Annotated in this window: 62 protein-coding genes, 1 rRNA gene and 1 other annotated feature (1 of these 64 running past the window's edge); of the genes, 56 read left to right on the top strand and 7 right to left on the bottom strand. The window is 40.3% G+C overall.

Features of this window, described 5'->3' with window-relative positions; translation table 11 throughout:
* The 3 genes from rrf to M4974_RS05315 form a co-directional block, all read left to right on the top strand.
* Positions 1 to 101: ribosomal RNA gene (rrf, locus tag M4974_RS07925) — 5S ribosomal RNA — on the top strand; the annotation flags it as partial.
* 121 nt (positions 102 to 222) lie between these two features.
* A complete protein-coding gene (locus M4974_RS05310; protein ID WP_248706442.1) occupies positions 223 to 906 on the top strand; it encodes an adaptor protein MecA in 684 nt (227 codons plus the stop codon).
* A gap of 33 nt (positions 907 to 939) precedes the next feature.
* Positions 940 to 1,332, top strand: a complete 393-nt coding sequence (locus tag M4974_RS05315; protein WP_248706443.1) for a rhodanese-like domain-containing protein — start codon at positions 940 to 942, stop codon at positions 1,330 to 1,332.
* A gap of 42 nt (positions 1,333 to 1,374) precedes the next feature.
* Here the strand turns inward: M4974_RS05315 and M4974_RS05320 are convergent, their stop codons facing one another.
* A complete protein-coding gene (locus M4974_RS05320; RefSeq protein WP_248706444.1) occupies positions 1,375 to 1,560 on the bottom strand; it encodes a DUF3042 family protein in 186 nt (61 codons plus the stop codon).
* A gap of 84 nt (positions 1,561 to 1,644) precedes the next feature.
* Here M4974_RS05320 and miaA point away from each other — a divergent pair, with 84 nt between their 5' ends.
* From miaA to trxB, 24 genes are all read left to right on the top strand, one after another.
* The gene (gene miaA / locus M4974_RS05325) at positions 1,645 to 2,511 is read left to right on the top strand and encodes a tRNA (adenosine(37)-N6)-dimethylallyltransferase MiaA (RefSeq protein WP_248706445.1); all 867 of its coding nucleotides are present in this window, start codon (positions 1,645 to 1,647) and stop codon (positions 2,509 to 2,511) included.
* A gap of 34 nt (positions 2,512 to 2,545) precedes the next feature.
* The gene (locus M4974_RS05330) at positions 2,546 to 2,725 is read left to right on the top strand and encodes a hypothetical protein (protein ID WP_248706446.1); all 180 of its coding nucleotides are present in this window, start codon (positions 2,546 to 2,548) and stop codon (positions 2,723 to 2,725) included.
* A 97-nt stretch (positions 2,726 to 2,822) separates the two neighbouring features.
* Positions 2,823 to 3,830: a rod shape-determining protein gene (locus M4974_RS05335; RefSeq protein ID WP_305883116.1), complete on the top strand. Its 1,008-nt coding sequence runs from the start codon at positions 2,823 to 2,825 to the stop codon at positions 3,828 to 3,830.
* Between the two features lie 70 nt (positions 3,831 to 3,900).
* Positions 3,901 to 4,758 (top strand): rod shape-determining protein MreC, encoded by an 858-nt coding sequence (gene mreC, locus M4974_RS05340; RefSeq protein WP_248706448.1) that lies wholly within the window; start codon positions 3,901 to 3,903, stop codon positions 4,756 to 4,758.
* Positions 4,758 to 5,285 carry a rod shape-determining protein MreD gene (gene mreD, locus M4974_RS05345; protein WP_248706449.1) on the top strand — a complete coding sequence of 176 codons (528 nt, stop codon included), beginning with the start codon at positions 4,758 to 4,760 and terminating at the stop codon, positions 5,283 to 5,285. The genes mreC and mreD overlap by 1 nt, the downstream gene beginning before the upstream one ends.
* A 43-nt stretch (positions 5,286 to 5,328) precedes the next feature.
* Positions 5,329 to 5,552: a binding site (T-box leader), on the top strand.
* A gap of 81 nt (positions 5,553 to 5,633) precedes the next feature.
* Positions 5,634 to 6,275 carry an amino acid ABC transporter permease gene (locus M4974_RS05350; RefSeq protein WP_248706450.1) on the top strand — a complete coding sequence of 214 codons (642 nt, stop codon included), beginning with the start codon at positions 5,634 to 5,636 and terminating at the stop codon, positions 6,273 to 6,275.
* Positions 6,276 to 6,277: 2 nt separating this feature from the next.
* Positions 6,278 to 6,916, top strand: coding sequence for an amino acid ABC transporter ATP-binding protein (locus M4974_RS05355; protein ID WP_248715826.1), 639 nt, complete (start codon positions 6,278 to 6,280; stop codon positions 6,914 to 6,916).
* Entirely contained in the window at positions 6,916 to 7,761 is an 846-nt protein-coding gene (locus tag M4974_RS05360; RefSeq protein ID WP_248706452.1) for an amino acid ABC transporter substrate-binding protein, read from the top strand. The genes M4974_RS05355 and M4974_RS05360 overlap by 1 nt, the downstream gene beginning before the upstream one ends.
* A gap of 56 nt (positions 7,762 to 7,817) precedes the next feature.
* On the top strand, positions 7,818 to 9,101 hold the full coding sequence (gene yfmF, locus M4974_RS05365; RefSeq protein WP_248706453.1) for an EF-P 5-aminopentanol modification-associated protein YfmF: 1,284 nt from the start codon (positions 7,818 to 7,820) through the stop codon (positions 9,099 to 9,101).
* The gene (yfmH, locus tag M4974_RS05370; protein ID WP_248706454.1) at positions 9,101 to 10,369 is read left to right on the top strand and encodes an EF-P 5-aminopentanol modification-associated protein YfmH; all 1,269 of its coding nucleotides are present in this window, start codon (positions 9,101 to 9,103) and stop codon (positions 10,367 to 10,369) included. Before yfmF ends, yfmH begins: the two co-directional genes overlap by 1 nt.
* 12 nt (positions 10,370 to 10,381) lie before the next feature.
* On the top strand, positions 10,382 to 11,248 hold the full coding sequence (locus M4974_RS05375) for a helix-turn-helix domain-containing protein (RefSeq protein WP_248706455.1): 867 nt from the start codon (positions 10,382 to 10,384) through the stop codon (positions 11,246 to 11,248).
* Positions 11,249 to 11,259: 11 nt separating this feature from the next.
* Positions 11,260 to 11,844: a CDP-diacylglycerol--glycerol-3-phosphate 3-phosphatidyltransferase gene (gene pgsA / locus M4974_RS05380; RefSeq protein WP_248706456.1), complete on the top strand. Its 585-nt coding sequence runs from the start codon at positions 11,260 to 11,262 to the stop codon at positions 11,842 to 11,844.
* A 132-nt stretch (positions 11,845 to 11,976) separates the two neighbouring features.
* A complete protein-coding gene (recA, locus tag M4974_RS05385) occupies positions 11,977 to 13,098 on the top strand; it encodes a recombinase RecA (protein ID WP_248706457.1) in 1,122 nt (373 codons plus the stop codon).
* Between the two features lie 137 nt (positions 13,099 to 13,235).
* Entirely contained in the window at positions 13,236 to 14,120 is an 885-nt protein-coding gene (locus tag M4974_RS05390) for a phosphate ABC transporter substrate-binding protein PstS family protein (RefSeq protein ID WP_248706458.1), read from the top strand.
* A gap of 18 nt (positions 14,121 to 14,138) precedes the next feature.
* Entirely contained in the window at positions 14,139 to 15,062 is a 924-nt protein-coding gene (gene pstC / locus M4974_RS05395; protein ID WP_248706459.1) for a phosphate ABC transporter permease subunit PstC, read from the top strand.
* Positions 15,062 to 15,946: a phosphate ABC transporter permease PstA gene (pstA, locus tag M4974_RS05400; RefSeq protein ID WP_248706460.1), complete on the top strand. Its 885-nt coding sequence runs from the start codon at positions 15,062 to 15,064 to the stop codon at positions 15,944 to 15,946. Before pstC ends, pstA begins: the two co-directional genes overlap by 1 nt.
* An 8-nt stretch (positions 15,947 to 15,954) precedes the next feature.
* A complete protein-coding gene (gene pstB, locus M4974_RS05405) occupies positions 15,955 to 16,797 on the top strand; it encodes a phosphate ABC transporter ATP-binding protein PstB (RefSeq protein ID WP_248706461.1) in 843 nt (280 codons plus the stop codon).
* The gene (gene pstB / locus M4974_RS05410; RefSeq protein WP_248706462.1) at positions 16,794 to 17,558 is read left to right on the top strand and encodes a phosphate ABC transporter ATP-binding protein PstB; all 765 of its coding nucleotides are present in this window, start codon (positions 16,794 to 16,796) and stop codon (positions 17,556 to 17,558) included. The genes pstB (M4974_RS05405) and pstB (M4974_RS05410) overlap by 4 nt, the downstream gene beginning before the upstream one ends.
* Before the next feature lie 23 nt (positions 17,559 to 17,581).
* Positions 17,582 to 18,256, top strand: a complete 675-nt coding sequence (phoU, locus tag M4974_RS05415) for a phosphate signaling complex protein PhoU (protein WP_248706463.1) — start codon at positions 17,582 to 17,584, stop codon at positions 18,254 to 18,256.
* Positions 18,257 to 18,384: 128 nt separating this feature from the next.
* Positions 18,385 to 18,741, top strand: coding sequence for a phage holin family protein (locus tag M4974_RS05420; RefSeq protein ID WP_248706464.1), 357 nt, complete (start codon positions 18,385 to 18,387; stop codon positions 18,739 to 18,741).
* A 1-nt stretch (position 18,742) separates the two neighbouring features.
* Positions 18,743 to 19,714 (top strand): HPr(Ser) kinase/phosphatase, encoded by a 972-nt coding sequence (gene hprK / locus M4974_RS05425; protein WP_089938677.1) that lies wholly within the window; start codon positions 18,743 to 18,745, stop codon positions 19,712 to 19,714.
* Positions 19,707 to 20,717 (top strand): NAD(P)H-dependent glycerol-3-phosphate dehydrogenase, encoded by a 1,011-nt coding sequence (locus tag M4974_RS05430; RefSeq protein WP_248706465.1) that lies wholly within the window; start codon positions 19,707 to 19,709, stop codon positions 20,715 to 20,717. The genes hprK and M4974_RS05430 overlap by 8 nt, the downstream gene beginning before the upstream one ends.
* A gap of 27 nt (positions 20,718 to 20,744) precedes the next feature.
* Entirely contained in the window at positions 20,745 to 21,620 is an 876-nt protein-coding gene (gene galU, locus M4974_RS05435; RefSeq protein WP_248706466.1) for a UTP--glucose-1-phosphate uridylyltransferase GalU, read from the top strand.
* Positions 21,621 to 21,676: 56 nt separating this feature from the next.
* Entirely contained in the window at positions 21,677 to 22,612 is a 936-nt protein-coding gene (gene trxB, locus M4974_RS05440; protein ID WP_248706467.1) for a thioredoxin-disulfide reductase, read from the top strand.
* 51 nt (positions 22,613 to 22,663) lie between these two features.
* Here trxB and M4974_RS05445 read toward each other — a convergent pair whose 3' ends face one another.
* The 3 genes from M4974_RS05445 to M4974_RS05455 are packed head-to-tail and all read right to left on the bottom strand — an operon-like array spanning position 22,664 to position 24,840.
* A complete protein-coding gene (locus M4974_RS05445; RefSeq protein ID WP_089938846.1) occupies positions 22,664 to 23,047 on the bottom strand; it encodes a VOC family protein in 384 nt (127 codons plus the stop codon).
* Between the two features lie 57 nt (positions 23,048 to 23,104).
* Entirely contained in the window at positions 23,105 to 23,821 is a 717-nt protein-coding gene (locus tag M4974_RS05450; RefSeq protein ID WP_248706468.1) for a fructose permease, read from the bottom strand.
* 2 nt (positions 23,822 to 23,823) lie between these two features.
* On the bottom strand, positions 23,824 to 24,840 hold the full coding sequence (locus M4974_RS05455) for a zinc-dependent alcohol dehydrogenase family protein (RefSeq protein WP_248706469.1): 1,017 nt from the start codon (positions 24,838 to 24,840) through the stop codon (positions 23,824 to 23,826).
* 271 nt (positions 24,841 to 25,111) lie between these two features.
* On the opposite strand from M4974_RS05455, the gene M4974_RS05460 reads away from it, so the two are divergent.
* The 6 genes from M4974_RS05460 to M4974_RS05485 all read left to right on the top strand — a co-directional run bounded on the left by M4974_RS05460 (position 25,112) and on the right by M4974_RS05485 (position 31,489).
* Positions 25,112 to 25,687: a uracil-DNA glycosylase family protein gene (locus tag M4974_RS05460; RefSeq protein ID WP_248706470.1), complete on the top strand. Its 576-nt coding sequence runs from the start codon at positions 25,112 to 25,114 to the stop codon at positions 25,685 to 25,687.
* A gap of 71 nt (positions 25,688 to 25,758) precedes the next feature.
* Positions 25,759 to 27,465: a phospho-sugar mutase gene (locus M4974_RS05465; RefSeq protein ID WP_248706471.1), complete on the top strand. Its 1,707-nt coding sequence runs from the start codon at positions 25,759 to 25,761 to the stop codon at positions 27,463 to 27,465.
* Between the two features lie 114 nt (positions 27,466 to 27,579).
* Positions 27,580 to 27,939 carry a 50S ribosomal protein L19 gene (gene rplS / locus M4974_RS05470; RefSeq protein ID WP_089938692.1) on the top strand — a complete coding sequence of 120 codons (360 nt, stop codon included), beginning with the start codon at positions 27,580 to 27,582 and terminating at the stop codon, positions 27,937 to 27,939.
* Positions 27,940 to 27,992: 53 nt separating this feature from the next.
* Positions 27,993 to 29,084 (top strand): DNA polymerase IV, encoded by a 1,092-nt coding sequence (gene dinB, locus M4974_RS05475; protein WP_248706472.1) that lies wholly within the window; start codon positions 27,993 to 27,995, stop codon positions 29,082 to 29,084.
* Positions 29,085 to 29,154: 70 nt separating this feature from the next.
* Positions 29,155 to 30,150, top strand: coding sequence for a DHH family phosphoesterase (locus tag M4974_RS05480; protein ID WP_089938696.1), 996 nt, complete (start codon positions 29,155 to 29,157; stop codon positions 30,148 to 30,150).
* Complete coding sequence (locus tag M4974_RS05485; protein WP_248715827.1) at positions 30,143 to 31,489, top strand: DEAD/DEAH box helicase; 1,347 nt, start codon at positions 30,143 to 30,145, stop codon at positions 31,487 to 31,489. Before M4974_RS05480 ends, M4974_RS05485 begins: the two co-directional genes overlap by 8 nt.
* A gap of 32 nt (positions 31,490 to 31,521) precedes the next feature.
* On the opposite strand, the gene M4974_RS05490 is transcribed toward M4974_RS05485, so the two are convergent.
* Positions 31,522 to 32,301 (bottom strand): YslB family protein, encoded by a 780-nt coding sequence (locus tag M4974_RS05490; RefSeq protein WP_248706474.1) that lies wholly within the window; start codon positions 32,299 to 32,301, stop codon positions 31,522 to 31,524.
* 92 nt (positions 32,302 to 32,393) lie between these two features.
* On the opposite strand from M4974_RS05490, the gene murI reads away from it, so the two are divergent.
* From murI to M4974_RS05530, 8 genes are all read left to right on the top strand, one after another.
* On the top strand, positions 32,394 to 33,254 hold the full coding sequence (murI, locus tag M4974_RS05495) for a glutamate racemase (protein WP_248706475.1): 861 nt from the start codon (positions 32,394 to 32,396) through the stop codon (positions 33,252 to 33,254).
* Entirely contained in the window at positions 33,242 to 33,847 is a 606-nt protein-coding gene (rdgB, locus tag M4974_RS05500; RefSeq protein WP_248706476.1) for an RdgB/HAM1 family non-canonical purine NTP pyrophosphatase, read from the top strand. The genes murI and rdgB overlap by 13 nt, the downstream gene beginning before the upstream one ends.
* A 3-nt stretch (positions 33,848 to 33,850) precedes the next feature.
* Positions 33,851 to 34,399: a YfcE family phosphodiesterase gene (locus M4974_RS05505; protein WP_248706477.1), complete on the top strand. Its 549-nt coding sequence runs from the start codon at positions 33,851 to 33,853 to the stop codon at positions 34,397 to 34,399.
* 79 nt (positions 34,400 to 34,478) lie between these two features.
* Entirely contained in the window at positions 34,479 to 35,534 is a 1,056-nt protein-coding gene (ruvB, locus tag M4974_RS05510; protein ID WP_248706478.1) for a Holliday junction branch migration DNA helicase RuvB, read from the top strand.
* A gap of 15 nt (positions 35,535 to 35,549) precedes the next feature.
* Complete coding sequence (queA, locus tag M4974_RS05515) at positions 35,550 to 36,611, top strand: tRNA preQ1(34) S-adenosylmethionine ribosyltransferase-isomerase QueA (RefSeq protein WP_248706479.1); 1,062 nt, start codon at positions 35,550 to 35,552, stop codon at positions 36,609 to 36,611.
* Between the two features lie 78 nt (positions 36,612 to 36,689).
* A complete protein-coding gene (gene tsaE / locus M4974_RS05520; protein ID WP_248706480.1) occupies positions 36,690 to 37,142 on the top strand; it encodes a tRNA (adenosine(37)-N6)-threonylcarbamoyltransferase complex ATPase subunit type 1 TsaE in 453 nt (150 codons plus the stop codon).
* Positions 37,139 to 37,612 (top strand): GNAT family N-acetyltransferase, encoded by a 474-nt coding sequence (locus M4974_RS05525; protein WP_248706481.1) that lies wholly within the window; start codon positions 37,139 to 37,141, stop codon positions 37,610 to 37,612. Before tsaE ends, M4974_RS05525 begins: the two co-directional genes overlap by 4 nt.
* Positions 37,609 to 38,139 (top strand): 3'-5' exonuclease, encoded by a 531-nt coding sequence (locus tag M4974_RS05530; RefSeq protein WP_248715828.1) that lies wholly within the window; start codon positions 37,609 to 37,611, stop codon positions 38,137 to 38,139. Before M4974_RS05525 ends, M4974_RS05530 begins: the two co-directional genes overlap by 4 nt.
* A gap of 32 nt (positions 38,140 to 38,171) precedes the next feature.
* Here M4974_RS05530 and M4974_RS05535 read toward each other — a convergent pair whose 3' ends face one another.
* Both M4974_RS05535 and M4974_RS05540 read right to left on the bottom strand, forming a co-directional pair.
* Entirely contained in the window at positions 38,172 to 38,990 is an 819-nt protein-coding gene (locus M4974_RS05535) for an exodeoxyribonuclease III (RefSeq protein ID WP_248706483.1), read from the bottom strand.
* Positions 38,991 to 39,008: 18 nt separating this feature from the next.
* On the bottom strand, positions 39,009 to 39,833 hold the full coding sequence (locus tag M4974_RS05540) for an NAD(P)H-hydrate dehydratase (RefSeq protein ID WP_248706484.1): 825 nt from the start codon (positions 39,831 to 39,833) through the stop codon (positions 39,009 to 39,011).
* Between the two features lie 121 nt (positions 39,834 to 39,954).
* Here M4974_RS05540 and pepV point away from each other — a divergent pair, with 121 nt between their 5' ends.
* The 15 genes from pepV to M4974_RS05615 all read left to right on the top strand — a co-directional run.
* Positions 39,955 to 41,367 carry a dipeptidase PepV gene (pepV, locus tag M4974_RS05545; RefSeq protein WP_248706485.1) on the top strand — a complete coding sequence of 471 codons (1,413 nt, stop codon included), beginning with the start codon at positions 39,955 to 39,957 and terminating at the stop codon, positions 41,365 to 41,367.
* 69 nt (positions 41,368 to 41,436) lie between these two features.
* A complete protein-coding gene (gene tig, locus M4974_RS05550; protein WP_248715829.1) occupies positions 41,437 to 42,738 on the top strand; it encodes a trigger factor in 1,302 nt (433 codons plus the stop codon).
* A 104-nt stretch (positions 42,739 to 42,842) separates the two neighbouring features.
* Positions 42,843 to 44,093 carry an ATP-dependent Clp protease ATP-binding subunit ClpX gene (clpX, locus tag M4974_RS05555; RefSeq protein ID WP_248706487.1) on the top strand — a complete coding sequence of 417 codons (1,251 nt, stop codon included), beginning with the start codon at positions 42,843 to 42,845 and terminating at the stop codon, positions 44,091 to 44,093.
* A gap of 1 nt (position 44,094) precedes the next feature.
* A complete protein-coding gene (gene yihA, locus M4974_RS05560) occupies positions 44,095 to 44,679 on the top strand; it encodes a ribosome biogenesis GTP-binding protein YihA/YsxC (protein ID WP_248706488.1) in 585 nt (194 codons plus the stop codon).
* Between the two features lie 70 nt (positions 44,680 to 44,749).
* Positions 44,750 to 45,274: a peptide-methionine (S)-S-oxide reductase MsrA gene (gene msrA / locus M4974_RS05565; RefSeq protein WP_248706489.1), complete on the top strand. Its 525-nt coding sequence runs from the start codon at positions 44,750 to 44,752 to the stop codon at positions 45,272 to 45,274.
* Positions 45,271 to 45,702: a peptide-methionine (R)-S-oxide reductase MsrB gene (msrB, locus tag M4974_RS05570; protein ID WP_248706490.1), complete on the top strand. Its 432-nt coding sequence runs from the start codon at positions 45,271 to 45,273 to the stop codon at positions 45,700 to 45,702. Before msrA ends, msrB begins: the two co-directional genes overlap by 4 nt.
* A 108-nt stretch (positions 45,703 to 45,810) precedes the next feature.
* Entirely contained in the window at positions 45,811 to 46,923 is a 1,113-nt protein-coding gene (locus M4974_RS05575; protein WP_248706491.1) for an AAA family ATPase, read from the top strand.
* A 73-nt stretch (positions 46,924 to 46,996) separates the two neighbouring features.
* Entirely contained in the window at positions 46,997 to 49,411 is a 2,415-nt protein-coding gene (gene priA / locus M4974_RS05580) for a primosomal protein N' (RefSeq protein WP_248715830.1), read from the top strand.
* A 77-nt stretch (positions 49,412 to 49,488) separates the two neighbouring features.
* Positions 49,489 to 50,445, top strand: coding sequence for a methionyl-tRNA formyltransferase (gene fmt / locus M4974_RS05585; protein ID WP_248706493.1), 957 nt, complete (start codon positions 49,489 to 49,491; stop codon positions 50,443 to 50,445).
* A 2-nt stretch (positions 50,446 to 50,447) separates the two neighbouring features.
* On the top strand, positions 50,448 to 51,794 hold the full coding sequence (gene rsmB, locus M4974_RS05590; RefSeq protein WP_248706494.1) for a 16S rRNA (cytosine(967)-C(5))-methyltransferase RsmB: 1,347 nt from the start codon (positions 50,448 to 50,450) through the stop codon (positions 51,792 to 51,794).
* A 6-nt stretch (positions 51,795 to 51,800) separates the two neighbouring features.
* Positions 51,801 to 52,529 carry a PP2C family protein-serine/threonine phosphatase gene (locus tag M4974_RS05595; RefSeq protein WP_248706495.1) on the top strand — a complete coding sequence of 243 codons (729 nt, stop codon included), beginning with the start codon at positions 51,801 to 51,803 and terminating at the stop codon, positions 52,527 to 52,529.
* 31 nt (positions 52,530 to 52,560) lie between these two features.
* Positions 52,561 to 54,429, top strand: coding sequence for a Stk1 family PASTA domain-containing Ser/Thr kinase (pknB, locus tag M4974_RS05600; protein ID WP_248706496.1), 1,869 nt, complete (start codon positions 52,561 to 52,563; stop codon positions 54,427 to 54,429).
* A gap of 98 nt (positions 54,430 to 54,527) precedes the next feature.
* Entirely contained in the window at positions 54,528 to 55,415 is an 888-nt protein-coding gene (rsgA, locus tag M4974_RS05605; protein ID WP_248706497.1) for a ribosome small subunit-dependent GTPase A, read from the top strand.
* Positions 55,416 to 55,436: 21 nt separating this feature from the next.
* Complete coding sequence (gene rpe / locus M4974_RS05610) at positions 55,437 to 56,111, top strand: ribulose-phosphate 3-epimerase (protein ID WP_248706498.1); 675 nt, start codon at positions 55,437 to 55,439, stop codon at positions 56,109 to 56,111.
* Positions 56,112 to 56,127: 16 nt separating this feature from the next.
* On the top strand, positions 56,128 to 56,525 hold the 5' portion of the coding sequence (locus M4974_RS05615) for a thiamine diphosphokinase (RefSeq protein WP_248706499.1). It continues 271 nt past the right edge of the window; only the first 398 of its 669 coding nucleotides appear in the window; the start codon lies at positions 56,128 to 56,130; its stop codon lies off the right edge, out of view.

Below are 56,525 nucleotides of genomic sequence, written 5' to 3' on the forward strand. Positions count from 1 at the left end.
TAGAGGAACCACCTGTATCCATCTCGAACACAGAAGTTAAGCTCTAGAGCGCCGAAAGTAGTGGCCGGAACGCTGGCTGTGAGGATAGGACGATGCGATGCCGTACATAGATTTAAAAAGACATCCTATTGGGTGTCTTTTATTGTATTTCAATCTTTGATTGTTTAGAATATAAGTTGTGATTATATTTTAATTTATGCCTTATTTAGAAAGGTGGTTTCTATGGAAATGGAACGTATTAATGACCACACAATTCGGATAATGGTGGAGAATGAAGATTTAGAAGATCGAGGAACTTCTGTTAAAGATTTGTTAAGCGATCGTACGAAAATTGAATCTTTTTTTTACAACATTTTATCCGAAATTGACGTGGATAATGATTTCATGGATAATGATAAAGTTTCTTTTCAAATTTTACCTAACAAGAATGGCTTAGAACTTTTTATCTCGCGTATGGATAGTGAGAATGGTATTTCTGATATACTTGATACCATTGTTGGAGGAAATGAGCTTCGCAATGATACTAAGGATGAGATTGACAATCTTTCAGATGAACGGCGTTCTGCTCTAATGGGGCAGGATTCATTTGGAAATCATGAAAATTCCGATAATAAGGTGCGGCCGGTATTAGTTTATCGTTTTAGTGAAGTTGAAGATTTAATTAAATTAGCTGTTTTAATGAAAAACGTTAAACTTATTAATACGTTATTCAGTTATCAAGGGGAACTTTATCTTACTGTTGATTTTAGCAGTTTAGAATGTAGCGAAGATCAATATAATTTTATGTTAGGTAGTTTTTATGAATTTGCTGAATTATCAAAGTTTAGTTATGACGCTTTGGTAGAACATGGTCAGGTTGTTTATTTTAGAAGTGCTTTAAAGCAGATAGCAAAATTATTTAGCTAATATCACATGTAATTAATTATTGGGAATATTAATATGAATTTATTTTTAGTGTTATTTTTAGTTGTTTTCTTTTGGCTACTATTTGTTGGGGTTTCTTGGTTGTTCATGTTTTTATTGGCCAAGAGCCGAGGAACTGTCTTAAAGGGTGATGAATTTTATCAAAAAGCGACTGATGAGCATGGTCAGTTGATTGACTTACGTGATAGTGCACCATATAAGCGTTCTCACATGCGGAATGCTCGGAATATTCCGACTTTAAACTTTACTCAGGGGAAGTCAGGCCTACGCAAGGACCGTGACATTTTTCTTTACGATGATAGTATTCGAGGAGCAATTCGGGTTGCTGGGATTTTAAAGAAGCAAGGTTTTTCAAAGAATAAAATCTTTATTTTACGTGGAGGCTACCGTCAATATAAGGGGAGGTAGAGCACAAAAAAGACCGCATCTCGCGGTCTTTTTCTTTGAATCTTAGTAGCGTGATTGATGAGCGGCAACACTACGGCGAACAGCTGCTTTAGATACTTTGTCGTAGTGTTCTTCTGCTTTTTGTTCTGGTTTAACAACTAATTGGCGATACCCCAATGCACTGCTTACAACAGCAAAGGCGGAAACGGCTAGTCCCGTCAATACACCAAATTTAAATGTTTTTTTCATTACTATCTCCTCTATACTACGTATACACAGTATTATCGTTTATTTTTGTTCTTTTGTAAATGTTTTTTAGAAAGAGAAGGATTTATGGTTGCCATTCCGATTTTAGTCATAGCTGGTCCAACTGCTTCGGGGAAAAGTTCCTTAGCTTTGAAGGTTGCAGAAGAGTTCAACGGAGAAATTATTTCAGCAGATTCAATGCAGATTTATCGTGGATTGGATATTGGAACTGCTAAGCCAACTGTTGCTGAACAGGATCAGATTTGTCATCATTTGATTGATATCGTAGATATTAATCAAAAATTTTCAGTTCATGACTATATAAGATTAGCAGATCAAGCAATTTTGTCTGTGCATCGGCGTGGTAAACTACCAATTGTGGTCGGTGGAACAGGCTTCTATGTTAAGTCACTTTTAGGTTTACAATCCTTAGAATATGGTGAAAGCAACTTAGATGAAGTAGCTGAACTGGAAAAATTAACAACAGTAGAATTACGAGATTTACTAATAGATTCTACTTTAGTAACTGATAGAGATAACCGTCAACGTCTCATTAGAGGTATTCAAAAGCAGCAACACGGTAAAAAGACAAGTCCGGTTAGGCCGATCTATGATGCGCAAACAATTGCCTTAGCATGGCCACGTGATATTTTATATGAGCGCATAAATCAGCGAGTGTTACTGATGCTTGAGCAAGGACTAATTGATGAGGCCCAGATGTTGTATAACACTGGTGGTATTGCCTTACAAGCCGGCCGCGGAATTGGCTATAAAGAATTTTATCCATACTTTAATGGTCAAGTAACACTGAATGAAGTTGTTGAACAAATTCAACAAGATTCTCGTCGATATGCTAAACGACAGTTAACCTATTGGCGTCATCAAATTGATGGGTTGGAATGGGTTGATGCGGGAATGGCTTACGAGCATATACGAACCTATCTTGCCGATTAATAAAATTTTATTAAGTTTAAAATGGGGAGTTGAAATGACAGTTGACTATTTAACAGCATTGAATGATTTACGTGATGGAAAGATTGAAGAACTTAAAATTACACCTAGCGATTTTGCAGCTTTTCAAAAAGGGTGGTCGCAATTTCCTTATCAAAATACGGTGCGAGGAATTGCCCATAGAGGTGGACATATCACTTACATTCGTTCAAAATAAGATGTGTAGTAGTGAAAAATATGCTACAATAATCTACGAGTAAAATAATAATTAGTGGTGACCCATGTGGATCTACCACGAAATGAGAGGCAAAATCGTGGTTTTTTCATTTGGACAACAAAATGTTGGTATCGACCTAGGGACAGCCAATACATATGTCTACCTAGAAGGTAAAGGGATTGTATTACGTGAACCTTCTGTCGTAGCCCGAAATACCGAAACAAACGAAGTAATTGCGGTAGGTACTGAAGCTAAGGAAATGCTAGGACGGACACCATCAAGTATTTCTGCAATTCGTCCGATGCGTGATGGCGTTATTGCCGATTATGATACAACGGTTGCGATGATTACTTATTACCTAAAAAAGGCTCTAGGTGGCCGTATGGGTCATCCTTATGTTACCTTAGGTGTCCCTTCAGGAATCACTGCAGTTGAGCGTCGTGCGGTTATTGATGCCGCTCGTGTAGCTGGAGCTCGGGATGCCTACGTATTAGAAGAACCTTTTGCTGCTGCTGTTGGAGCCGGTTTGCCAGTCATGGATCCAACAGGATCTATGGTTGTTGATTTAGGTGGGGGAACGACTGATGTTGCCACCATTTCGCTTGGTGGGATTGTTTCAAGTCGTTCAACTCGTTTTGCCGGTGATAAGTTAGATGAATCTATTGCTAACTATATCCGTAATAAATACGAAGCAGCAATTGGTGAACCAACAGCTGAACGCTTAAAGATTGATATTGGTACGGTTTCGTTGGAAGAAGCACGTGAAATTGAACCAGCAATGGTACGCGGACGTGATTTATTAACTGGTTTGCCAAAGACCTATGAAATTAGTGCTGAGGACGTTGCCATGGCCATTCAAGAGCCAATTAGTGAAATTGTTAATGCAATCCGTGAGACTTTGGAAGCGACCCAGCCTGAAATTGCTGCTGATATTATTGATCACGGCATGGTCTTAACTGGTGGTGGGGCATTGCTCCGTGGTATGGATTCAATGATTCAAGAAATTACTAAGGTACCAGTATTGATTGCCAAGGATCCACTTGATGCTGTTGCCAATGGTATTGGTGAGTCACTGAAGTCACTTGATGTATTACGTCAAAAATAATTAAGTTTAACAGAAGCGTGGCGCTTGCGCTACGCTTTTATTTTTCACACCTGGGGAAGGAATAATAAGAATGCGTAAATTTTTTTCTTCAAAAACTGCAGTGACTATCATCATTGGTTTCTTTGTCATAGTGGGTTTGATTGCAGGATCAAATTGGTGGGCACGTCGTACGAATACCACACCTTTTTTTCAACGCTTTATGAATGATTTAGCGGGGGGAATCAGTCGTGTAATTTCTGTACCAACCAATGCAGTCGGGAAAAGTGCTGATAGTGCCGGCAACTTGCTTAACACATTTGCAGAAAACAAAAAATTAAAATCAGAAATTGATAGTTATGCCCAAGACAAAGTTCGTTTACAAACTGTTGAAAGTGAGAATCAATCTCTAAAGAAACAGTTGAAGTTAAAAGAGACTTTGACCGATTATGATACTGTTTCAGCAGTAACCATTAGTCGTTCACCTACGACTTGGAAATCACAGTTAGTTATTGATAAAGGGGCCCGAGCTGGTTTAAGAAAAGGTATGCCAGTATTGGCTGGTTCTGGTATTATTGGCCGAATTAGCGAAGTAAATACGGTTAATGCTAAAGTGGCTTTAATATCTGATACTAGTGAGGATGCCAACCGTTTTGCGATTACCATTAAGGGGACCCACGGAGACGTCAATGGAATTATCTCTGATTTTGATTCAGAGCGGGGGCAGTTAGTTATGGGTCAGATTACTTCTAGCAATGAAATTAAAAAGGGTGATACTGTTCAGACATCTGGATTAGGTGGTGTGATTCCAGCTGGCTTGTTTGTTGGTAAAGTTGCAGAAGTAACGACAGATGATTATGGTTTGTCAAAGAAAGTATATATTGAACCAAGTGCTGATTTAGGTAATATCACAACGGTATTAGTGGCAGTTTCACATATGGAGACGAAGTGATGGCATTTTGGCAGTTAATTCGATTTCGAGTTATTTATCCGTTAGTTTTATTCTTTTTATTATTCTTAGATGGTAATTTAATGTCTAGTTTAGGTGGGGTTTTAAACCATTTTCCTTTTCATATTTTACCGCTATTAACTTTGATTTGGTTGTTTTATGCAATTGAATTTGAAGTTACCAATCGTATTCCATTTTGGGTGTATGTTGTTGTGATTGGCTTGTTATTTGATATTTATTACACTGGGATTTTAGGTTCTTACACGATTGCTTTTTTGGCAGCCTGTGTGGTGATGGAGCGTTTGCGTCCCTATTTTGATGAACGACTAATGAGTGGCTTATTGTTGTGCTTAATTGGTTTAATTATTTATCTATTGGTGACATATGCGACTGGGTTTATTATTAATATCGCCGATGTTAGTTTAGGACGGTTTCTCCTATATGAATTAGTACCGACGTTGGTCTTAAATATTATCATTGCGGCCTTAGGTTACTATCCAGCTTGGTCATTATTCCAAGTTCTATCATAATTCTTGACAATCTGATAAAAACTTTGTACAATGAGAAAAACATTTGAAAACGATGAGTAGAAGAGTAATTTACTACCTCATATCAGGGAGCTTACGGTAATTGAGAGTAAGTATGGATAGTGAATGAAACACATCTACGAGTGCAAGATTGAATTTGAGTAGGTTTTGCCGGTGATGGCCGTTAACACATTCAGTTTTAAACTGATTGAGGCTGTATTAGTGATGATGCAGCGGATAATGAGGTGGGACCGCGGAAACGCCCTCTAAGTGCTTATTAGCATTTAGAGGGCGTTTCTTTCGTTTTTAAATAATTGGTAGTCATTAACCGTGACATAAAGAGGGGGCAATATGAAATATTTGATGGAAATTTTACCAGGGATTTTGACCGGATTACAGTCGACCTTAGGGGTATTCTTCATTACTCTGTTGGGATCAATTCCTTTAGGAATTTTAGTTTCTGTAGGGATGAAATCGCCTTATTTTACAATTCGATGGCTCATTAATGGTTATATTTGGATTATGCGTGGTACGCCATTATTATTACAGTTGATATTTATCTACTATGGTCTAAGTATGATTGGGATTAACTTTCCTCGTTTTGAAGCAGCCGTACTAGCCTTTGTTGTTAATTATGCCGCTTATTTAGCTGAAATATTTCGTGGAGGATTACAATCAATCCCTAAGGGACAATATGATGCGGCTAAAGTATTAGGATTTAGTCGAAGTCAAACTTTCTTTAAAATTGTTTTGCCCCAGGTAATTAAGATTATTATGCCATCCTTTGGTAATGAAGTGATTAATTTGGTTAAAGATACTTCACTAGTATATGTTATTGGCTTGGGTGATATTTTACGAGCAGGGAGTATCGCCGCTAGTCGAGATGTAACTTTAATTCCTTACCTAGTTGTAGGAATTCTTTATTTAATCATGACTGCAGCCGTTACTGTCTCACTCCGTCGTAGTGAGAAGCGTTTAAGTATTTGGAGGTAAATATGTTAGAAATTAAGGGATTAACCAAAAAATATGGTCAAAATGTTATTTTTAAAGACTTGGATTTAACGCTGAATAATGGAGAAGTATTGAGTGTTATTGGTCCTTCGGGAATCGGTAAAACCACATTAATTAAAATTATGACGGGATTAGAGACGGCTAACAGTGGACAAGTTTTCATTGATGGAGAAGAATTTGGCATTGGTGATGGTCGCTTAAATGCTAAAATTGGTATTATTTTTCAAGACTTTAATCTTTTTCCCAACTATACTGTCTTAGATAATATTACTTTAGCACCTGTAAATGTTAATAAATTATCCAAAAAAGCTGCTAAACAAGAAGCCATAGAATTGCTTGATACATTAGGGATGAAGGATAAAGAAATCCTATATCCCTATCAGCTATCTGGTGGGCAAAAGCAGCGTGTCGCCATTGCCCGTGCTTTAGCAATGCATCCCAATATTATTGCCTATGATGAACCTACTAGTGGGTTAGATGAACATTCAACACGTCAAGTGGCTGCCGTAATTAAACAGTTGAAGAGTAGCGGGGTTACCCAATTGGTGATTACCCACGATCAATATTTTGCAGAATTAATTTCTGACCGTATATTTGATTTTGCCCAGGAGGTACAAAGATAATGGTTAGTCAACGGAAAAAAATTATTGTCAATAGTATAGTTGGATTAGTCGTATTGTTTGGTGTGGTTTTTATTGGGCTGGGTTTGCATAATAAAAATCAAAATAAGGGTCAAATCGGGGCTCATAATGATGAATGGCCACGGATTAAAAGTGAAAAAACAATTACAATCGGGTTGGATGATACCTTTGTACCTATGGGTTTTCGAGATAATAGTGGCAAATTAGTCGGTTTTGATATTGATTTGGCTACTCAAGTTTTTAAGGATTTGGGCATTGCCGTTAAGTGGCAACCAATTGATTGGTCCATGAAGGAAACTGAGTTAAATACGGGGAATATTGATGCAATTTGGAATGGTTATACTGCCACGCCAGAACGGGCTCAAAAAGTTGCCTTTTCGAATTCATATCATCGAGTTACTCAGGTAGTGGTGACACTAAAGAAAAATAATATCAATAGTTTTGCCGATATGAGTGGTAAGATATTAGCTGATCAGAATTCCTCAAGTGGTGATGCCGAGTTGAATGCCAAGCCTAATATTTTGAAAAAATATATTAAAGATAATAAGGCTGTTGGTTATGATACCTTTGATAAAGCGTTTAATGATTTGAATGCTGGTCGAATTGATGGTTTACTTGTTGATGAAGATTATGCTCGTTACTATATTAGTCATCAAGATAACGCTGATAATTACCAAATTGTTAAGGGTGATTTTTCAATGACGGATGATGTGGTTGGCTTCCGTAAGGGGGATGTTGGCCTACAAAAAGCAGTTAACGAACAATTTAGTAAGTTACAAAAAAATGGCTGGATCAGTGATTTAGAAAAGAAGTGGTTTGGTCAGTGAGAAGCGCTATAGGCGCTTTTTTCATTAAAAAAATTTAAAGAGAGATACTGAGTATTTTGAAAATCAAGAGCTATCAAATAAACCAACGGGTTAAGTTGGTCGTTGTGCCCAATTGTCAATTTAAAACAGTTCAATTAGCCGTTAATTTTGCCAGTACGGCTAGTAGTTCTCAATTAGTTAGTCAACGGGCCCTACTATCTTATGTACAGGCAGTCAGTTCTGCCAAATATATTAATCAACAAGCAGTTGCTCGTCAGTTAATTTCCCTATTTGGTAGCCAATATCAAACCGATGTGCAACTTTTTGGCAATCAACATCAGGTACGGTTCTTATTACAATGTCCTAATCCGCAATATATTAATCAAAATAGTGATTATCTTGAGATCAATTTGGCCTTTATTAGGTCAATGATTTTTGAACCACTCCTAGACTCAGCGAGCTCATTTAATGCTGGTATTGTTCGTCAAGAAAGACAAAGCTTACTAAATGAATTGTTATCAGTAGCTGATGATAAAGTTGATTTTGCTCTAGCTCAATTACGGCAATTAACCATTCCTGTGGTAGCGCTTCAATCTTCAGCATTAGGTACAGTTGAGGAAATCCAATCAATTTCTTCTCAGCAGCTTTATCAGACACACCAAAGAATGATTTATCATGATCAGGTGACGATTACGGTACTAGGGGATGTAGATGCTAAGCAGCTATTTAAAACTTTTAGTCAATGGCCCTGGGGTGATCTTGAGTTAGCTGACCAAACTGAACAACGTCCATTTATGGACTTGTCACAGCAAGGATTATCCATTAAGAATGAGCTTAGGCCTCAGATTGAACAGGCAGTGTTAACCAAAAATTACCTTTTGCCAATTAATCCCAATAGTGATCAACGTTTTACGGCCTTGGTATTAAATACGATGTTTGGCGGTGCTCCGATTTCTAAGTTGTTTATGAATATTCGTGAGAAACACGCTCTTTGTTACAGTATTGTTAGTCGTTGGCAGTTAGATTGGCGGTTATTGACTGTAATTGTCGGCTTAGGTGTTGATACAGTAGATAGGGTAAGCAGTATGATTGAAACAGAACAGCAAGCATTAGCAGCCGGTGATTTCTCTGATCAACTATTAGCTGATGTTAAAGAAATATTAATTAATGACTATCTTAGTCAATTGGATGTACCGATGAGTGTTTTGTCGATTATTTTACGACAAGAAATGACCCAATTGAAGATCACTCCTCAGGAATGGATAGCTAAAATTAATACTGTACAACGTGATGATATTCAATCTTTGGCGCAACAAATGCGGGCTATTTACCAATACAATTTACTGCCTGAGGAGCTCTAATGATTAAAAATTATACTAATCTTGGTGAGAAAGTTATTGAAGAGGTCTTGCCAAATGGTTTAAAGTTGATAATGGTTCCTCGTGCCAACTATCATCAATGCGTCGCAGTTTTAAGTACCCGGTTTGGTTCATTGACTCAAAAAGTGACCGTGGACGGACAAAATATTTTAGATATTCCAGCCGGAACGGCCCATTTTTTAGAACATAAACTTTTTGACAAACAAGACGAGGATGCTTTTTATCGGTTTAGTCAGCTTGGTGCTGATGCTAATGCCTTTACAACCAATTTACAAACCAGTTATTATTTTTCTACTAGCCAAAATTTAGCTGCCTGCTTACAACATTTGCTAGATTTTGTACAAATACCATATTTTGATCAAAGCAAGGTGGTCAAAGAACGTGGTATCATCGAGCAAGAAATTCAAATGTACCAAGATGATCCAGAATGGCGTTTGTACATGACCTTGTTGGAACAATTGTATCCTAAATCACCATTAGCGCTCGATATCGCGGGTAGTCCAGCTTCATTAAAGCAGATTACGGATGACCTGTTATATCAAATCCATCACATCTTTTACCAGCCTAAGAATTTAACTTTGCAGGTAGTTGGGAAATTTGATCCGACAGCAATTTTTAATTTAGTACAAGCCAATCAAGCCAATAAGGTACCAGCAATAGTTGATTTTAAAACCTTTAACCCGACTTTAGAAACTAGGCTATCGCAAGATTTCCAAGTTACAGCTAATGTTACTATTCCTAAAGCCGCTTGGGGAATTCGTTTCCCAGCTGGTGATTGGCAGGGGCTGGCAATGAGTCGACGAAGTTTAGTGGCAGATTTACTACTTGATATTTTATTTGGAGAACAGACTACTTGGTATCAAGATTTGTATAATAAAAGTATTATTGATGATAATTTTGACTTCGAATACGTTCTAATGCCCCAGTACCAATATTTAACTTTTTTCAGTCAAACTCATTTTTATACGCAGTTAGAAACTGCTTTATGTTCACGCTTGGAAAATTACCATGATTACCTCTTAAATCACCAACAAGTTTTTCTTGAATTGCAAGCAGCAACGTTAGGAGAAGCAATTATCCGGTTGAATTCATTAGAACAAATTGCGCTTCGGGGGGATGATATCTTGTGTGGGGTTAATCTCTTTGATAAAATTGATGTATTAAAGGAAATAAAATTTAAGGATATACTTGATCTTGCGGATCAGTTGTTTAATCAATTTGAACTCAGTCGAGTAATATTAAAAAAGTAGGCGAATAACATTATGTCAGAGGTATTAACTGAAGCAATTAGTCAACAGTTAAAAGACGCCCGTCAACAGCAGGGATTGTCACTAGATGAATTAAATCAAAAAACTAAGATTCAAACTCGTTATTTAAAAGCACTTGAAGAAGGTGATGCAGATACTCTTCCTAGTGCCTTTTATGTGCGGGCTTTTGCACGCCGCTATGCCGAAGCAGTCGGACTTAATCCAGATGAATTATTGGGTGAAAGTGAAGAGAGCCCAATTGTGCCGAGTGATTTAAGTTATGCGCACCGTGATGATGATGGTGTCGTTCGAGCTGGTGTAGATCATAATGAGAGTGCGAAAACTCGTTTAATGGGGTGGGTTCCTAAAATTTGGGTTGGCTTAGGAATTTTTGTTGGACTACTAATTGTCTGGTTAGTGATAACGCAACTGGCTAGCAGTGGTAAACAAAGTAGTTCACAGAGTCAGGTTGAAGTGTCATCATCTTCAGTATCCAAAGCTAGTTCCTCATCTTCTTCGTCATCATCAAAAAAGGATGAGATTCAATTGGGACAAGCACAGACCAATGCCCAACAACTAACAACGACCTATAATATTGCCGGTCAGCAAGCTAAAGCCCATAAGTTGGTAATTAAGGCTAGTGCTACAGGTACAACGGTCAAAGTTAATGATGCTACCAGTAAAATTTTGTTTAATGAAACTGTAGCTGCTAATACCGAGAAAACTGTTGAAATTCCAGCTAATACTACAGCTGTTAATGTTCAGTTTGGTACGGTTGCTAATGGTACGGTGTCATTGGATGGTCAGGCAGTTGCTATTAATAATTTGCCTACGATGCCAGCACCTACAACCTGGAATCTTCTGTTGAATTTTAATAAGTGAGTGGTATTACAATGAATTTACCGAATCGATTAACTGTTTTTCGTATCTTCTTAATTCCCATATTTATGCTGACATTATCAATTCCGTCTACTAATAGCTGGGGTGTTTTAAATATTGGATCCGGGCATACATTACCGTTAACTTGGTTGTTTGCGGCAATTATTTTTGCTGTTGCTTCACTAACGGATTTTTTGGACGGACAGATTGCCCGTCGTAAAAATTTAGTTACTAATTTTGGTAAGTTTGCCGATCCCTTGGCAGATAAGTTATTAGTTATGACGGCCTTGATTTACCTTACGGCCTTTGGTGTAGTGGCACCATGGATGACTGCCGTTATTGTAATTCGTGAGTTGGCTATTACTGGTTTACGAACTTTACTTGTAGAAAATAATGGGAAGGTTTTGGCAGCCGCCTTACCGGGTAAAATTAAAACATTTTCGCAAATGTTTGCCATTGTCTTTCTTTACCTGCATAATTGGCCAGTTGCTGGTGTGCCAGTTGGAGAAACATTGTTGGTTATTGCAGTTATATTTACTATTTATTCAGGAATTGATTATTTTTGGCAAAATCGTCAAGTATTTTCTGACGGATTATAAAAATGAAAGCGCGTTGGCGCTTTTTTTCGTATAAAGAAATGAAAGGATAGGGACGAACAAATGTTCGAATTATTCTTGATTTTCTATTATTAAACAGGTAAACTAATCGTAATTAATAAGGAGTTAACTTACATGGTTGCAAAGAAAAATGCTCAAAGTAAGCAAGATGGTCGTCGAGCGGCTCTAGATGATGCATTGAAGCGGATTGAAAAAAATTTTGGAAAAGGATCGATTATGACTTTGGGTGATAATGTTACTACCCAAGTGGAGACCATTCCTTCTGGATCTGTTAAATTGGATATTGCTTTAGGGGTTGGTGGATATCCTAAAGGACGAGTCATTGAAATATATGGTCCGGAATCCTCAGGGAAAACAACACTGGCCTTGCATGCAGTCGCTGAAATTCAAAAAGCTGGTGGTACGGCAGCCTATATTGATGCTGAAAATGCTCTAGATGTCAAATATGCAGAGGCGTTAGGTGTTAAGAAAGAAGAGCTCCTTTTATCACAGCCTGACACTGGGGAGCAAGGGTTGGAAATTACGGATGCCTTAGTTCAATCGGGGGCAGTGGATATGGTGGTTATTGATTCGGTTGCTGCTTTAGTACCTCGCGTTGAAATTGAAGGGGAAATGGGAGATGCCCATGTCGGTTTACAAGCCCGTTTGATGAGTCAGGCGCTTCGTAAGTTAGCTGGGACCTTGAACCGAACGGGTACGATTGCTATTTTCATTAACCAAATCCGTGAAAAAGTTGGAGTTATGTTTGGAAACCCAGAAACTACTCCTGGTGGTCGAGCTTTGAAGTTTTATTCCACTGTCCGTTTGGAAGTTCGGCGCTCAACTCAAATTAAAGATGGTTCAGATGTCACTGGAAACTTGACTAAGGTCAAAGTAGTTAAAAATAAGGTAGCGCCACCCTTTAAAGTGGCGGAAGTTGACATTATGTATGGGAAAGGGATTTCTCAAACCGGTGAAATTTTGGATCTAGCAGTTGATCAAGATATTGTTGATAAAGCTGGTGCTTGGTATGCCTATGAAGGAGAACGAATTGGGCAGGGCCGTGAAAAGGCCAAAGAATATTTAGATGATCCTGAACATACTGAGTTACGTGCTGAACTATATCATACAGTTCGTCAAGCCTATGGCATTGGTGATGAGACCGATGAGGCTGTACAAGAAGAACCCGTTGAGCCAGAAGCTAATCAAGAGCTTAATTTGATCGATGATGATCAAGCAGATCAACCAATTTCATAATAAGTAATTTACTAAAAAGAGGGCTAAATTAGTGCTCTTTTTTGTTACAATAGACTTGCTTAAGTGAGTCAGTTACTTGAGTTTGTTAGTTATACGTACAGCAATCACAGTGACAGTATGTTGTGGGGGATGGTTTCATGCCAAAAATGCACCGTGGAAGAACAATCTTTGCTGGTATTTTAGTTGTATTAGCATTGCTAATTGGAACAGCTTACCTAACGCGAGATAAAACTTCCTCAAGTGTTTCAATTACAGCCGTTGGTTCAACAGCTCTTCAACCCTTGGTTGAAGCAGCCGGAGAAGATTATGCCAGAGATAATGCTGGTGTTTTTGTAAACGTTCAAGGAGGAGGAACAGGAACAGGTCTTAGCCAAGTTGCTCAAGGAGCAGTTGATTTAGGTAATTCTGACCTTTTTGCTGCAGAGAAAAAAGGAATTAAGGCTCAGGATCTAGTTGATCATCAAGTTGCTGTAGTCGGGATTACCCCGATCTTAAATAAAGGACTTAATATTCATGATTTAACTTCCAAACAGTTACAAGATATTTTTACTGGAAAAGTAACTAATTGGAAAGAATTAAACGGTCCGGATCAAGAAATTGTTGTGATCAATCGCGCCGCTGGTTCTGGTACTCGTGCAGCCTTTGAAAAGTGGGGATTAGACGGGGCTAAGAGTTTAGAAGCACAAGAGCAAGATTCTTCTGGAATGGTTCGTTCAATTGTTTCTAGTACTCCGGGCGCAATTTCTTATGTAGCTTTTGCCTATGGTAATAGCAGTGTTACTAGTCCGGCGATCAATGGTGTTGCTGCCAAAGATGAAAATGTTAAAAATGGTACTTATCCAATCTGGTCTTACGAACATATTTATACCAAAGGTAAGCCTAATCAGGCTGTACAAGGATTTCTTGATTATCTTATGTCCCATCAAGTTCAATCTAAATTAGTACCAAAGTTGGGTTATATTTCAATCCATGATATGGATATTAAACGTAGTATGGACGGACAGATAACAGCCAATTCCTAAGTCGGGTGGGAGAAGATTATGGATAGTATTACAGAAAAAATCAAGAGACAGTCTGAGTCAACTCGTAAGGATCGTTTCGGTCGTACACTGAGTTGGACTGCGCTAACTTTTATTGTTTTAGTGGTAGCTTTAATTTTTGCTTTTGTGTTAAGTCGTGGCTTAAATACCTTTATTGCTAATAAGGTATCAGTTACTGATTTTTTGTTTGGTACAACTTGGAATCCATCCGTGGTTAATCCAAAAACTCATCAACCTTTCGTGGGTGCCTTACCGATGATTATGGGGTCTTTTCTAGTTACCTTTTTATCAGCAATAGTGGCGACTCCATTTGCGATTGGTACTGCTTTGTTTATGACTGAAATCGCTAAAAAACGTGGGGCTAAAATTATGCAACCTATCGTGGAATTGCTAGTTGGTATTCCTTCGGTTGTATATGGATTCATTGGTTTAACGGTAATTGTACCCTTTATGCGGGGCGTTGTTGGTGGATCGGGATTTGGTATTTTGTCAGGAACGATTGTTTTGTTTGTGATGATTTTACCCACAGTTACTTCAATGACCGTCGATACCTTGAAATCGGTACCACGTCATTATCGTGAATCGGCGTTGGCCATTGGTGCGACTCGGTGGCAGATGATTTATAAGGTAATCCTCCGTGCCGCCACTCCTGGTATTTTAACTGCTGTGGTATTTGGTATGGCGCGAGCCTTTGGAGAGGCTTTGGCGGTTCAAATGGTTATCGGAAATGCAGCATTAATGCCTACGGGATTGACTACCCCAGCCTCAACTTTGACATCGGTGTTGACGATGGGAATTGGTAATACGGTGATGGGCTCTTTGCAAAATAATGTGTTATGGACATTAGCTATGATTTTGTTACTTATGTCATTGGTCTTTAATTTAATTATCCGCATGATTGGTAGCAAAGGGGAGTTGAAATAATGAACGCTAAATTAGCTGATAAAATTGCTACTACGGTTATTTATGTTATTGCCGGTATGGTGGCTTTGGTTTTATTCTCCATGCTTGGATTTATCTTGGTACAAGGACTACCTCATCTTTCTTGGCACTTTTTAACTTCACCGGCGCTTTCCTTTGAAGCTGGTGGAGGAATTGGCATCCAATTGTTCAATTCCTTTTATCTATTAGTTTTGGCTATGGTTATTAGTTTTCCAATTGCTTTGGGTGCGGCCATTTATTTAAATGAGTATGCGAAGAAATCAGTTTGGACTAATATTATTCGAACTGCGATTGAAATTTTAAGTTCACTACCTTCTGTAGTTGTTGGTCTGTTTGGCTTTTTACTTTTCGTTGTTCAGTTTAAGTTTGGCTTTTCAATTTTATCTGGGGCGATTGCCTTAAGTATTTTTAATTTGCCACTATTAACTCGTTCCATTGAGACTAGTTTGGCTCAAATTCCCTATTTGCAACGGGAGGCGGGGGCTGCTTTAGGGTTGTCCCGCTGGGAAACGGTTTTACATGTTGTTTTGCCAGCCGCAGTTCCCTCAATTGTAACTGGAGTTGTCTTATCAGCGGGCCGGGTATTTGGTGAAGCAGCCGCTTTGATTTTTACCGCGGGGCAATCGGCACCAGCTTTGAACTTTATGGATTGGAATCCTTTCAATATCTCCAGTCCATTAAGTCCAATGCGTCCGGCGGAAACATTAGCAGTTCATATTTGGAAAATTAATTCGGAAGGAATCATGCCGGATTTGAATTTAGTTTCGGCTGGTGCTTCAGCTGTCCTAATTATTGTTGTTCTTATTTTTAATTTTAGTGCCCGTAAACTTGGTATGAAGCTCTTTAAAAAGCTAACCAGCTCTTGAGGTAATACATGACAAATCCTAATATTGATTTAAAACCGTTAAGTGAGTTTATTGTTGACGAAGCCCCGGAACGTTATATCTATGATATGAATTCTGGTAAACATGAAGTGGCAATCGCCACCAAAGGTCTCCAGGTACGTTATGGGGATAAGCTGGCGCTGAGCGAAGGTGATTTAAGTTTTGAGCGTTATAAAATTACTAGTTTGATTGGGGCTTCAGGTTCTGGAAAATCAACTTTTCTACGTTCATTAAATCGAATGAACGATGATGTTGCTACAGTTAGTGGTAAGATTATGTACCGCGGATTAGACATTAATTCGGCTGACATTGATGTCTACGAAATGCGCCGTCATATTGGTATGGTCTTTCAAAGGCCAAATCCATTTGCTAAGTCAATTTATGACAATATCACTTTTGCCTTAACTCAACGTGGCCGTTATACCAAGGAACAGTTGGATGAAATTGTTGAGACTAGCTTGAAACAAGCGGCTTTGTGGGACCAGGTTAAAGATGAGTTAAATAAATCGGCCCTAGCTCTTTCTGGGGGACAAGCACAGCGTCTGGTAATTGCTCGTGCTTTAGCCTTGAAGCCCGATATTTTACTGTTGGACGAGCCTTCGAGTGCTTTAGATCCAATTTCTTCTGCTCAAGTTGAAGATACACTGTTAGAGTTGAAAAAAGATTACACAATTATTATTGTGACGCATAATATGCAGCAAGCGGCTCGAATTAGTGATTATACTGCGTTCTTCCATATGGGCCGTGCAATTGAATATGATTTAACTCGTAAGATCTTTACCCGTCCTAAAGTAGCGTTGACAAATGACTATATATCAGGTAATTTTGGATGAAAAATCAAGATAATATTTTAATAACGCGTGATGTACGGCTTTGGTATGGACAAAAGGAAGCCTTGCATGGAATTGACTTAGACTTTCCTCAAAAAGGAATTACAGCCTTAATTGGACCGTCTGGTTCTGGTAAGTCGACTTATTTGCGGGCGCTGAATCGGATGCATGATTTAGAAGATAATGTAACGGTAACTGGCTCCTTTACTTTTGATGGTAGTGATATTTATGCGCCAACTACGGACACCGTGGAATTGCGCAAGAAAATTGGGATGGTTTTTCAACAACCTAATCCCTTTCCATTTTCAATTTATGACAATGTTGTCTTTGGCTTAAGACTAGCTGGTGTACGAGATCGCCAGACTTTGGATGAGGCCGTAGAAAAGTCATTAAAGGCCGCTTCCATTTGGAAAGAAGTTAAAGATTCGCTTAATAAGTCGGCTTTGGGACTATCGGGTGGTCAACAACAACGTGTTTCTATTGCCCGTGTTTTGGCTACTTCCCCAGAATTGTTACTATTAGATGAACCAACCTCGGCTTTGGACCCGGTTTCTAGTCACAATATCGAAGAAACTTTGATGAATTTGCGTGATCAATATGCCATGATTATTGTGACGCATTCTATGTCACAGGCATCGCGAATCTCAGATCGAACGGCTTTCTTTTTGGATGGTGATTTAATTGAAGTTGATGATACACGTAAGATTTTCTTGGATCCGAGTCAAAAGAAGACCCAAGATTATATTAGTGGACGTTTTGGATAATCTAACAACAGAGAGGTAATAGAATGCGACGTTTATTTGATGAAGAGTTAGCTGATTTAGATAGTTCTTTTACAGAAATGGGTGAAATTACCGCTAAGACAATCCAGGCTGCGGTACAATCCTTTATTAATCACGACCGTGAAGGGGCTCACAAAATTATTAATAATGATTTTAAAATCAATGAGCGCGAAGCTGCTATTGAAAAAAAGTCATTTGAAATGATTGCACTTTACCAACCGGTTACAACTGACTTGCGTGAAATTGTTACTATCTTAAAAGCAGTTTCAGTTCTGGAACGGATGGGTGATCAAGCTCGGAATATTGCGACTTCAACAATTCGAGTGAAGGGTACCAAGCACATTAAAAAGGTTGAAGAGCAACTAGGTGAAATGGGTGAGTTAGTCGCTCAAATGGTTTCTGAAGTGATGTCTTATTACGTTCAAAACGAGGCCTTAGGGGCTGAAACAATTGCTGCTAAAAACCATGAGTTATCGAATAATGCTGCTCAAGTGCGAACTGATTCAGTCAATGCCATGAAAGAAGATGCTCAATTAGTTGATTCAGCGGCCGATTATTTGGTTATCGCTGGATATATTAAGCGTATTGGCGATTATACGACCGATATTGCTGAATGGATTGTTTATAAGCGGACTGGAAAAATTATTGAATTAAATCCTGGTTATAACTACTTTATTTAGTCTAAAGTGCCCTTCGGGGGCTTTTTTTATTTATGGGCTTATTTTCGTGACTTGACTGAATTTGCTATAATAGTAATATCAACGGGTCATAGCTAAAAAGTTTCGACCTGTTTATATCCGGAGGTAAGATGCGTTTTATTACTAATGTAATTATTAATATGGCTGTTTTTTTAGCCTGTTCGATGCTCTTTCCAGTTGGTTTTCAACTAGCCGACATGCTGACAGCCTTAGTAGCTGCTATATTATTAGCTACTTTAAACATTATCCTTAAACCAATTTTATTTGTTTTATCTTTACCAATTTTAGTGCTCACTTTTGGACTATTTACAATCGTGATTAATACAATTTTGCTAGAGATAACAGCTCATCTGTTAAATGGATTTGCATTTACTAATTTTGGTTGGGCAATGTTAGTGGCAATTATTTTAGCCGGTGTTAATTTTATTTTTAATGACCGAAGTAAGTTAAAGATTGAGAGATATTAAGATGGCACAAAATTCAGTGACCGTTAGAGAATTAGTTAATAATACCCGTTTGAAGATTGTTGCGGGAAAAGAATATTTGGATCGACCAATTACGACTTCTGATATTAGCCGACCAGGATTGGAAATGACTGGGTATTTTAATTACTATGCTCCTGAGCGAGTTCAGTTATTAGGAATTACAGAAACCTCATTTTCAACACGAATGCAACATGATGAATTATTAATGGTTTATCGGAAGATGGCTAATGCGAAGACACCGGTTTTTGTGGTTTCAACTAACTTACCAATCAGTGATGAGTTAAAGCAGGCCGCTAGTGAGGCGCATATTCCGATTTTAACTACCTCGTTAACTTCTTCGCGGATTTTATCTAATATGACCTATTATCTAGGAGATCAGTTGGCCCCACGGGAAAGCGTTCATGGGGTATTAATTGATGTCCACGGAATGGGTGTTTTAATTACTGGGGATGCTGGAATTGGCAAAACAGAGGCCGCTTTGGAACTGATTCAGCAGGGAAAAGCTCGTTTGGTAGCTGATGATCGGGTTGATATTCATCAAGAAGATGAAGAACGTTTAATTGGGGAACCAAGCGAAGTTTTGCGAAACATGATGGAAGTTCGTGGGGTTGGTATCATTGATGTGCAACAGGTGTATGGAGCTGTTTCTGTACGTTCCCATGCTTCGATTATGATTAACATCCATTTATCGAATGGACGTATTGGTGAAGAAAATTTTGACCGTTTAGGTAATGAAAATGATTCCCTAGAAATTTTAGGTGTTAAATTAAAGCGTATGGTTGTACCGGTGACTCCTGGTCGTAACACAGCGAGTGTTATTGATGCAGCGGCGGTTAAGTTTAGGACCACTAATATGGGCTTTGATGCGCTAGAGACTTTGGAAAAGCGAATGACAGCTGAAATTAGTAAGAATGAAAAAATTGATGCAAAGGAAAAGCAAGAAAACAATGACTAAAATTGCTGTCTTAGGGGCTGGTTCATGGGGAACTGCACTGGCCAATCGAATTGCCAGTAATGGCTTTTCAACGGTCTTATGGTCACACCGGGCTGAGCAAGTTGAAGAAATTAACCAAACTCATACTAATGCTGATTATTTACCTGGCACCCAACTTTATCAGGGGTTGCAGGCAACGGCTGATTTGACCGTTGCCATAGATGGAGCTGATATTATTTTAGTGGTTGTACCAACTAAGGGTATTCGTGAAGTCGCTCAAAAATTAAATAAAGTGTTATTAAATTTACAGCATTCTGCCATTGTCGTGCATGCTACCAAGGGATTAGAAGAGGGGAGTCACAAGCGAATTTCTGAAATGTTGCTTGAGGAAATGGAGGCAAAGACTTATACTGCTATTGCAGCTATATCTGGGCCTTCCCACGCTGAAGATGTGGTGAAAAATGATTTAACTGCGGTTTCAGTGGCTAGTCCAGACCTTAAAGCTGCGCAAGCTATCCAAGCGGTATTAGCTAGCCCAACCTTTCGACCATATACTAATCAAGATTTATTAGGGTCCGAATTAGGTGGGGCCTTAAAAAATATTATTGCGATTGGCTCAGGCATGTTAGTTGGCCTGGGATATGGCGTAAATGCCCAAGCGGCTTTGCTAACACGTGGTTTAGCGGAATTACGCCGCATTGGTGTGGCAATGGGCGCTCAGGCAGAAACATTTCTGGGACTGGCTGGTATTGGTGACTTAATTGTGACCGGTATGTCGGCTAATTCACGGAATTATCGGGCCGGCTTTGCCTTGGGACAAGGACAATCTTTACCAGAAGTCCAAGCCCAGATGGGAATGGTAATTGAAGGGGTTAATACAACTAAAGCTGTTTTTGAGTATGCCCAACAGCTTGACCTTGAAATACCAATTACCCAGGCCATTTATCAAGTGCTCTATCAGCAAGCTGATATTAGGGCTGAAATTGAAGCTTTGATGACTCGGCCGCTAAAAAGTGAAAATTAACATACAGGTGAGAAAGTAGGATACATTATGAAACCAGTGCGTAAAGCAATTATTCCGGCTGCCGGCTTGGGAACTCGTTTTTTACCAGCAACTAAGGCCTTGGCAAAGGAAATGCTCCCAATCGTTGATACACCAACGATTGAATATATTGTTCGGGAAGCAATCGCTTCTGGAATAGAAGATATTGTCGTGGTTGATGGGAAATCTAAGCGGTCAATTGAGGATCATTTTGACTCCAATCCAGAATTGGAAGATAATTTAAAACAAAAAAACAAATTAGAACTTCTAAAAGTAGTTGAAGAAACGACTGACATTAATATGTATTTCATTCGTCAGTCCCATCCTAAGGGACTAGGGGATGCAGTTTTAACTGCTAAAGACTTTATTGGTGATGAACCCTTTGTGGTTTTGTTGGGTGATGATTTAATGCAAGATGATGTGCCTTTGACCAAGCAATTGATTGATCGTTATAACCAAACTGGCGAATCAACGTTGGCCGTTATGGAGGTGCCTCATTCTCAAGTTTCTGAATATGGGGTGATTGATCCGGCGACACGGGTAACAGATGATGGCCTTTACCGGGTAAAGAGCTTTGTTGAAAAGCCCCGTCCCGAAGATGCCCCTTCTGATTTGGCTATTATTGGTCGTTATCTCCTTACGCCAGAAATCTTTGAAGAACTTGAGAAGACTAAACCTGGTAAGGGTGGAGAAGTCCAGTTGACTGATGCCATTGATTCTCTTAATGACCGTCAGCACGTTTATGCTCACGAATTTAAGGGAGAGCGTTATGATATTGGCTCAAAGATTGGTTTCTTGGAAACTAATATTGAGTTTGGCTTAAAGCATCCACAAACTAAAGACCAGTTGCGAGCCTATATTAAGGAACTAGCAGCTAAATTGTAATTGAGATGAAAGAGGAGGTAAGTGCAAACCTCTTTTTTTGATAGGTGGAGTGAAATATGACGGAAATAAAACAATATGACGTAGTAATTATTGGTGCCGGCCCTGGTGGTATGACGGCTGCCACCTATGCCTCCCGTGCTGAGCTATCTGTGGCAATGATTGATCAGGGGATTTATGGGGGACAAATGAACAATACCGCTGAGGTAGAAAACTACCCTGGTTTTGATAGTATCATGGGTCCTGATTTAGCTGAAAAAATGTATGCCTCCTCAACACAATTTGGGGCTGAATATACTTTTGGCCGAGTAACCGGCATCGAATTGCTTGATCACAACCGTAAATTAGTCCGGACTGATATGGGGGATTTAGAAGCTAAAGCAGTTATCATTGCAACCGGATCAGAACATACGCATCTCGGTGTCCCTGGTGAAGAAGCTTATCAGGGCAAGGGAGTTAGTTACTGTGCGGTTTGTGATGGAGCCTTTTTCAAGGGAGAAGATGTTGCGGTGATTGGTGGTGGCGATTCAGCAGTGGAAGAGGGACTTTACTTGGCTAATTTGGCCCGTTCGGTTACAATTATTCACCGACATGATCAATTAAAAGCACAGCCTATTTTACAAGAACGTGCTAAGAAGAACGATAAAATTAAGTTTCTCTGGCATACTGAAGTACAGGCGATTGAAGGGGATGAACAGGAAGTTCAAAGTTTGTCCTTAATTAACAATCAAACTCAGGCTTTGAGTACCATGTCTTTTGCTGGGGTCTTTATTTACATTGGCTTAAAGCCTAATACTCAAGCATTTCTTAACTTAGATATTGTTGATCAACACGGTTGGATTCCGACTGATGAGCAGATGGCTACTAAGATTCCCGGTATTTATGCTATCGGGGATGTACGTCAAAAGACCCTGCGTCAAATTACAACAGCGGTTGGTGATGGCGGAATTGCCGGACAAGCAGTCTATGAATATGTTAGTCAGTTAAATGATTAATGATAATAAAAAAAGCAGTTGCCAGATGGCAACTGCTTTTTTACTGAAGATTTATTTAACGATTTCGCAAAATTCTACGATAACGCCATCAGGACCTTGGACATTGAAAAACTTAATGCCTTTATCCCAGAATGGTAAATGTTGAACTTCTGAATCGATTAAATCAAAACCTTCTGCCTTAGCGGCCTTAAAAGCAGCATCAGCGTCAGTAGTATTCATTGAAATGTGGTTGATAGCACCGGCTTTACCAGCGACTTCATCAGCCTGCCAAGTTTCAATTACAAGGTGATTACGCTTCATGAAAATCACCTTACCCACTGGGAAATCACCTGTTTTTTCAAAGCCAAGTGATTGCCAAAAGGCTTCCGCTTGCTTTAAATCTTTGGTTGGAATTCCAATGTGTTGAACATCATCAAAATAATCTGTAAAAGCCATATTATCAATCATGTAGCCAATTTATCATTAACTACATACTCCTTTCAAATACCTAAATTAATTTTCAACGGAAATTGCTTGGTGCTTTAACTTAGGGAAGATGCTCTTATCTGCCCAACCAGTGATATTTCCCTGCAATAAGAATGCAAAAATGGTACCTAGTCCATAATTACTAAAGTCTGGATAAACAATCAAAGCAATGATACCGATAATGGTTGGTGGAATGTAAGAAACCCACATGGCAATTCCGGCATTTCCATTGAAATATTTAAAACGTAAAATCTGCATTAAATCATCAGCAGGATGGAGAACAATATTAACACGTTGGTAGATAGAAATAGCAATCGCAATGAGGGCTACCCCTGTAAAGTTAAGGAGAACATATAAGATGTCCATACCCCAACCATGGGCCTCGGGTAAAATATTGGCAAATGCAGTGGCAAAGATACTAATCAAAGCTGAAAAAGGCACCATGAAAGCTAAGTTTCCCAGGAACCGTTTCCAATCTAGCCGACGCTCTAACACCATGTTTAAGATTGCAACCAACATACCAACTACGAAGAAGACAATCGATAGGGTGCCAGGCTTACCGCCTAGGAAAGAAACATTCCAACCGTTTTGGGCGGCAGTCCAGTAGGCTGATCCTAGAAAAGCAGGATGAATCTTTTGGCTAGTAACAATGGTTAAAACATTTCCCATTGAGTTAATAACTAGGGAAAAAGCAAAGAAAGCTAGGGAGGAACCCCACGACATGGTGCGGGCACTTTTCTTCATGATTATGCCTCTTCGCCGCCAACCTTAACAACAGCCTTAGAAACAACACCAAGACGGCCATTTACAAAGTCATCAACTTGCTTGTAATCCAATTCGTGAGACATCAAAGGCTTAACGTTAAGCTTACCAGATGAAAGCAAAGCTAATGAATCTTCAAAAGCGTTAGGGTTGATGAATGAACCTTGGATAGTAAGCTCCTTTTGGAAGACTTCATAGGTGTTCATTTCAAATTTGGCATCGGGACCACCAACACCAAACATCAATACTTGACCACCACGAGCAGCTGACTCGATGGCCATTTCTTGGGTTTGTGGCAAACCAACGGCTTCGATGACAACGTCGTATTCACCAGTAGGTACTTGATCACCCTTAGCAGTGTTGAAAGTGTTCTGGGCACCAAATAATTCCTTGTTCATTGCCAACTTTTCATCAACGATACCAGCCAAATCAACTTGGTGAATACCGTAAGCTTGTAAGATTTGAACGAAAAGTTCACCCATGAATCCGTCACCAATTACCAAAGCCTTTTGGTATGGTGATGGCTTAAGCAACTTGATACCGTGCACGGCACATGAGATTGGTTCAACAATTGCAGCTGACTTCAAATCAACGTTGTCAGGAATTGGGTAAACAACTGAAGCTGGAGCAGTGAAGAATTCTTCAAAACCACCGTTACGTGTAACACCAACTGCTGAAAGGTTCTCACAAAGTTCAGGACGGGCAGTGTGGCAATACTTACATTCACCACAGTAGATGTTAGGGTCAACAGTAACACGGTCGCCAACCTTTACGTTAGTAACGGCTGAACCGATTTCTTTAACAACCCCTGAGTTTTCGTGGCCCAATACGATTGGTGGAACAGCATCAGCTGAACCAGGCAAACCAGCATATAGGGCGTGGTCAGTACCACAGATACCAGCAAAGGCAGTGTGAATCAATACCTCGTTGGGCTTTACTTCGGGCTTAGCAATATCTTGAACTTCAAGTTGCTTCTTACCAGTTAAAACAAGTGCTTCCATGAAGACTTCTCCTTTTCAAATCCTTAGTTTTAAGATGCAACGTCTATGTTAAACCGGTAACAATGGTGTGTCAACTGCCATTTAAATTTTTTAAAAAATAAGCAATACTTTGTTATTAAAAATACATATAAAAAGGCTTGATTTCACTAGATTATGGCTACTAAAAGCTTTAACTTTGATTGGTAATTGATAAGGTATAATAAATGTTACTAAGTGATGGTTGCGATACTTTGTGATTTACATGTTAATAATAGTAGGAAAGGAGTTAAATATGCTGTTTGAACGAGAAATTATGGCCGATCCCTTAAACGCTGAATTTACTAAAAAAGGTTGGCATCCGGTTTATTGGATTGATAAATCGGCGCGCATTCTAATTGTTGGCCAAGCACCAGGACGTAAGGTTCAAGATACTGGGATTATGTGGAATGATGCCAGTGGGGATCGTTTACGGGAATGGTTAGGAGTCGATTGTGATACTTTTTATCATTCGGGCTTGTTTGCCGTTTTACCAATGGATTGCTACTATCCTGGCAAAGCTAGTAGTGGGGATAAACCGCCACGCAAGGAATTTGCTGAGCAGTGGCATGCCCGCATGTTAGCTAAAATGCCGGACATCCAACTAACAATTTTGATTGGTTCTTACGCACAACGTTATTATTTAGGACTTTCTCGTCAGAATCGGATTACTGATGTCATCCAAAACTACCAAAGCTATTTGCCAAAATATCTGCCCATTGTACATCCCTCACCGCGTAATAATATTTGGTTAAAACGCAATCCATGGTTTGAACAAGACGTGATTCCTGAATTACAAAAAAGGGTGCAAGCAATTATGAAAGAAAGCTAAGTTTTTTAGTATGTTACTTTTTTAATTGGTAAAATGTTAATTAGAATAACAATAACTAGGAGGAATAATAAATGACGCAGGAGAGTAATCTGCAGAAATGGCAGGCAGCTAGTTTGCCAGTCGATTTAGCACAGGAATTGGCAGCCTATACGCCTGCTGAACAAGAGGATGCTTTTTATCAAGATTTAAGCTTTGGAACTGCCGGTATGCGGGGATTGATGGGTCCTGGTAGTAACCGGATGAATATTTATACGGTCCGCCAAGTGACCGAAGCCCTAGCGCGTTTTATTGATGATCAGGGAGCTGAGGCTAAAAAACGTGGGGTCGTCATTAGTTTTGATTCCCGTCATCATTCCCAAGAATTTGCCCAAGAAACAGCGCGGGTTTTATCACAACATGGAATTCATGTTTATTTATTTAGCTCCTTGCGTCCGACTCCTGAACTTTCTTTTTCAGTACGTTATCTAAAGGCTTTTGCCGGTGTCATGGTAACGGCTTCTCATAATCCTAAGGAATATAATGGTTACAAGGTTTATGGTGAAGATGGTGGTCAAATGGTGCCCGATGCTGTGGCGGCTGTGGTTGCTAAGCGGGCTGAAATTCAAGATATTTTCACGATTGCTACTGATGAAAAGGAAGCTAATGTGGATATTGTCGATGATCAACTTGATAATGCTTATCTAAAGGAAATGAAGACCGTTACGGTTGATCCAGCCTTAGTGGCTGCCGAAGGATCACAGTTAAAGTTTATTTATTCACCTTTGCACGGAACTGGTCAATACATTGGCGAAAAAGCGCTACAACAGGCTGGTTTCACTAACTACACGATTGTTAAAGAACAGGCCATTTTGGACGGTGATTTTCCAACTGTTAAAAAGCCTAATCCTGAAGATCCTGCGGCTTTAGCCTTGGCTATTGAATATGCTAAGCAAAATGGTGCTGATGCAGTGGTTGCCACTGATCCTGATGCTGATCGGATGGGCGCTGCTGTCCGTTTGGCTAATGGTGAGTATCAAGTATTAACTGGAAACCAAATTGCCGCGGTTTTGGTTAACTACCTATTAACTGCTAAGAAACAGCGCCAAGAATTACCTGACAATGGCGCCATTGTTACTTCGGTTGTTTCATCTCGTTTTGCTTCAACGGTTGCCCAAAGCTTTGGGGTTACTACTGTAGATGTGTTAACTGGCTTCAAATATATTGCCGAGATGATTGATCGTTTTGAAGCGACCGGCGAACATCAATTCCAGTTTGGTTTTGAAGAAAGTTTTGGTTATTTGGTAAAGCCTTTTGCCCATGATAAAGACGCTATTCAGGCCTTGGTTTTGTTTGCTGAAGTAGCGGCTTATTACAAGTCTAAGCAACAAACCTTTGCCGATGGACTGGAAGAACTCTTTGAACGTTACGGTTATTTTGAAGAAAAGACTGTTAGTTATGAGTTCCCTGGTCAACATGGTCATGAAGAAATGGCAGCAATTATGAGTACTTTCCGTCAGGAAGGACCCAAGACCATTGGTGGTCAGTTAGTCCTAGCTACACAAGATTTTGCTAGTCAAACTGAGTATGATCGTGATGGGGCTACTAAAACTTTGCCACAACCTAAGGCTGATGTTTTGAAGTATTGGTTGGCTGATGGTTCTTGGGTTGCTTTGCGACCATCTGGTACTGAACCTAAGTTAAAACTCTATGTAGGGGTTACCGATGATAGCGCAGCTGGTGCGCAAACTAAATTAACTGAAATTGTTAATGATATGGAAGTTGCTTTGAAAAAGAATTAGACAGATTTCGGAATATTTGCTACAATAACAGACGGCTAAGAGCCAACAATTAACGGCAATCCGCTGTGCGTGGAGCCTACGGGCGAGTGTATGATTGGCGATCAGGAGAACGACATGCGTCAAAATAGTATTTTAGAAAATGTTACTTCAGCCCAGTTACGTACTGATATCCCAGTATTCCGCGCTGGAGACTCTGTTCGAGTTCATGCTCGAATCGTCGAAGGAACTCGTGAACGTGTTCAGTTATTTGAAGGCGTTGTAATCAAGCGTAAGGGTGCTGGTATTCAAGCTACCTATACTGTTCGTAAGATTTCTTCAGGTGTTGGTGTGGAACGTACATTCCCACTTCACTCACCTCGAGTTGATAAGATTGAAGTCACGCGGTTCGGTCATGTTCGTCGTGCTAAGCTTTACTACTTGCGTGCCTTGCAAGGTAAGGCTGCTCGTATTAAAGAGCGCCGTCGCGATATTTAATAATGAAGGGTCTCCACTTAGTGGAGACTTTTTATTTGTTAGAAGGAATAGTTATGGGTGAGTTTTTAACAACTAGTGATTCACGTAAAATATTGCATGTTGATCTGGATGCTTTCTATGCTCAAATTGAAATGCGCGATAATCCCCGTTTGAAAAAAGTACCGTTGATTGTCGGTCGTGATCCGCAACAATCACATGGGCATGGGGTCGTAGCTACGGCTAATTATTTGGCTCGAGAACTAGGCGTACACTCGGCAATGAGTACGGTAGAAGCTATACGTTTGGCACCACAGGCGGTTTTTTTACCGCCTAATTTTGATAAATATCGCCAAAATTCACGTCAAATTCATGCTATTTTTCATGCCTATACCGATAAAGTTGAAGCAGTTGCCCTAGATGAAGCTTATCTGGATTTAACAAATCATGCTTTGAGTGGCGCTACCTTGGCGGCTAAAATTCGACATGCGATTTTAAAAGAAACTAAATTAACGAGTTCGATTGGTATTTCGTATAATAAGTTATTGGCAAAATTAGGTTCTGAATATAATAAACCTAATGGCGTTACGCTGATTGATCATCAAGATGCACAAAGTTTTATGGCTTGTTTACCAATTGAAAATTTTCGTGGTGTTGGTAAGCAAACATTACGTAAACTGTTAGCGATGAATATTCATAATGGGCTGGACCTCCGGCAATTATCCCAGGATCAGTTACGGGCTGATTTTGGTAAAATGGGAGAACACCTTTATTGGCAAGCTCGTGGGGTCCATTTTGGTCAAGTTGATTGGCAGCGACAACGTCATTCAATTGGTAAGGAAGCAACCTTTGACAGCCCCCTGCGTACTAGGGCTGAAGTAAGCATTGAATTTCAGTCTTTAGCGAAACGGGTTGTTGATAATATGCAGGCTAAAAAAATGGTTGGACGAACCTTAAACATTAAAATGCGGGCTGATTCTTACCAAACCATTACTCGGGCAATTACCTTATCAGAGCCCTGGCAGCTAGATGTTAGTAATTTAGCCCGTAGGGCCCAAGAAATATTTGATAGTAGTTTTGAAAATGATTTTTCAATTCGTCTATTGGGGTTAACTTTTAGTAATTTACAAAGTAATTCATATGTTAATCTTTCCCTATTTGATGATTAATAAGTAGCACAACGTCAATTATTAGTTATGTGTATAATGGAAGTGTTATTAGAGAATGAAGGGGTTTAGCATGGCAACCATTCAGGAAGAAATTTTAAATCAAATTAAGCGATATGATACAATCATCATTCATCGCCACCAACGGCCTGATCCCGATGCTTACGGATCACAACTAGGTTTGAAGGCTTTGTTGCAAGCTAGTTTTCCAGAAAAAAATATTTATGCAGTCGGTAAAGAAATTCCAGGATTATCTTGGATTAGTTCATCTGAGCAGTTTATGGACGATATTCCTGATGCTACTTATAATAAGGCCTTGGTGATTGTGTGTGATACTGCTAACGATCCTCGTGTTGATGATCAGCGCTGGCGCCAGGGTCTTGAAATCATTAAAATTGATCATCATCCTAATGATGAACCCTTTGGGGATTGGCAGTGGGTTGCTGATGAAAAAGCCGCTACTAGTATCATGATTTATGAGTGGTATGAGGCCTTGAAAGATCAAGGTTTGCAGATGACGGCTGAAGCAGCCCGATACTTGTACATTGGCATTATTGGTGATACTGGGCGTTTTTTGTATAGCCTGGATCAAGAAGTTTTCCGAGTTGTTTCAGAAATCTTTGCCTATCAATTTGATTACCAGTCAATTTATCTGCACATGACTACTGTTTCCGAGAGTGCTGCTAAACTCTCAGGATACGTGTTACAGCACTTAAATATTTTGCCATCTGGTTTTGCCTACGTAGTCTTAACTCGGACGCTTATTCATCAGTTTGATCTGGGGGATGCAGGAACATCCTTTATCGTGCCACTACCGGCCAAAATTGATCGAGTCAAAGCTTGGGCTATTTTTGAAGAGCAAGATGAGGGTAATTACCGCGTTCGGATGCGTTCACGGAGTGTGCCTATTAATAAGATTGCCCAAAATTTTGATGGTGGTGGTCATCCGATGGCCTCCGGTGCCTGGGCTCAGGATCAAGAAGAGATTGATAAAATCATTAAAAGTGTTGACCAAGCAATTTTGGTTGACGAACAGACTCAGCAGGTAAAGGATAAACTGGATGACTGACCAAACAAACTATTTTGGTGAATTTAATTTAAAAAATGATGTAATCTCAGCGTTGACTAAGATTGGTTTTACCAAGCCAACTCCGGTTCAAGCTAAATTAATTCCTGATATTTTACAGGGAAAGGATGTGGTCGGCCAATCTCAAACTGGTTCGGGTAAGACCCATACCTTTTTGATTCCTATTTTTAATGCATTAGGGGCAGATTTAGAAGCTACCCAGGTAGTGATTACCACACCTTCGCGGGAATTGGCCGCTCAAATTACTCGAGCTGCTCGTCAAATGAGTGATGCTATGGGGTATGAAAAAGTTTCCATTGCTGAATATGTTGGTGGAACTGATAAGCAACGGCAGTTGCGGCAGTTAAGCAAGCATCAAGCCCAAATTGTGATTGGTACACCAGGAAGAATCCGTGACTTAGTTGCTTTAAAGGCGCTACGATTGACTTCAGTGAATACTTTAGTGGTTGATGAAGCTGATATGACGCTGGATATGGGGTTCTTAAGTGATATTGACTATATCGCTGGAGCCATGCCGGAACAGTTACAGACCTTAGTTTTCAGTGCTACTATGCCTGAAAAGTTAAAGCCATTTCTAAAAAAATATCTGGATAACCCGCATTTTGAGGAAATTCCAACGACTACAGTGATTGCTGACACGATTGATAATTGGCTTTTGGCCACTAAATCAAAGTCTAAAGAGGCTGTATTAGATCAACTTTTGGGGATTTTGAATCCTTATCTAGCTCTTATTTTTGCTAACACTAAGGAGCGAGCTAAGGAATTAAGCCGACACTTACGGGAACGAGGCTTGAAGGTCGCTGAAATTCACGGCGATATTAATCCGCGTGAGCGTCGTCGAGTCATGAAAGATATTCAACATTTAGACTATCAGTATGTGGTAGCCACTGATTTAGCAGCTCGAGGAATTGATATTGAAGGGGTTTCCCACGTCATTAACGATGGGATTCCTAATGAATTAGAGTTCTTTGTTCACCGAGTTGGGCGAACCGGTCGAAACGGGATGAGTGGGATTGCGATTACCCTGTATAGTCCCGATGAAGATGCCGCAGTAGTTGAATTGGAGAACTTAGGGATTAACTTCCAGGCGATGGAAATTCGTCAAGGTGAAATTTCACCCATTAAAGACCGACGAGCCCGTCATCAACGAGTGGCAACGACTAATAAGTTGAAGCCTGAGATGATTGGGATGGTTAAAAAGAAAAAGAAGATTGTTAAACCGGGTTATAAGCGTAGGATTAAAAACACCTTGAAGCGTGAGCGGCAGATGGAGCGTCGTATTGAGCAACGTCAAGAACGTCGTGCTGCTCATAAAAAATAAAAAAGTTCAAAATCAAACGATTTTGAACTTTTTTAGTGATTACTATTTGATTGAAAATCGGCTTCATTATCAAATTGAAAGGCCAATAAAGAATTCGTGATTGATTGAGTTGCCATCTCTGAATGGGGCACACTAGTACTTGTTGTGTGGCTGGAACTAGCGGCCTGGGATTGAAGAGTTGGCGTGATACGATTGGAACTAGTTGAATTATTTAGGAAATGCTGATCAACCTGCTGTGACTGTTGAACGGGCCTAGCAGAACTAGTTGACTCACTGGGAAGGTCTGATACAGCTTGTTGCTGGGACTGATCGTTAGCCTTCTTCAAAAAAGTGTCTCGTCGTGCGACTTCCTCGGAAGGGTTGTCGGTGTTTAGGGGATGATCTAAGTCCGTTAAAATATTAATGACGACCCGATGCGAATGATTTTTAATGACGTAACTGCCTTCGGCAATGGCTCCAACTTGATTTTCTAATTGTTGCGCTAAAAAGCCCGTTTCTAAATTAAAGTCAGCTTGACGATTAAGGTCTAAACGTTGGTGTACTAAGGAACCTTTGAGAAACCAAATTTGTTCGGTACTACTTTGGCGTGAAATGTCTAAATCACCTAAGCCAGCTGTTTGAAAAAATTGTTTAAGTTCTTCAATTGTATCTAAAGGAAATTGACGGGCTAATTCTTTACCTGCCCAGTAGGCAATGCCATGATAATCAGTTTGTAGTAAATTGCTTAGCAGCGCATCCCGCAGTAGAAGAGTTGCAAAGAAATTGACAGATTGGGGATGGGCGTTCATCTCGTCATAAGTATTGATATTCATAGTTGATCCTCTCTAGAAATTTATTATAACAAAACTCCCTTCGATTAAGGGAAATGCTTGCAATATAAGACCAACTGTTCATAATAAAATATATGATAAATGATAGTCGACCAATTGGAATGATGGATTCTGGCGTAGGTGGTTTGACCGTTTTGTTGGCGGCCCAACAGGCTTTACCTCAGGAACATTTTGTATATGTAGGTGATACTGCCCGGATGCCTTATGGTAGTAAACTTGCTAGTGATGTAGTGTCTTTTAGCCAAGAAATTGCGAATTTTCTAATCAATAATTATGATATCAAGCTCTTAGTTATTGCCTGTAATACTGCGTCAGCCTGTGCCTTACCAATTTTAGCTAAAGAATTAAATATTCCTGTTATTGGGGTGATTGATGGCGGTGCTCGAGCGGCTGTACAGCAGAGTCAAAATCAAAAAATTGGGTTAATCGCTACTCAGGGAACGGTGAATTCTGGTAAGTATCAGGCTGAAATCAAGCAATTAAATCCTAATTTAACCGTAATTGCGCAAGCAGAACCAGAATTTGTTACCTTAGTGGAAAGTGATCAAGCTAATAATTCTGCCTATCAACCGCTAATCAATCAACACCTAGCTATGTTTGTTAATCAAGGTGTTGATACCTTGGTGTTGGGATGTACGCATTTTCCGTTACTAGGCAAAATGATTCAAAAAGCAGTGGGCGATCAGGTTACCTTAATTGAACCAAGTTTTGAAACGGCCCATGATATTAAAAAATATCTTATCCAACATGAAATGTTGGCTAGCCGGGACTTGCCTCCAAAACCTAATCGCTATTTTACTACCGGAAATTGTGCCACCTTTGCCCAAATTGCTAGTAAATGGTTACAGCCCACTAGGCCATTAGTGGTGTCCCATTTGGCAATTAAACAAAATGCTACTCAGGAATATTTGGAGGAAGTTGTATGTCCCGATTAATTATAGCCAGTAATAATGCCCATAAACTTAGTGAAATTAAAGCAGTCTTACAAGCACAAGCAATTGATTTACCAGTATTGGGCCTAAAAGATTTACCGCAACAACCTGAAGTAGTCGAAGATGGGGATAGTTTTTTGGCCAATGCTCGTAAAAAGGCTTTAACGATTGCCAGCCTGTATCCAACTGATTATGTTTTGGCCGACGATTCCGGATTGGTTATTCCAGCCTTAAACGGTGAGCCAGGGGTATATTCGGCCCGCTATGCTGGAGACCATGATGATGTGGCCAATAATAAAAAAGTTTTAACCAAACTACAAAATGTGCAAGGCTCTCAAAGAGCTGCCTATTTCACGACCGTAATGGTTTTAGTTGGCCCTGATCGGCCTGAATTAGTGACTCAAGGGCGGGTAGATGGTTTTATTACCCAACATCCACACGGACAAAATGGGTTTGGCTATGATCCAATTTTTTGGCTGGCTGATGCCAATGCAACCATGGCTGAAATTTCAGCTAGCCAAAAAAATGCAATTAGCCATCGAGGACGGGCCTTGGCGGAATTAGTTCAAGCTTTACCAGCATGGCTGAAGGAGTAAAAAATGGGTAAAATTTTAATTGTTTCAGATGTACATGGAGATCGGGCGATTTTAGTTGATATCTTAAATCACTGGCACAATCAGGTGGATGCAATTTTCTACAATGGGGATTCCGAATTAGCCGCCGATGATTCAGTCTTTGATGGAGTATCAACGGTAATTGGCAATCGGGATAGTGATGCTAATTTTGTAGAAGCACGTTCTACTACTGTTGACGGGGTAACTTTTTTCCAAACCCACGGGCATTTGTATAATGCTCGGGACTTTATCCATTGGGCTAATCTAACGGATATGAATCAAGCTGCTAACGAAGCCCAGGCTCAGGTCGTTTTGTTTGGTCATACTCATCAATCTGGGACTCAAGTTTATGATCATAAGCTATTTATTAATCCAGGATCAACGACCTTACCAATGGGAGAGTATGCCAGTTTAGGTGGTAGTTATGCCATCTTGTCAATTGAACCCCAGCAGTTAATCGTTGATTTTTATAACCGTCAGCACCAAGAACTGCCTGTTTTAAAAGCAGTGGTTAATCGTGATCAACTAAAGTAATTTTGAGCTAAACCTGCTTATCAGTAAGCGGGTTTTATTATTTAATTGGGTTTGGTTACTTGTGTATAATGGAGTTGTTATGGAAGAAAATCAACCAGAATTTAATTATTGGGATGCTCCTCAAAATGAAACCGATGAGCTTTTGCGTGAGGTAGCGGTAAATGCTAGCGAACAAGAAGATGAATTTTCTTTGCGTCCGCGCCGGCTAAGTGAATATATTGGTCAAGAAGCCCTTAAAGATGAACTATCGGTCTATATTGCGGCCGCTAAACAGCGCCAGGAAGCCTTAGATCATGTGTTACTCTTTGGCCCTCCCGGGTTAGGGAAAACGACTCTGGCCATGATTATCGCCAATGAAATGGGCGTTCATTTAAAAACGACCTCCGGACCGGCCATTGAAAAATCAGGCGATCTTGTGGCGCTATTAAATGGGATTGAACCTGGGGATGTTGTTTTTATCGATGAAATTCATCGCTTACCCACGAGCATTGAAGAAATGCTGTATTCAGCCATGGAAGACTTCTTTGTCGACATCATGGTTGGACAGGGGCCAACCGCACGAGCCGTTCATTTTCCCTTACCACCTTTTACCTTAGTGGGTGCGACGACTAGACCTGGTATGCTATCTAAGCCTATGCGCGACCGATTTGGTATTATTAATTCTTTGCGCTATTATCAGCCAGAAGAATTACAAGAAATTGTTAAACGAACGGCCGACATTTTTGAAACCCCGATTACTCCAGAGGGAGCCTATGCAATTGCTTCTCGTTCCCGGGGAACACCGCGAATTGCTAATCGTTTGTTAAAGCGAGTACGTGATTTTGCGCAAATTGCTGGTAAGCCAGCTATTGATGCATCTATCGTAGAAATGGCTTTAACTAAACTACGGGTTGATGAACGGGGATTAGATGAAATTGATCATAAATTGTTACAAACGATGATTGATTACTATGAAGGGGGTCCGGTTGGTTTAAATACCATTGCGGCAAATATCGGTGAAGAAGCCGAAACACTTGAATCAATGGTGGAACCATATTTGCTTCAGATTGGTTTTTTGCAACGAACCCCGCGAGGTCGTCAAGTGACTCCCGCGGCTTATCAACATCTAGGAATGCAGCAACCTGAACCCAAATAAATTAAAGGAATTTGTATGACTGAAAATAAAGTTTATCAATTATCGGATTTTGATTATCATTTACCCGAAAAACTCATTGCCCAAACACCGTTAAAACAGCGGGATCAATCTCGTTTGTTGGTTCTTAATGCTAAAACTGGAGAATACCAAGATCGTCATTTTTATGATGTTTTAGACTATTTAAATCCAGGGGATGCCTTAGTAATGAATAATTCCCGGGTTTTGCCGGCTCGGTTGCATGGTGTCCGGCCAGAAACCGGTGGTCATGCCGAAGTTTTGTTACTACGACAGGACCGCGGCGATGTTTGGGAAACGTTGGTTAAGCCGGCTAAGAAATCCCCAATTGGTTCAACTATTGTTTTTGGTAATAATCCGGATCATCCTTTGATGACGGCAACCGTAGTTGGCGAACTGGAACATGGTGGTCGCTATGTTGAGTTTTCCTATGAAGGTATTTTCATGGAGTTGTTGGAACAATTAGGCGAAATGCCTTTGCCACCGTACATTAAAGAAAAATTAAGTGACCAAGAACGTTATCAAACCGTTTATTCCAAAGTCGAAGGGTCAGCTGCAGCGCCAACTGCTGGCCTACACTGGACCCCAGAGCTATTAGAAAAGGTTCGAGCCAAAGGCGTGCAAACGGTAGAATTAACCCTACATGTTGGCTTGGGAACTTTTCGGCCAGTCGAAGAAGAAAATATCGAAGATCACAAGATGCACTCTGAGTTTTATCAACTGACTCAAGAAGCGGCCGATACTTTGAATGCCGTTCGAGCCCAAGGCGGTAAAATTGTCGCTACCGGAACCACGACGATTCGGACCTTAGAAACGATTGGCACTAAATTCAATGGGCAATTACAGGCTGACTCTGGTTGGACAGACATCTTCATTAAACCTGGTTATCAGTGGCAGGTCGTGGATGCCTTTATTACTAATTTCCACTTGCCTAAATCAACCTTAATTATGTTAGTGGCAGCCTTTACTGGCCGGGAAAATATTTTAGGTGCCTATGAACATGCAGTTCAGGCCGGTTATCGTTTCTTTAGTTTTGGCGATGCAATGTACGTTCATAAATAAAAAAAGAACCTCATTAGAGGTTCTTTTTTTATTGGCTTAAATTCTTAAGTCGATTTAAGCCCGTGTTATAATGACAGCATGAAAGAATATCAAAGTAATGGGGTTATTGATACCCAAAATTTAGCCCAAAAAGTCGCTCAAATAACTTATCCAGGACTGGTTATTACCTTAAACGGCGATTTGGGTGCTGGTAAAACGACCTTTACGAAGGCTCTAGCTCAGGAATTGGGGGTAAAAGCCCGGGTAAAAAGTCCAACTTTTAATATTTTAAACATCTATCAGGGACAGGATTTTCCAATTTATCATTTTGATGCTTATCGTTTAGAAGAAAGTGGCGCTTTAGATCAGGGATTTGAAGATTATATCGAGACTGATGGTTTGACTTTAATTGAATGGCCTCAGTATATGGCTGATTTGTTACCCAACGATTATTTGAGTTTGGATTTTATTCGACAGGCGGGAGACAATCAACGTTTGATTCAAATTACTGGTCAGGGAACTGGCACGAAATTAGTGGAGCAGTTGGCATGATCAATCAGGATGACTATAGTTTAGCAACCTTAAATGCTCAATTGGCACCATTTGCTAGTCAATTAATCAATCAATTACAGCAAGAAAGTGATACCTTTACGATTGGCAGTGTGCGTGACGGCCAAGACGGGATAGTCGAGTCAACTGACGATAGTCCGGCTAAAACATGGTTAATTTTAAAAACAGAACAGCCAATTGGCCTGGCTTCGATTGAACAAGGTGAAATCGGTTTGGCCATTTTAAAGAAAGAACAGGGGCAGGGGATTGGCCAAATGGTGGTCCGAGCTTTAATTGACTGGGTGCAACAAGTTGATTTAGCCTATTTATGGTTAGATGTACAAGAACACAATGTACCGGCTATTCATATTTACCAAAAAATGGGCTTTGAATTTACCGGTGCTTCGCAACAATTAACCCTGCCCAACCAACGACAGGTTGTCATTTTACGAATGGAGTTACCCTTAAAATGAACTTTGTGGCAATTGACTTTGAAACTGCTAATCATGAGCGTCATTCAGCATTATCTTTAGCCTTAGTAGTGGTGCGTAATGATCAAATTATTGATCAATTTTATAGTCTGATCAAACCGGCAACTTATATTAGTGCCCGTAATACTCAAATTCACGGGATTACCAAAGACGATGTAGCCGATGCGCCCGAATTTCCAGCGGTTTGGGATAAAATTGCGCCTTTATTTACTGAAGATCATTTGGTGGTTGCTCATAATGCTAATTTTGATAGTAGTGTTTTAAAGGCGACCTTAGCTTATTATGGTATCGCTGAACCACATTATCAGTTACTTGATACCGTCCAAACCAGTCGGCGATTATTAAATTTAGAAAATTATAAATTAAATACCGTTGCAAAAAGTTTAACCATTCGTTTGGATCATCACCATAATGCTTTGGCCGATGCGATTGCGGCGGCTCAAATTTTAATTTATGAACACCAACAATTTGGACCTGCTCCGCTAAAAGCTTTGGTCCGTAATAAATAAAAAAGTAATCAACCAGTTGGTTGATTACTTTTTTATAGATTAATTTCTAATTCAATGGGGGCGTGATCCTGTCGAGCTCCAGTATCAATAACGCCTGTTTTTTCAACTAAATTATTAATCCGATTGCTGACGAGATAGTAGTCAATCCGCCAGCCAGAATTATTGATTTTACTGGTTTTAGAGCGCTGCGCCCACCAAGTATAAAGGCCGGTTTGGTCAGGATGTTCTTGACGCATGGTATCAGTAAAGCCAGCGGCTAATAACTCAGTAAATTTTTGCCGTTCTTCATCGGTAAAACCAGCCGAATGGTGGTTGCTGTTAGGATGTTTTAGATCAATTTCTTTATGGGCAACATTTAAATCGCCACTGAAAATAACTGGTTTGCTTTGGTCTAGCTCACTAACATACATCCGAAAAGCATCATCCCAGGCTTGGCGATCGGGTAAGCGATCTAAATTACTACCGGAATTGGGTGTGTAAACTGTTACTAAGTAAAAATTGGGGTATTCTAGGGTAATTACCCGGCCTTCCTGATCCATTTCACCCGGAGCTCCCAATATTGGATAACTAACATTTTCCGGTTTGTTTTTAGTTAAAAACATAGTACCAGAATAGCCCGAACGGGCGGTACTGGATGAAGTATAGATTTGATAATCAGGAAAAATTTCCTGGAGGGCTTTTTCTTGTTTAGGTGTTAAACCAGTCGCCTTAAGCTTGGTTTCTTGAATAGCCAGTACTTCTGGTTGGCGTTGGGCAATTTCATTTAAGACTGCCCAAGTCATTTCTCCACGGGGGCTGCTGTGCGTAATTGCGGCATTAATTGAATCGATGTTCCATGAAATAAATTTCAAAAGAGACCTACTTTCTACTTAATTTAATTGACTATATCGGCGCATAAATGGACTAATTTGGCCACTAATTTGCGTGGGTAGGGTGACATAATAATCTTGGGCAAGCTCCTGGGCAATGGCAGAATGAGCATAAGTAGCAGCCATCACGGCTGAAGCTACTGGATGAAATTGTGCCGAAAAACCAGCAATCATTCCGGCTAGAGTATCGCCCATCCCACCTGTGGCTTGATAGGGACCCCCAACTGGAATTTGGTACACTTCATTTTTAGTATAAATTTGGGTGTGATTACTTTTGAGAACTAATAAAGGTTGGTTCGTATAATCTTGTAACGCCTGCCAATTTAAATCAGTTTGATTTTGATTGGCAATGGCAATATGGCTTAGGCGTTGCCATTCCATCTGATGTGGGGTCAATACCAAGTGACAGACTGGTAGCACTTGGGGATGTTGTGCTAAAAGGGTCAGGGCGGAACCGTCGATAATCAAAATTTGATGGGGCTGGATACTGGCTAGCACCTTTTGAAGAAGGGGTAGTTGATCACCCAAACCAGAACCGATTAAGACTACATCACTGTTGACAATTAAAGCTTTCAAATCTTGTTGGTAGTCAGTTACCATGGCTTCAGGCGTGTGGCAGTGAATTGCCGTAAAATTACTGGGATCAGTGGCAACTGAGACCAAACCAGCACCACTATGAACGGCCGCCATAGTGTTCATTATCACGGCGCCACCGTAGTTAGTATTTCCGCCAATGATTAAAACACGGCCGAAGCTTCCTTTGTAGCTGACACTGGATCGTTTAGTGATGACTTCTTTTAAAATTTGATCGGTTAAAATCCTCATACCTAGCCTCCTCACTAAACATTTTACATGACTGACATGTATAATGAAGAGTAAGATTCTAGAAATTTTAGAAAGAGCTTAGAATCAACCAACATCAAATGTTTTCATACGGAGGTAGCAAATGACTGATTGGCAAAAAGAAGCACAAGTACGGCAAGATGACTATTTGACAGATTTAACGACTCTATTGGCCGTTAAATCTGTCCGTGATGACCAGCAGGCCACCAGCGAGGCACCTTTAGGACCGGGGCCTAAACAAGCCCTAGACACCATGTTAGCAATCGCAGAACGGGATGGTTTCCGGACTAAAAATATTGATAATATTGTTGGTTATATTGAAATTGGACCTGAAGATAGCCAAGACTACGTGGCTTTGTTGTCGCATGTTGATGTCATGCCAGCCGGTGAAGGTTGGGAGACCGATCCCTTCCAGGCTAAAATTACCGAAGATAAGGTGATTGCCCGAGGTGCTTCTGATGATAAGGGACCCGGCATGGCGGCCTATTATGGTTTTAAAATTATTCGTGATTTAGGACTGCCTTTGAAACATCGGGTGCGTTTGATTTTTGGTACTGATGAAGAAAATGACTGGACGGGCATGACTCGCTATTTTGAAGTTGAACCAGCGCCGTTGCTAGGATTTTCACCGGATGCGGAATATCCCATTATTAATGGTGAAAAGGGTAATGTTCAAATTGAAATTAAAAGTGCGGCCAGCAATGGCGGCAGCGTCACTTTAGAACGCTTTGAAGCTGGTATGCGTACCAATATGGTACCTGGTGTAGCCCGGGCCAGCCTTAAATTGGCAGAACCGGCAATTATCACAGATGATTTTAAAGCCTACCTAAATTACCATCCAAATGTGAAGGGCGAATTAAATATTGCAGGACAGGAAGTTCACGTAACGCTTTGGGGCAAACAGGTTCATGGCGCTATGCCAGAGACTGGCGTTAACGCTGGCACATATTTGGCCAGTTTCTTGAAGCAATATGATTTTGGTGGGGATGCTGCTGAGTTCTTAAATTACCTTGGTGGACCCGCCCACAATGATACGCGTGGCGTTAAGTTTGGTGTTGACCATGCCGATGAAGTCATGGGCGCTTTGTCAATGAATGTTGGTATCCAAAAGTTTGTTGCCCAGCAAGAGGCCTTTTTAAACTTTAATTTCCGTTATCCAAAGGGCATTGAACCAGAACAAATTCTAACCAAGTTGACCCAAGCTACTGGCTCTTGGGCAGCGACTGTTACCATTGGTGGACATACTCAAGTGCCTCACTATGTAGCTCCTAGTGATCCTTTGGTTCAAACGTTGTTAAATATTTATCATGAACAGACTGGCTTACCCGCTTATGATCAAGTTATTGGTGGTGGAACCTATGGGCGCTTGATGAAACGGGGGGTCGCTTTTGGTGCTTTATTCCCTGATTCACCGGATACCATGCATCAGGTCAATGAATTTGCCTTGATTAGTGATTTAGTTCGCTCAATTAGTATTTATGCACAAGCTATTTTTAAAATTTCGGCTTTAGATTAAGGCTGAAAACTTGAGTTAATCCCGCTTTTAGTCTAAAATTGTAGGGAGTTAATTATTGGAGGATTTAATATGTCTAAGTGGACACCGGCAACGGATGCAAAGAATCGCGGTACATTAGAATTTACAGTACCTCAAGAAGAGGTAAAGCAGGGCTTGAAGGCTGCTTTTGAAAAGAATAAGGACAAGATTGCGGTTCCTGGTTTCCGTAAGGGAAAGGTGCCCATGGCGCTTTTTATCCAAAAGTTTGGTGAAGAAGCTCTTTACCAAGATGTTTTGGATCAAGTTTTGCCTGCTATTTATGAAGCAGCAGTCTTGGAAGCTGGCATTAACGTGGTAGGACGTCCAGGAATTGCCCCCGTATCAATGAACAAGGGTGAAGATTGGCAGTTAAAGGCTGAAGTAACAGTTGCTCCTGAAATTAAGTTGGGAGAGTACTTGGGTCTTGAAGTACCTGCCCAAGACGAAGCTGTTGACGACGCTGCCGTTGAACAAGAATTGGGCCAAATGCGTGAGAACCAAGCTGAATTGGTCTTGCAAGAAGATGGTGTAAAGGCTGAAGAAGGCGATACTGTTGTGATCGACTTTGATGGTTCAGTAGATGGGGAACATTTTGATGGTGGTCAATCCAAGGATTATTCTTTGGAATTAGGCTCAGGACAATTCATTCCTGGCTTTGAAGAACAATTGGTTGGTCATGAAGCTGGCCAAGAAGTTGACGTTAAGGTTACTTTCCCTGAAGAATACCAAGCTAAGAACTTAGCTGGTAAGGAAGCATTGTTTGAAGTAACTATTCACGAAATTAAGCGTAAGTCATTGCCTGATTTGGATGATGAATTTGCTAAGGATGTTGATGAAGACGTTGAAACTTTGGCTGAGTTGAAGGAAAAGGTTCAAAAGCGCCTTGCTGACGAAAAGCAAGCAGCTGCTAAGGACGCCTTCGAAGACGCTGCAGTAAACGCCGTAGTTGATAATGCTGAAGTAATTGGCGATGAAATTCCTGAAGCAATGCTTCAAGAAGATATCGACAACCAAACTAATCAGTACTTGGGTCAGTTGCAACAACAAGGTATCTCACCAGAAATGTTCTTTAAGATTTCTGGTCAGACTAAGGAAGGTTTGAGCGCCCAGTTTAAGGAAGGTGCTGACCGCCGTGTTAAGACTGGTTTGGTATTGGATGCCGTTGTTAAGGCTGAAAACATCACACCATCTGATGAAGAAGTTAACGAAGAAGTTAAGAGCTTATCTGAACAGTACCATGTTGATGAAGCTCAAGTTCGGGCTGCTTTGTCAGATACACTTTTGAAGCATGATATCGCTATGCGTCAAGCAGTTGAAAAGATTGTTTCATCTGCTAAGGCTATTCAAAAGTAAAATCAAGAAAAAAGCCTTCGGGCTTTTTTCTTTTACCCTGCTTGATAACTATTTTAAGATTGATAAAATAGAGGGTACTTTAGCTTATAAAAAAGGAAATAAATATGGCCAAAACACCAAATTATTCACCTGAGGTTCACTGCAGCTTTTGTGGCAAACCAGCTAGTGAAGTTAAAAAACTAGTTGCTGGCCCAGATGGATTATATATTTGTAACGAATGTGTTGATTTAGCTGAGCAAATTATTCAAGAAGAATTTGCTGCTGAACAAGGTGAACACTTATTGGATTTGCCAACTCCCCATCAAATTGTGGCGGAGTTAAACGACTATGTGATTGGACAAGAAGATGCTAAAAAGACCTTAGCAGTTGCTGTTTATAATCATTACAAGCGGGTTAACGAAAATAATCTAAAAACTACTGAAGTTGAACTACAAAAGTCTAACATTGCTCTTTTAGGACCTACAGGTTCGGGAAAGACCTATTTAGCCCAAAGTTTGGCTCGTATTCTGGATGTACCCTTTGCCATTGCTGATGCTACGACTTTGACTGAAGCTGGGTATGTAGGAGAAGATGTTGAAAATATCTTGCTTAAGCTCCTACAGGCTGCCAATTTTGATGTTGAACGGGCTCAACAAGGAATTATTTATGTTGATGAAATCGATAAGATTGCTAAAAAATCAGAAAACGTTTCTATCACGCGTGATGTTTCCGGTGAAGGTGTCCAACAGGCCTTGTTAAAGATGCTAGAGGGAACCATTGCCAGTGTGCCACCTCAGGGTGGTCGTAAGCATCCGCAACAAGAGCTGATTCAGGTTGATACGACCAATATTCTCTTTATTGTCGGTGGAGCTTTTGCTGGTCTAGAAACCATTATTAAAGAGCGTTTGGGGCAACGAGTAATTGGTTTTGGTTCTATCCAAGGGAATCGTAAAAATGATGAATTGGATGACAAAAACATTTTGAAACAAGTGGAACCTGAGGATTTGTCTAAGTTTGGATTAATTCCAGAATTTATTGGCCGTTTGCCAATTTTGACTGTCCTTGATGAGTTGACTGTTAAAGACTTAACTCATATTTTGACTCAACCCAAAAATGCCTTAGTGAAGCAGTATAAAGCCTTGTTGGGCTTAGATGAAGTTGATTTAGAATTTGAGTCAGCAGCCTTACAAGCCATGGCTGATTTGGCGATTGAACGAAAAACAGGTGCTCGTGGCCTACGTTCAATTATTGAAGCGGTGATGAAGGAAGTTATGTATGATATTCCTAGTCGCCCTGAGATTGCCAAGGTAATCATCACTAAGGAAAGTGTCCTGGGCCAAAAAAGTCCTGAATTAGTCTTAAAGGAAAAGAAATAAGATGGAAGTCCACAATGTTGAAATCGTTATGAGTGCGGTTAATCCCAGTCAGTATCCAACTGATGGACAGCCGGAATTTGCCTTGGTTGGTCGTTCCAATGTAGGGAAGTCTTCTTTGACCAATACCTTAATTAATCGTAAGGGATTGGCCAGGACTTCTTCTCAGCCTGGTAAGACTCAGACATTGAATTTTTATCATGTTGAAGACTCTTTTTATTTTGTTGATGTGCCTGGTTATGGCTATGCCAAAGTATCTAAGAAAAAGCGTGAGGCCTTCGGTCAAATGATTGAGACTTACATCTCAACGCGTAAGCAACTTCGCGGCGTGATTGCCTTAGTAGATGCTCGGCACGCCCCTAGTCAAGAAGATGTGATGATGTATCAATGGTTGGATTATTATAATATACCAATTTTAGTAGTTGCTACTAAATCAGATAAAATTGCTCGTGGTAAGTTTAACAAAGCTGAGTCAATTGTTAAAAAGAGTTTGGAATTCAATCCCGATAATAGCACATTTCAATTCTTTTCTTCGCAAACTAAGACCGGGAAGGATGAAGTTTGGCAGTGGATTGAAGACCATATGTAATTAAATATATAAACTATACCATTGTTTATTTAGGATAATTGAGTACAATAGAGTCTAGGAGGTTGTTGAAATGTCAGAAGATACAGCAATTTTTGCCGGAGGGTGTTTCTGGTGCATGGTCGAGCCCTTTGATAGTCTACCTGGAATTATCAAGGTTCGTTCGGGTTACACTGGGGGACATGTACCCAATCCGACCTATGAACAAGTCTGCAGTCATACAACTGGGCATACTGAAGCGGTTAAAGTCTGGTTTGACCCTGAAATTATTTCTTACCGTCAGTTGGTAGATTTGTATTGGCAAGTCGCTGACCCAACCGATGCAATGGGCCAGTTCCAAGATCGTGGTGATAATTATCGTCCCGTGATTTTTGTCAATAGTCCTAAGCAACGCGAAGTGGCGGAAGAATCCAAGCAAGACTTAGCCACGTCACAACGTTTCGATGACCCAATCGTAACGACAATCGAGGATGCGCAGCCATTTTATGACGCTGAAGAGTATCACCAAGATTTCTATAAAAAAGATCCTTTGCGTGAAGCAGCTATGATGGCTCCGCGGGTTCGCTATCAGGAAAAATATTGGGAGGATAAGCAATGACCAAATATTCTCAAGATGAACTCAAGCAACGGCTAACGCCAGAACAATATGATGTGACGCAAAATGCTGCAACAGAACGGCCCTTTACTGGTAAATATGACCAGTGGTGGGATGACGGCATTTTTGTCGATGTTGTCAGTGGAGAACCTTTATTTTCTTCTACGGATAAATATGATTCTGGCTGTGGTTGGCCTGCTTTTACCAAGGGAATTAATGATTTAGCCGAATCAACTGACCATTCCTTTGGCATGACTAGAACTGAGGTTCGTTCAAAAGAAGCCGGTTCTCATTTGGGACATGTTTTCCCAGATGGGCCTGCTGATCAAGGTGGTCTGCGTTATTGCATTAACTCGGCTAGTTTACGTTTTATTCCTAAAGCTGATTTACAAAAAGAAGGATATGGAAAGTATTTGACTTTATTTGAATAATAATCATGGTTGAAAAGTCCGACGGTCGTTGGGCTTTTTCGATTTGGTAAAAATGTTACAATAGGGACATTGAAAATCGTTAAATAAGATAAATCGTTGGATGAGGTTATGGTTGAAACGAGTAATTTAGTTAAGGATAATTTAACTGGTAGCAGAATTGGTGTCTTTTTTGGTACTTTGGCGCCCATGCACATTGGACATCAGGCCGAAATTTATAAAGCAGCAGCCTTAAACGATGGTGTAGTAGTGATTGTTTCGGGTTATACAGGAGATCGGGGCGATAAAATCGGGCTACCGGTTGAAAAAAGATTTCGTTATGTGCGGGAGGCTTTTAATGATGAGCCTAGTATTAAGGTCGATTATATAAATGAAGATCATATTCCCGTTATGCCTGGCGGTTGGACGGAATGGACCCGTCTTTTAACAGAAACTATCCAGCGTAACATCGTGAATCCAGATGCCCAGGTAACTTTGTATACTGGTGAACCAGAGTACCAAGCTAAATTGCAAGAATTACTGCCCAATAATGGTCGCTTTCAGGTTAGTTTAATGGATCGAACAATTTTACGGGTATCAGCCACTGCCATTCGTAAAGATCCTATGGTTAATTGGGATTACATTAATCGAGTTTTTCGTCGGCATTTTGCCCATAAAATTACCATAATGGGCGCTCCGAATACCGGAAAATCAACGCTGGTTCGACGTTTAGCTCGTACTAGTAATTCACCTTTTTCAGATGAATATGCTCGACATTATCAAGAAGAATCCAATGTTTGTAACGATGAGTTGATCCTAAAAGATTATATTCGGATTATTCAAGGACAATACGATGCCAATTCTAATGAAATTAATTCACCAGCCAATAACGGATTAACTTTTTTTGATACAGATGCCATGGTAACGATGGCTGAAGCCCATATCTTTTTACCAGCAACCGATAATGAACAACTTAAGGCTTTATTTGATAATACAATCAAAGAAGAGGAGATTGACCTAATTTTAGTGATTCCACCTTTTGAACAAGAAGGGGTCGATAATGTCCTACAAAAACGTTTTCATCAGGAATTACTTAAAATTATTGAACAATATGGTTTTAGCGATAAATTAGTGATTTTAGATCGACCTGGTAATCGTGAAGATCGTTATGGTTACTATGCCCGTTATTTACAAGCTTTAGATGCTATCCAAGATCGTTTGGGGATTAATTTAAAGCATATTTAAACAGTAGAACCAACGTTTTGTTGGTTTTTATTTTATCAACTAATGCCAACTCAGAGGTAGAAAGGACGTAACCATGAATCCAATCTATGCACAGGTCATTGTGGATGTCCCAACGCAGCAAACTAATCAACCCTATACTTATGCAATTCCAACAAATTTGTTTGATTTAGTGCAAGTGGGGATGCGTGTGAAAGTTCCCTTTGGTAAACGTGATGTCATGGGCTTTGTGGTGAATTTAATTGATCAAAAACCATCGGATCGTATCCAAATTAAAGCAATCCAATCTGTTATGGATTTGGTGCCCGTACTTAATTCAGAATTACTGACCTTATCGGCACACCTAGCCCAAGATGTTTTTGCCTTTCGGATTTCAGTGTTAAAAATGATTTTACCCAATGCCCTTAGTGCTACTTATCAGTATTTAATCCAGCTTCAGCCGACCTTTATATTGAATGACGAAAGCCAATTTTTACAAGAATTAGATCAGCAAGTTGTGCAATTAAGTGACTTCACCTCACGGCAACGACGTTTAATTTCAACCCTAAATCAGCAAGGACAGCTAACGGTGGAAATGCTGATTCAAGACCGGTTAGGTATCAAAACGCAACGAGCTTATCAAATTACGGCTGACGATGATTTGCTGGTTCAAGCCCAGCTAAACTTGCGAGCCAATGCGCATCAGCAATCCCAACTCTTAGCTTTTGCCCGACAAAATTTAGGCCAAGCTTTTACCCAAAAAGAATTAGTTGAAATGACGGATCTTAGCTCAGGGACTTTACGGGCCGGTGTTAGTAAAGGGTGGTTACAAGTTTTAGCGGTTGAGAAGCTACGCCGACCGCAAGAAACTATGAATCAGGCTCATGAAGCTAATTTAGCTTTGAATGAACAACAACAACAGGCCTTTGAAAAAATAATAACCGCCCATCAAAATCATACTTATCAACCGTTTTTGTTAGAGGGAATTACTGGTTCTGGTAAAACCGAAGTTTATTTACAAGCAGCCCAACAGATAGTTCAAGATGGCCGTACGGTCCTATTTTTAGTGCCTGAAATTGCTCTAACTCTACAGATGATTCGGCGGGTAAGTTCTCGGTTTGGATCAGGTGTGGCAGTTTTGCACTCTGGTTTGAGTGAAGGTGAGCGTTACGATGAATGGCGGCGGATTCAACGTGGTGATGTGAATGTGGTAGTCGGAGCTCGCTCAGCAGTTTTTGCCCCCTTGACTAATATTGGCCTCATCATTGTTGATGAAGAACATGAAGTGAGTTATCAACAACAGGATAATCCACGCTACAACGCGCGCCAAGTAGCACTTTGGCGGGGAGAATATCATCACGCGCCCGTCATTTTAGGCTCAGCTACGCCGTCATTAGAAAGTCGCGCTCGTGCCCAAAAGGGGCTTTATCAACTACTAACACTAACAAAAAGAGCAGGGGATGCCCATCTACCAACCGTTCAAGTTGTTGACATGCGTGAGAGTTTAGCTGATAACCAGGAAACTAATTTTTCACCTGAATTAAAGCAAAAAATAATTGAGCGAATTCAAACCCATCAGCAGGTCGTTTTGTTACTGAATCGGCGTGGCTTTTCTAGCTTTGTCATGTGTCGTGATTGTGGTTACGTCCCCCGTGATCCTAACTGTAACTTAGCTATGACCTTGCATTTAGATAGCCATTGTTTAAAATGCCACTATTGTGGTTATCAAACGACCATTCCGCATCGATGTCCTCAGTGTCAATCAAATCGAATTCGTTATTATGGTACGGGTACTGAAAAGGTAGCCAGGGAGCTAGAACAAATACTACCCGAAGCTCGAGTAATTCGCCTAGATCAAGATACAACCCGAAAAAAGGGTAGTTTGGCCAAAGCTTTACAGGATTTTGGTCAGCAAAAAGCTGATATTTTACTGGGGACACAAATGGTTGCCAAGGGATTGGATTTCCCAAATGTTACTTTAGTAGGGGTTTTGAATGCCGATACGGCGTTAGGTTTACCTGATTTTCACGCTAGTGAGCGGACCTTTCAGTTATTAACTCAGGTAAGTGGCCGGGCAGGTCGGGGTCAAACGGCTGGAGAAGTGGTAGTTCAGACCTTTAATCCGGAGCATTATGCGATTGCTTTTGCACAAAAACATGATTACGAAGGGTTTTATCGCTACGAAATGCGATTACGTCAAGTCGGACAATATCCACCTTACTATTACACGATTCAAATTCAAACGAGTGACTTGGATGAAAATGTGGTGGCCGTTCATACTGCCCAAATTACCCGTTGGTTAAAAACCCAGCTTAAAAAAGACGTGATTATTCTCGGTCCTTCGCCCCAACCAATTGCTAAATTAAAAAAACGGTACTATTTTCAAATCTTATTAAAGTTTAAAAAGCCCCATGAAAACGATGCGCTTTTACAAGAACTAATTCAGCTGGCCCAACAGATTAAGGGAAATTTTCAGGTCAACATTGTCCGTAATCCGCTGACATTTATGTAAAAGCAAAAGTTTGGTACAATAACAGTAATTACAGGTGCTCGAAGTCTTTCGAGCCCTTTTCGTTAGTGAGGATAATTATGACATATCGGGTAGTATTTATGGGCACCCCCCAATTTGCAGTACCAATTTTAGAAGCCTTGGTTGCTAGTAATCAGTATGAGATTTTGGCGGTTGTTACTCAGCCAGATCGACCACAGGGACGTAAAAAGACTTTGACTGCTAGTCCGGTGAAACAAGTAGCCCTGGAACATGACTTACTGGTGCTGCAACCAGGAAAGATTGGCCAGTCAGAAGCGATGAATCAAATTATTGCCTGGCAACCAGACTTTATTATTACTGCAGCTTTTGGACAATTTTTACCTACAAAACTATTGAATTCAGTTAAAATTGCTGCAGTTAACACCCATGCCTCGCTCCTACCAAAATATCGAGGGGGCGCACCCGTTCACTATGCCATTATGAACGGTGAACAAGAGACTGGTGTTTCCATTATGTACATGGTGAAGGAAATGGATGCCGGCGATGTTATTGACGTTGTCCGAGTACCAATCCAAGATGATGACAATGTCGGTACCATGTTTGAAAAGCTTAGTCTTGCTGGTCGTGATTTGTTGATGGCGACCTTACCTAAGATTGCCAGTGGTCAAATTCAGCCAGTTACCCAAGATCCATCAGCAGTGACTTTTTCACCCAATATTAGTCATGAACAGCAGCAATTGCATTTTAAAGATGAAACAGCCCAGCAATTAGACTGGCATATTCGTGGTTTGTATCCAACGCATCCGGCCTACATGCAAGCTGGCGGACAACGTTTTAAGCTAGTAGCCGTTAAAGTACTAAAGGAATCAACTGATCAAGAGCCGGGAACCATCGTTGCCAAAGATAAAAAAACTTTGACGGTTGCTGCAGCTAACCATACTCAATTGTTAATTTTGCGCTTACAACCTGCCGGTAAGCCAGCCATGGATATTGCTGCCTACTTAAATGGTGGAGGACGTGATTTGTCAGTCGGACAAGCTTGGGTTGAGGATTAAAAATGTCAGTAAAAAAAGTTAACAGTAATAATCCACGTGTTTTAGCGGTGCAAACCTTAAGTCGAGTCAAAGATGGCGCCTATTCCAACTTACAGTTAAATCAAGTGATCAAAAAGCATCAGTTGTCAGCAGCTGATCGCTCGTTACTAACAACTCTCGTTTATGGCGTGATTCAACATCGCTTAACTTTGGAATTCTATCTAGCCCCCTTTATTAATCCCGCTAAAATTGACCCCTGGGTTCGTGAATTATTATATACGGCCTTATTCCAATGGCAGTTTTTGGACCGGGTGCCTAAGCATGCTCTATTTAACGAAAGCATTGAAGTTGCTAAAATTATGGGACATCAAGGAACTGCTAAATACGTAACGGCCATTTTACATAAAATGGACCGGGAAGGATTACCCAATTTACAGGCAATTGATAATCCAACTGAGCGCTTGGTCGTTGAATATAGCGTACCGCATTGGTTAGTGGAAAATTTAATCAGCCAAGTCGGCCAGTCAAAGACTCTTGCTATTTTAAAGAGCATTAATTTAGCACCTAAACAGTCGATTCGGGTCAATAGCGCTTTGTCCACCGATGATCAGGTGGTTGCATCCTTAGAAGAAGCTGGTTTAAAGGTTAAAAAATCAGCTATTGTGCCGCATGCTTATTTGGTGACAGGGGGCCATGTTGCCACTAGTCAAGCCTTTTTAAAGGGTTGGATAATACTTCAAGATGAAAGCGCCATGTTGCCGGTAGAAAGTATGCAGTTAAATTCGAGTGGCCAATCGGTATTGGATGTTGCTGCAGCACCAGGTGGTAAAACCACACAAATTGCTGCCGCCGTAGGTGAGGCAGGACATGTTTTGGCACTGGATATTCATCAACATAAAATTAAGCTGATTTTAGACAATGCTCAGCGTTTGGGCGTGGGAAATCAGGTTAGCGCTCAAATGTTAGATGCCCGTCAAATTCCAAATCAGCTAAGTCAACAATTTGATCGTGTTTTGGTGGATGCTCCTTGTTCGGGTTTGGGATTATTACGGCGTAAGCCAGAAATTCGTTATGAAAAAACTTTAGCCGATGTGGAAAAATTAGCAAAACTACAGGGAGAAATATTAAGTGCATCTAGTCACATTGTGAAAAAAGATGGTATCATGGTTTATAGTACTTGTACCATTTTGCAGCAGGAAAATAGCGATGTTGTGCAGCAGTTCTTAGCTCAACATCCTAATTTTGAACTGCTGGCTACTAAGACGGATTTTAATTTGAAGTCTGACCGTCAAGAAAAAACATTGCAGATTTATCCTGATGATTACCTGACGGACGGTTTCTTTATTGCCACCTTCCAACGCAAGGAGTAATGTTCTATGCAAATTGCCTATCAAACGAGTGCCGGACCTTTACGAACTGATAACCAAGACGCTGTTGGTGTCTTTTATAATACAAAAAAAGCCCCACTTATGATGGTAGCTGATGGGGTTACTAGTAATCCCGGTAGTCAGCAGGCTAGTCAAGTAGTTATTCAGTACCTAGGTGCGCAATGGGAGATTAGTCATTTTGACGATTTAAAACAAGTGCAAGCATGGCTGGTTAGTCAGGTGCACCTGGCTAACCAAGCGGTGATTGAAACAGGCCGCCATCAGCCTGGCGCAGCCCAGATGGCAACAACATTAGTTTTAGCAGTGGTGATTGACCATCAATTATTAATTGCTAATGCGGGTGACTCCAAGGCCTATATCTTACACAATCATGAATTGAATCAACTGAGTTTTGACCATAATTTAAAAAATGAGTTATCGCGGGAACAAGGAAAAGTCTATGATGATTCTTTGCCGCAAGGAAATAGTTTAACGCGTTATTTGGGCGTAAATGACCAAGTGGACTTAGAGTTTAATTATGGTAATTTCTTTTTAGAGGATGTCATATTTTTGACTTCGGATGGTTTATCAAAGGTTCTTAGTGATGATGATATCGTTAATATTATTGAACATAGTCACTCGGCTGCCCAGCGAGTTGAAGATTTGATGGCAGCTGCAGTAAAACTCAATGTTTCCGATAATATAACCGCATTGATTGCCCTTGATGATGAGAGTTGATGAGCTAAGCTCATAAAGGATAGAGATTAGAATGCAAGCAGGGACTATAATTGATAATCGATATCGTATCATCCGCCCACTGGGTGGGGGTGGTATGGCCAATGTTTATTTGGCTCATGATCAAAAGCTCAATCGTGATGTTACTTTTAAAATCATGCGAATGGACTTACGTGATCGCCAAAACTTAGTCAAACGTTTCCAGCGGGAAGCTCAGGCAGCGAAGGATTTAGTTAATGAACATATTGTCCAAATTTATGGAACTGGTGAGTACGACGGTTCCCACTATATGGTCATAGAATACGTTGAGGGGATGGATTTAAAGGAATATGTTTCGCAGCATTTTCCAATTCCTTATCGTAAAATTGTCGATATCATGCTCCAAATTTTGGAAGCAGTCGAAGTTGCCCATGATTCTGGCATTATTCATCGGGATTTAAAGCCGCAAAATATTTTAATTAATGACGATGGTCAAGTTAAAATTACTGATTTTGGGATTGCAGTCGCCAAAGAAAACCAAAATCTAACCCAAACCAATTCCGTCATAGGTTCAGTGCACTATATTTCACCAGAACAAATTGCTGGGGAAAGTGCTTCCGTACAATCTGATATTTATGCTTTAGGGGTGATTTTATATCAGTTGATTACCAAGCAGGTACCATACGAAGGGGAAACGGCGGCGACAGTTGCTTTGCAACATACTACTGGCACAATGCCGTCGGTTCGTAATTTTGACCCAACCATTCCACAACCCCTGGAAAATGTGGTTCTTAAAGCAACCGCTAAAAATCCGGAAGATCGATATGTTAGTGCCCTAGAGATGGCGGATGATTTGCAGACTTGTTTGTCACCTAGACGTGCTCATGATCCTCGCTATGTTCCCTTGGCTGATGATGCCACTCGGGTGATTCCGCTGGATGAATTAGAGAATTATCCCTTACCAGAAGAGCATGAAAAAATTAGTAGCACAACGGAAGGGGAAAATATTCAAACTGTCGTTGATCAAATTATTGACTATGCTAATCGGGGCTATGCTATTAAAAAGATTGCCGGTCTAGTTGATCGTACCCCTCGTTACGTGCGTAAGGTCCTTAAAGATAATGGTATTAAATTCCATGACAAGCGCCGTTGGTTGCTTGCCTGTGGTTTAGTTTGCTTACTGGGGATGGTTATCTTTTTCGTTAATCAATCTCAGACAAACTATGTTAAGGTCCCAGATTTAAGTAATTTATCGCAGAGTCAAGCAACTAGTAAACTGGAAAGTGCCCATCTAGTTGCAGATAATAATGTGACCTATACCACTTCTAAAACAGTTAGTAAGGATGAGGTGATTAAGACTTCGCCTAGTGTGGGAAGTCGGGTAAAGCGTGGCAGTAAGATTCGCCTAATTATCTCAACTGGGGCCGGTAAAATCCGTTTTGGTGATTTTACTGATTCTGATTACGGTGCTACGGCTGCCCAATTAAATGCGCAAGGCTTTACTGTTAAAAAGGAACTAACAACGTCTAATGACGTGCCAGCTGGTAAAATTATTAGTCAATCCCTTGAAGCAGGTAGTTTGGTTGATCCAACTGATACAACCGTTACTTTTGTTGTTTCTAGTGGCGTGGCTAAGGTCAATGTGCCAGATTTTTCTGGTAAGACGCGAAATGAGGTCCAGGCTTGGAGCCGGGCCAACAATATTACTGTTTCTTATATATCACAAACTAATCAGGCACCTAAAAATGAAGTCTTAACGCAATCATTAAGTGCTGGTTCAAAAATGTCAGTGGACCAGACTTTAGAAGTAACCATTTCTGATGGGCCTGCTTCATCCAGTTCTGCTGATAGTTCATCTTCAGCTAGTTCAAGTAGTTCCAGTGGGGCTAGTTCATCTAGTCAAAAGAGTTCAAGTGCCTCTTAAATAAATAGTACGAATTACAGCAGGTCATTACACAGGTAATGGCCTGCTTTTTATTGAGCGAAATCGGCTATTAAATTTAGGCATGGTATAATAGCAGCATGAAAACAGGTAGAATTATACGCTCATTAAGTGGTTATTATGATGTTCAACTGGCCGATGGTACGGTTGAACGTACCCGGGCTCGGGGCCAATTTAGGAAATCCAAACAAAAACCCGTTGTGGGTGATTTTGTTGATTTTGAAAGTGAAAATGATGAAGGCTTTATTTGGCAAATTAAGGTTCGAGAAAATGAGTTGATTCGGCCACTGATTGCTAATGTTGACTTAGCAGTTATTGTAACGGCTGTGCGACAACCGGATTTTACGAATAATTTATTGGATCGACAATTAGTGGCTTTAGCAGCTGCTGATGTTCAACCTGTGATTTACTTCTCTAAATTAGATTTACTAGATGCTAGTCAAAGGGCTGATTTTGAACAAGTAATCCAGTTATACCGCCACATCGGTTATTCAGTTGTCTGTTCTGACCAAAAACCTTTATTCCAGCTAAAACAATTATTTAAGGATAAAGTAGTTGTTTTTATGGGCCAAACTGGGGCCGGAAAATCAACTCTGTTAAATCAAATTGCTCCAGAGCTAAATTTAACCATTGGAGAGGTTTCTAAAGCCCTTAGCCGCGGTAAACATACGACTCGGCAAGTCTCTTTAATTACTATACCGAGTTATGAAGCAATGATTGCTGATACACCTGGATTTTCATCATATGAAGTTTTTGATTTTCCGGTTGAAGACTTAGCGGACTATTTTCCAGAAATGGTAACCATTAGTGGACAGTGTCGTTTTCGGGGCTGCTTACACTTAAATGAGCCTGGTTGTGCGGTTAAAGCCGCCGTTGAGCTTGGCACGATTGCCCCATCACGGTATAATGATTACAAGCTATTTTATAACTTAATTAAGCAACAAAAGCCCCGTTACTCAAGGGAATAGAAAGAAAAGAGGACCTTTTTCATGGCAGGAATTATTGCCCCATCAATTTTAAGTGCAGACTATACGAATTTGGAACGAGACGTTAAAATCGTTGAAAATGCCGGTGCTGAGTATCTACACATCGATATTATGGATGGTAGCTTTGTACCAGCTATTTCGTACGGGCCTAACTGGGTAAAGCAGCTGCGTCCCGAGACAAATATGACTTTGGATGTGCATATGATGGTTGTTCATCCAGAAAACTTCATTGATCAATTTGCTGATGCTGGCGCTGATATTATTGGGGTTCATGTGGAAGCAACCCCTCATATTCACCGAGCCTTGCAAATGATTCAAAATCGTGGTGTTAAGGCAGAGGTTGTGATTAATCCAGGAACGCCAGTTAGTGCTATTCAACCAGTTTTGGATATGGTTGACCAGGTCTTAGTAATGACGGTCAATCCTGGTTTTGGCGGACAAAAGTTTTTGCCATCAACTTTGGACAAGATTAGTCAATTGAATACTTACCGGAATATGAATGATTTGAACTTTGATATCGAAGTTGATGGTGGTATTAATAATGAGACGATTCGTTTAGCCTATGAAGCTGGTGCTAACGTCTTCGTTGCTGGTTCTTATGTTTACGATAAGAAGGACCCAGCTGCTAAGGTAGCCCAATTAATGAAGTTGACTTCTGGATCAGTTGTGACCGACTAATTGAGGAGGGGATTTAATGCAGGTTAATATTTTAGCAGGTGGGTATCCAGACCTTTGGCCAACCGATATTTTTGATCAACCAGGTGTATGGATTGGTGCTGATCGTGGTGCTTGGCGCCTGCTAAAGGCTGGAGTTAATTTTCAATTGGCAGTTGGCGATTTTGACTCCTTAAATCCCCAGGAATATCAATTTTTAAAAGAGCATTTTCAACAAGAAAATATTAAACAAGTTCCCACGGTTAAAGATTTTACCGATACCCAATTGGCTCTTCAAATGGCAATGACCTTTGATTGTGACTTGATTAAAGTGTATGGTGCTACTGGGGGACGAGTGGATCATTGGCTTAGTAATTTATGGATTATTAACGAACCCGTTTTTCAACCAATTATTGAAAAAGTCCATTTTGTGGATTG

The sequence above is a fragment of the Convivina praedatoris genome (assembly GCF_933208495.1).
Lineage (GTDB): Bacteria > Bacillota > Bacilli > Lactobacillales > Lactobacillaceae > Convivina > Convivina praedatoris.

Bases quoted from the DNA above. Each gene is read 5' to 3' on its own strand.
- M4974_RS05310 (WP_248706442.1), top strand. From the start codon at position 223: ATGGAAATGGAACGTATTAATGACCACACAATTCGGATAATGGTGGAG.
- M4974_RS05315 (WP_248706443.1), top strand. From the start codon at position 940: ATGAATTTATTTTTAGTGTTATTTTTAGTTGTTTTCTTTTGGCTACTA.
- M4974_RS05320 (WP_248706444.1), bottom strand. From the start codon at position 1,560: ATGAAAAAAACATTTAAATTTGGTGTATTGACGGGACTAGCCGTTTCC.
- miaA (WP_248706445.1), top strand. From the start codon at position 1,645: ATGGTTGCCATTCCGATTTTAGTCATAGCTGGTCCAACTGCTTCGGGG.
- M4974_RS05330 (WP_248706446.1), top strand. From the start codon at position 2,546: ATGACAGTTGACTATTTAACAGCATTGAATGATTTACGTGATGGAAAG.
- mreC (WP_248706448.1), top strand. From the start codon at position 3,901: ATGCGTAAATTTTTTTCTTCAAAAACTGCAGTGACTATCATCATTGGT.
- mreD (WP_248706449.1), top strand. From the start codon at position 4,758: ATGGCATTTTGGCAGTTAATTCGATTTCGAGTTATTTATCCGTTAGTT.
- M4974_RS05350 (WP_248706450.1), top strand. From the start codon at position 5,634: ATGAAATATTTGATGGAAATTTTACCAGGGATTTTGACCGGATTACAG.
- M4974_RS05355 (WP_248715826.1), top strand. From the start codon at position 6,278: ATGTTAGAAATTAAGGGATTAACCAAAAAATATGGTCAAAATGTTATT.
- M4974_RS05360 (WP_248706452.1), top strand. From the start codon at position 6,916: ATGGTTAGTCAACGGAAAAAAATTATTGTCAATAGTATAGTTGGATTA.
- yfmH (WP_248706454.1), top strand. From the start codon at position 9,101: ATGATTAAAAATTATACTAATCTTGGTGAGAAAGTTATTGAAGAGGTC.
- M4974_RS05375 (WP_248706455.1), top strand. From the start codon at position 10,382: ATGTCAGAGGTATTAACTGAAGCAATTAGTCAACAGTTAAAAGACGCC.
- pgsA (WP_248706456.1), top strand. From the start codon at position 11,260: ATGAATTTACCGAATCGATTAACTGTTTTTCGTATCTTCTTAATTCCC.
- recA (WP_248706457.1), top strand. From the start codon at position 11,977: ATGGTTGCAAAGAAAAATGCTCAAAGTAAGCAAGATGGTCGTCGAGCG.
- M4974_RS05390 (WP_248706458.1), top strand. From the start codon at position 13,236: ATGCCAAAAATGCACCGTGGAAGAACAATCTTTGCTGGTATTTTAGTT.
- pstC (WP_248706459.1), top strand. From the start codon at position 14,139: ATGGATAGTATTACAGAAAAAATCAAGAGACAGTCTGAGTCAACTCGT.
- pstA (WP_248706460.1), top strand. From the start codon at position 15,062: ATGAACGCTAAATTAGCTGATAAAATTGCTACTACGGTTATTTATGTT.
- pstB (WP_248706461.1), top strand. From the start codon at position 15,955: ATGACAAATCCTAATATTGATTTAAAACCGTTAAGTGAGTTTATTGTT.
- pstB (WP_248706462.1), top strand. From the start codon at position 16,794: ATGAAAAATCAAGATAATATTTTAATAACGCGTGATGTACGGCTTTGG.
- phoU (WP_248706463.1), top strand. From the start codon at position 17,582: ATGCGACGTTTATTTGATGAAGAGTTAGCTGATTTAGATAGTTCTTTT.
- M4974_RS05420 (WP_248706464.1), top strand. From the start codon at position 18,385: ATGCGTTTTATTACTAATGTAATTATTAATATGGCTGTTTTTTTAGCC.
- hprK (WP_089938677.1), top strand. From the start codon at position 18,743: ATGGCACAAAATTCAGTGACCGTTAGAGAATTAGTTAATAATACCCGT.
- M4974_RS05430 (WP_248706465.1), top strand. From the start codon at position 19,707: ATGACTAAAATTGCTGTCTTAGGGGCTGGTTCATGGGGAACTGCACTG.
- galU (WP_248706466.1), top strand. From the start codon at position 20,745: ATGAAACCAGTGCGTAAAGCAATTATTCCGGCTGCCGGCTTGGGAACT.
- trxB (WP_248706467.1), top strand. From the start codon at position 21,677: ATGACGGAAATAAAACAATATGACGTAGTAATTATTGGTGCCGGCCCT.
- M4974_RS05445 (WP_089938846.1), bottom strand. From the start codon at position 23,047: ATGGCTTTTACAGATTATTTTGATGATGTTCAACACATTGGAATTCCA.
- M4974_RS05450 (WP_248706468.1), bottom strand. From the start codon at position 23,821: ATGAAGAAAAGTGCCCGCACCATGTCGTGGGGTTCCTCCCTAGCTTTC.
- M4974_RS05455 (WP_248706469.1), bottom strand. From the start codon at position 24,840: ATGGAAGCACTTGTTTTAACTGGTAAGAAGCAACTTGAAGTTCAAGAT.
- M4974_RS05460 (WP_248706470.1), top strand. From the start codon at position 25,112: ATGCTGTTTGAACGAGAAATTATGGCCGATCCCTTAAACGCTGAATTT.
- M4974_RS05465 (WP_248706471.1), top strand. From the start codon at position 25,759: ATGACGCAGGAGAGTAATCTGCAGAAATGGCAGGCAGCTAGTTTGCCA.
- rplS (WP_089938692.1), top strand. From the start codon at position 27,580: ATGCGTCAAAATAGTATTTTAGAAAATGTTACTTCAGCCCAGTTACGT.
- dinB (WP_248706472.1), top strand. From the start codon at position 27,993: ATGGGTGAGTTTTTAACAACTAGTGATTCACGTAAAATATTGCATGTT.
- M4974_RS05480 (WP_089938696.1), top strand. From the start codon at position 29,155: ATGGCAACCATTCAGGAAGAAATTTTAAATCAAATTAAGCGATATGAT.
- M4974_RS05485 (WP_248715827.1), top strand. From the start codon at position 30,143: ATGACTGACCAAACAAACTATTTTGGTGAATTTAATTTAAAAAATGAT.
- M4974_RS05490 (WP_248706474.1), bottom strand. From the start codon at position 32,301: ATGAATATCAATACTTATGACGAGATGAACGCCCATCCCCAATCTGTC.
- murI (WP_248706475.1), top strand. From the start codon at position 32,394: ATGATAAATGATAGTCGACCAATTGGAATGATGGATTCTGGCGTAGGT.
- rdgB (WP_248706476.1), top strand. From the start codon at position 33,242: ATGTCCCGATTAATTATAGCCAGTAATAATGCCCATAAACTTAGTGAA.
- M4974_RS05505 (WP_248706477.1), top strand. From the start codon at position 33,851: ATGGGTAAAATTTTAATTGTTTCAGATGTACATGGAGATCGGGCGATT.
- ruvB (WP_248706478.1), top strand. From the start codon at position 34,479: ATGGAAGAAAATCAACCAGAATTTAATTATTGGGATGCTCCTCAAAAT.
- queA (WP_248706479.1), top strand. From the start codon at position 35,550: ATGACTGAAAATAAAGTTTATCAATTATCGGATTTTGATTATCATTTA.
- tsaE (WP_248706480.1), top strand. From the start codon at position 36,690: ATGAAAGAATATCAAAGTAATGGGGTTATTGATACCCAAAATTTAGCC.
- M4974_RS05525 (WP_248706481.1), top strand. From the start codon at position 37,139: ATGATCAATCAGGATGACTATAGTTTAGCAACCTTAAATGCTCAATTG.
- M4974_RS05530 (WP_248715828.1), top strand. From the start codon at position 37,609: ATGAACTTTGTGGCAATTGACTTTGAAACTGCTAATCATGAGCGTCAT.
- M4974_RS05540 (WP_248706484.1), bottom strand. From the start codon at position 39,833: ATGAGGATTTTAACCGATCAAATTTTAAAAGAAGTCATCACTAAACGA.
- pepV (WP_248706485.1), top strand. From the start codon at position 39,955: ATGACTGATTGGCAAAAAGAAGCACAAGTACGGCAAGATGACTATTTG.
- tig (WP_248715829.1), top strand. From the start codon at position 41,437: ATGTCTAAGTGGACACCGGCAACGGATGCAAAGAATCGCGGTACATTA.
- clpX (WP_248706487.1), top strand. From the start codon at position 42,843: ATGGCCAAAACACCAAATTATTCACCTGAGGTTCACTGCAGCTTTTGT.
- yihA (WP_248706488.1), top strand. From the start codon at position 44,095: ATGGAAGTCCACAATGTTGAAATCGTTATGAGTGCGGTTAATCCCAGT.
- msrA (WP_248706489.1), top strand. From the start codon at position 44,750: ATGTCAGAAGATACAGCAATTTTTGCCGGAGGGTGTTTCTGGTGCATG.
- msrB (WP_248706490.1), top strand. From the start codon at position 45,271: ATGACCAAATATTCTCAAGATGAACTCAAGCAACGGCTAACGCCAGAA.
- M4974_RS05575 (WP_248706491.1), top strand. From the start codon at position 45,811: ATGGTTGAAACGAGTAATTTAGTTAAGGATAATTTAACTGGTAGCAGA.
- priA (WP_248715830.1), top strand. From the start codon at position 46,997: ATGAATCCAATCTATGCACAGGTCATTGTGGATGTCCCAACGCAGCAA.
- fmt (WP_248706493.1), top strand. From the start codon at position 49,489: ATGACATATCGGGTAGTATTTATGGGCACCCCCCAATTTGCAGTACCA.
- rsmB (WP_248706494.1), top strand. From the start codon at position 50,448: ATGTCAGTAAAAAAAGTTAACAGTAATAATCCACGTGTTTTAGCGGTG.
- M4974_RS05595 (WP_248706495.1), top strand. From the start codon at position 51,801: ATGCAAATTGCCTATCAAACGAGTGCCGGACCTTTACGAACTGATAAC.
- pknB (WP_248706496.1), top strand. From the start codon at position 52,561: ATGCAAGCAGGGACTATAATTGATAATCGATATCGTATCATCCGCCCA.
- rsgA (WP_248706497.1), top strand. From the start codon at position 54,528: ATGAAAACAGGTAGAATTATACGCTCATTAAGTGGTTATTATGATGTT.
- rpe (WP_248706498.1), top strand. From the start codon at position 55,437: ATGGCAGGAATTATTGCCCCATCAATTTTAAGTGCAGACTATACGAAT.